This window comes from Deinococcus carri (assembly GCF_039545055.1).
Classification (GTDB): domain Bacteria; phylum Deinococcota; class Deinococci; order Deinococcales; family Deinococcaceae; genus Deinococcus; species Deinococcus carri.
Window position 1 is genome coordinate 1 of record NZ_BAABRP010000018.1, and the last position, 52709, is coordinate 52709.

60 protein-coding genes, 1 tRNA gene and 1 rRNA gene (1 of these 62 running past the window's edge) are annotated in these 52709 nt (G+C 69.7%); 38 read left to right on the forward strand and 24 right to left on the reverse strand.

Annotated elements, in window-relative coordinates; translation table 11 throughout:
• Both ABEA67_RS16030 and ABEA67_RS16035 read right to left on the reverse strand, forming a co-directional pair.
• Positions 1–116 (reverse strand): 16S ribosomal RNA (locus ABEA67_RS16030); the annotation flags it as partial.
• Positions 117–434: 318 nt separating this feature from the next.
• The gene (locus tag ABEA67_RS16035; protein WP_345467116.1) at positions 435–2345 is read right to left on the reverse strand and encodes a menaquinone biosynthesis decarboxylase; all 1911 of its coding nucleotides are present in this window, start codon (positions 2343–2345) and stop codon (positions 435–437) included.
• Positions 2346–2391: 46 nt separating this feature from the next.
• Here ABEA67_RS16035 and ABEA67_RS16040 point away from each other — a divergent pair, with 46 nt between their 5' ends.
• On the forward strand, positions 2392–3207 hold the full coding sequence (locus ABEA67_RS16040; protein WP_345467118.1) for an ion transporter: 816 nt from the start codon (positions 2392–2394) through the stop codon (positions 3205–3207).
• A 165-nt stretch (positions 3208–3372) separates the two neighbouring features.
• Positions 3373–4650, forward strand: a complete 1278-nt coding sequence (locus ABEA67_RS16045) for a M24 family metallopeptidase (protein WP_425557214.1) — start codon at positions 3373–3375, stop codon at positions 4648–4650.
• 269 nt (positions 4651–4919) lie between these two features.
• Here the strand turns inward: ABEA67_RS16045 and ABEA67_RS16050 are convergent, their stop codons facing one another.
• Together ABEA67_RS16050 and ABEA67_RS16055 are read right to left on the reverse strand one after the other, a co-directional pair.
• Positions 4920–5195, reverse strand: a complete 276-nt coding sequence (locus ABEA67_RS16050; protein ID WP_345467119.1) for a hypothetical protein — start codon at positions 5193–5195, stop codon at positions 4920–4922.
• Between the two features lie 12 nt (positions 5196–5207).
• Positions 5208–5885: a haloacid dehalogenase type II gene (locus ABEA67_RS16055; RefSeq protein ID WP_345467121.1), complete on the reverse strand. Its 678-nt coding sequence runs from the start codon at positions 5883–5885 to the stop codon at positions 5208–5210.
• A gap of 119 nt (positions 5886–6004) precedes the next feature.
• On the opposite strand from ABEA67_RS16055, the gene ABEA67_RS16060 reads away from it, so the two are divergent.
• Positions 6005–6682, forward strand: coding sequence for an SDR family oxidoreductase (locus ABEA67_RS16060; RefSeq protein ID WP_345467123.1), 678 nt, complete (start codon positions 6005–6007; stop codon positions 6680–6682).
• Positions 6683–6959: 277 nt separating this feature from the next.
• Entirely contained in the window at positions 6960–7913 is a 954-nt protein-coding gene (locus ABEA67_RS16065; RefSeq protein WP_345467125.1) for a ferritin-like domain-containing protein, read from the forward strand.
• 56 nt (positions 7914–7969) lie between these two features.
• On the opposite strand, the gene ABEA67_RS16070 is transcribed toward ABEA67_RS16065, so the two are convergent.
• The gene (locus tag ABEA67_RS16070; protein WP_345467127.1) at positions 7970–8638 is read right to left on the reverse strand and encodes an HAD family hydrolase; all 669 of its coding nucleotides are present in this window, start codon (positions 8636–8638) and stop codon (positions 7970–7972) included.
• A 79-nt stretch (positions 8639–8717) separates the two neighbouring features.
• On the opposite strand from ABEA67_RS16070, the gene ABEA67_RS16075 reads away from it, so the two are divergent.
• Positions 8718–9329, forward strand: a complete 612-nt coding sequence (locus tag ABEA67_RS16075) for a DedA family protein (RefSeq protein ID WP_345467129.1) — start codon at positions 8718–8720, stop codon at positions 9327–9329.
• Between the two features lie 77 nt (positions 9330–9406).
• On the opposite strand, the gene ABEA67_RS16080 is transcribed toward ABEA67_RS16075, so the two are convergent.
• Genes ABEA67_RS16080 through hemC form a run of 3 tightly spaced genes read right to left on the reverse strand, consistent with a single transcriptional unit; the run spans position 9407 to position 11504 of the window.
• Positions 9407–10387 carry an asparaginase gene (locus ABEA67_RS16080; protein ID WP_345467131.1) on the reverse strand — a complete coding sequence of 327 codons (981 nt, stop codon included), beginning with the start codon at positions 10385–10387 and terminating at the stop codon, positions 9407–9409.
• A 2-nt stretch (positions 10388–10389) separates the two neighbouring features.
• On the reverse strand, positions 10390–10578 hold the full coding sequence (locus ABEA67_RS16085; RefSeq protein ID WP_345467133.1) for a hypothetical protein: 189 nt from the start codon (positions 10576–10578) through the stop codon (positions 10390–10392).
• A complete protein-coding gene (gene hemC / locus ABEA67_RS16090; protein WP_345467135.1) occupies positions 10575–11504 on the reverse strand; it encodes a hydroxymethylbilane synthase in 930 nt (309 codons plus the stop codon). Before hemC ends, ABEA67_RS16085 begins: the two co-directional genes overlap by 4 nt.
• Positions 11505–11625: 121 nt before the next feature.
• Here hemC and ABEA67_RS16095 point away from each other — a divergent pair, with 121 nt between their 5' ends.
• The gene (locus tag ABEA67_RS16095) at positions 11626–12927 is read left to right on the forward strand and encodes a hemolysin family protein (RefSeq protein ID WP_345467137.1); all 1302 of its coding nucleotides are present in this window, start codon (positions 11626–11628) and stop codon (positions 12925–12927) included.
• Positions 12928–12958: 31 nt separating this feature from the next.
• On the opposite strand, the gene ABEA67_RS16100 is transcribed toward ABEA67_RS16095, so the two are convergent.
• On the reverse strand, positions 12959–13522 hold the full coding sequence (locus tag ABEA67_RS16100) for a DinB family protein (protein WP_345467139.1): 564 nt from the start codon (positions 13520–13522) through the stop codon (positions 12959–12961).
• 45 nt (positions 13523–13567) lie between these two features.
• Positions 13568–14632: a tRNA dihydrouridine synthase gene (locus tag ABEA67_RS16105; RefSeq protein ID WP_345467140.1), complete on the reverse strand. Its 1065-nt coding sequence runs from the start codon at positions 14630–14632 to the stop codon at positions 13568–13570.
• A 164-nt stretch (positions 14633–14796) separates the two neighbouring features.
• Between ABEA67_RS16105 and ABEA67_RS16110 the strand changes: the two genes are divergently transcribed.
• Both ABEA67_RS16110 and argB read left to right on the forward strand, forming a co-directional pair.
• Positions 14797–15315, forward strand: coding sequence for a GNAT family N-acetyltransferase (locus ABEA67_RS16110; RefSeq protein WP_345467141.1), 519 nt, complete (start codon positions 14797–14799; stop codon positions 15313–15315).
• A 193-nt stretch (positions 15316–15508) separates the two neighbouring features.
• A complete protein-coding gene (argB, locus tag ABEA67_RS16115) occupies positions 15509–16258 on the forward strand; it encodes an acetylglutamate kinase (RefSeq protein ID WP_345467143.1) in 750 nt (249 codons plus the stop codon).
• 72 nt (positions 16259–16330) lie between these two features.
• Here argB and ABEA67_RS16120 read toward each other — a convergent pair whose 3' ends face one another.
• From ABEA67_RS16120 to purE, 3 genes are all read right to left on the reverse strand, one after another.
• A complete protein-coding gene (locus ABEA67_RS16120; protein WP_345467145.1) occupies positions 16331–16912 on the reverse strand; it encodes a GNAT family N-acetyltransferase in 582 nt (193 codons plus the stop codon).
• 77 nt (positions 16913–16989) lie between these two features.
• A complete protein-coding gene (gene purK, locus ABEA67_RS16125; RefSeq protein WP_345467148.1) occupies positions 16990–18123 on the reverse strand; it encodes a 5-(carboxyamino)imidazole ribonucleotide synthase in 1134 nt (377 codons plus the stop codon).
• Positions 18120–18653: a 5-(carboxyamino)imidazole ribonucleotide mutase gene (gene purE, locus ABEA67_RS16130; RefSeq protein ID WP_345467151.1), complete on the reverse strand. Its 534-nt coding sequence runs from the start codon at positions 18651–18653 to the stop codon at positions 18120–18122. Before purE ends, purK begins: the two co-directional genes overlap by 4 nt.
• Before the next feature lie 37 nt (positions 18654–18690).
• Between purE and ABEA67_RS16135 the strand changes: the two genes are divergently transcribed.
• From ABEA67_RS16135 to ABEA67_RS16175, 9 genes are all read left to right on the forward strand, one after another.
• On the forward strand, positions 18691–19395 hold the full coding sequence (locus ABEA67_RS16135; protein WP_345467153.1) for a creatininase family protein: 705 nt from the start codon (positions 18691–18693) through the stop codon (positions 19393–19395).
• 73 nt (positions 19396–19468) lie between these two features.
• The gene (locus ABEA67_RS16140; RefSeq protein ID WP_345467155.1) at positions 19469–20629 is read left to right on the forward strand and encodes a glutamate ligase domain-containing protein; all 1161 of its coding nucleotides are present in this window, start codon (positions 19469–19471) and stop codon (positions 20627–20629) included.
• Between the two features lie 37 nt (positions 20630–20666).
• Positions 20667–20742, forward strand: a tRNA-Lys gene (locus ABEA67_RS16145).
• Positions 20743–21368: 626 nt separating this feature from the next.
• Positions 21369–22967, forward strand: coding sequence for a flavin-containing monooxygenase (locus ABEA67_RS16150; RefSeq protein ID WP_345467158.1), 1599 nt, complete (start codon positions 21369–21371; stop codon positions 22965–22967).
• Positions 22968–23037: 70 nt separating this feature from the next.
• The gene (locus tag ABEA67_RS16155; protein ID WP_345467160.1) at positions 23038–23658 is read left to right on the forward strand and encodes an NUDIX domain-containing protein; all 621 of its coding nucleotides are present in this window, start codon (positions 23038–23040) and stop codon (positions 23656–23658) included.
• Complete coding sequence (locus ABEA67_RS16160; protein WP_345467163.1) at positions 23655–24269, forward strand: IMPACT family protein; 615 nt, start codon at positions 23655–23657, stop codon at positions 24267–24269. Before ABEA67_RS16155 ends, ABEA67_RS16160 begins: the two co-directional genes overlap by 4 nt.
• An 8-nt stretch (positions 24270–24277) precedes the next feature.
• On the forward strand, positions 24278–25072 hold the full coding sequence (locus ABEA67_RS16165) for a DUF1963 domain-containing protein (RefSeq protein ID WP_345467165.1): 795 nt from the start codon (positions 24278–24280) through the stop codon (positions 25070–25072).
• A 23-nt stretch (positions 25073–25095) separates the two neighbouring features.
• A complete protein-coding gene (ispF, locus tag ABEA67_RS16170) occupies positions 25096–25587 on the forward strand; it encodes a 2-C-methyl-D-erythritol 2,4-cyclodiphosphate synthase (protein ID WP_345467167.1) in 492 nt (163 codons plus the stop codon).
• The gene (locus ABEA67_RS16175) at positions 25584–26045 is read left to right on the forward strand and encodes a tRNA (cytidine(34)-2'-O)-methyltransferase (protein ID WP_345467169.1); all 462 of its coding nucleotides are present in this window, start codon (positions 25584–25586) and stop codon (positions 26043–26045) included. Before ispF ends, ABEA67_RS16175 begins: the two co-directional genes overlap by 4 nt.
• 16 nt (positions 26046–26061) lie before the next feature.
• Here ABEA67_RS16175 and ABEA67_RS16180 read toward each other — a convergent pair whose 3' ends face one another.
• Complete coding sequence (locus ABEA67_RS16180; RefSeq protein ID WP_345467171.1) at positions 26062–26358, reverse strand: hypothetical protein; 297 nt, start codon at positions 26356–26358, stop codon at positions 26062–26064.
• Positions 26359–26431: 73 nt separating this feature from the next.
• Here ABEA67_RS16180 and ABEA67_RS16185 point away from each other — a divergent pair, with 73 nt between their 5' ends.
• The 4 genes from ABEA67_RS16185 (at position 26432) to prmC (ending at position 29993) form a co-directional block, all read left to right on the forward strand.
• A complete protein-coding gene (locus ABEA67_RS16185) occupies positions 26432–27721 on the forward strand; it encodes an aminopeptidase (RefSeq protein WP_345467173.1) in 1290 nt (429 codons plus the stop codon).
• A 52-nt stretch (positions 27722–27773) separates the two neighbouring features.
• Positions 27774–28358: a peptidylprolyl isomerase gene (locus tag ABEA67_RS16190; protein ID WP_345467175.1), complete on the forward strand. Its 585-nt coding sequence runs from the start codon at positions 27774–27776 to the stop codon at positions 28356–28358.
• A gap of 129 nt (positions 28359–28487) precedes the next feature.
• A complete protein-coding gene (locus tag ABEA67_RS16195; protein ID WP_345467177.1) occupies positions 28488–29078 on the forward strand; it encodes a Jag family protein in 591 nt (196 codons plus the stop codon).
• 72 nt (positions 29079–29150) lie between these two features.
• Positions 29151–29993: a peptide chain release factor N(5)-glutamine methyltransferase gene (gene prmC, locus ABEA67_RS16200; RefSeq protein ID WP_345467179.1), complete on the forward strand. Its 843-nt coding sequence runs from the start codon at positions 29151–29153 to the stop codon at positions 29991–29993.
• Between the two features lie 68 nt (positions 29994–30061).
• On the opposite strand, the gene ribH is transcribed toward prmC, so the two are convergent.
• The gene (ribH, locus tag ABEA67_RS16205; RefSeq protein WP_345467181.1) at positions 30062–30529 is read right to left on the reverse strand and encodes a 6,7-dimethyl-8-ribityllumazine synthase; all 468 of its coding nucleotides are present in this window, start codon (positions 30527–30529) and stop codon (positions 30062–30064) included.
• Positions 30530–30932: 403 nt separating this feature from the next.
• Here ribH and purC point away from each other — a divergent pair, with 403 nt between their 5' ends.
• From purC to ABEA67_RS16250, 9 genes are all read left to right on the forward strand, one after another.
• The gene (gene purC / locus ABEA67_RS16210; protein ID WP_345467184.1) at positions 30933–31649 is read left to right on the forward strand and encodes a phosphoribosylaminoimidazolesuccinocarboxamide synthase; all 717 of its coding nucleotides are present in this window, start codon (positions 30933–30935) and stop codon (positions 31647–31649) included.
• Positions 31650–31743: 94 nt separating this feature from the next.
• Positions 31744–32013, forward strand: a complete 270-nt coding sequence (gene purS / locus ABEA67_RS16215; RefSeq protein ID WP_345467186.1) for a phosphoribosylformylglycinamidine synthase subunit PurS — start codon at positions 31744–31746, stop codon at positions 32011–32013.
• Positions 32010–32678 carry a phosphoribosylformylglycinamidine synthase subunit PurQ gene (gene purQ, locus ABEA67_RS16220; RefSeq protein ID WP_345467188.1) on the forward strand — a complete coding sequence of 223 codons (669 nt, stop codon included), beginning with the start codon at positions 32010–32012 and terminating at the stop codon, positions 32676–32678. Before purS ends, purQ begins: the two co-directional genes overlap by 4 nt.
• Positions 32675–33148: a DinB family protein gene (locus ABEA67_RS16225; protein WP_345467191.1), complete on the forward strand. Its 474-nt coding sequence runs from the start codon at positions 32675–32677 to the stop codon at positions 33146–33148. Before purQ ends, ABEA67_RS16225 begins: the two co-directional genes overlap by 4 nt.
• A complete protein-coding gene (gene purL, locus ABEA67_RS16230; RefSeq protein ID WP_345467193.1) occupies positions 33145–35388 on the forward strand; it encodes a phosphoribosylformylglycinamidine synthase subunit PurL in 2244 nt (747 codons plus the stop codon). Before ABEA67_RS16225 ends, purL begins: the two co-directional genes overlap by 4 nt.
• Entirely contained in the window at positions 35385–36803 is a 1419-nt protein-coding gene (gene purF / locus ABEA67_RS16235; RefSeq protein ID WP_345467195.1) for an amidophosphoribosyltransferase, read from the forward strand. The genes purL and purF overlap by 4 nt, the downstream gene beginning before the upstream one ends.
• A gap of 2 nt (positions 36804–36805) precedes the next feature.
• Positions 36806–37789 carry a hypothetical protein gene (locus ABEA67_RS16240; protein WP_345467198.1) on the forward strand — a complete coding sequence of 328 codons (984 nt, stop codon included), beginning with the start codon at positions 36806–36808 and terminating at the stop codon, positions 37787–37789.
• 39 nt (positions 37790–37828) lie between these two features.
• Positions 37829–37987, forward strand: coding sequence for a hypothetical protein (locus ABEA67_RS16245; RefSeq protein ID WP_345467200.1), 159 nt, complete (start codon positions 37829–37831; stop codon positions 37985–37987).
• A 146-nt stretch (positions 37988–38133) separates the two neighbouring features.
• The gene (locus ABEA67_RS16250) at positions 38134–38280 is read left to right on the forward strand and encodes a hypothetical protein (protein ID WP_345467203.1); all 147 of its coding nucleotides are present in this window, start codon (positions 38134–38136) and stop codon (positions 38278–38280) included.
• A 75-nt stretch (positions 38281–38355) separates the two neighbouring features.
• Here ABEA67_RS16250 and ABEA67_RS16255 read toward each other — a convergent pair whose 3' ends face one another.
• Entirely contained in the window at positions 38356–38700 is a 345-nt protein-coding gene (locus ABEA67_RS16255) for a type II toxin-antitoxin system PemK/MazF family toxin (protein WP_345467205.1), read from the reverse strand.
• Positions 38697–38927, reverse strand: coding sequence for a ribbon-helix-helix domain-containing protein (locus ABEA67_RS16260; protein WP_345467207.1), 231 nt, complete (start codon positions 38925–38927; stop codon positions 38697–38699). Before ABEA67_RS16260 ends, ABEA67_RS16255 begins: the two co-directional genes overlap by 4 nt.
• Before the next feature lie 22 nt (positions 38928–38949).
• On the opposite strand from ABEA67_RS16260, the gene ABEA67_RS16265 reads away from it, so the two are divergent.
• The 5 genes from ABEA67_RS16265 to ABEA67_RS16285 all read left to right on the forward strand — a co-directional run bounded on the left by ABEA67_RS16265 (position 38950) and on the right by ABEA67_RS16285 (position 44204).
• On the forward strand, positions 38950–39159 hold the full coding sequence (locus ABEA67_RS16265; RefSeq protein ID WP_345467209.1) for a YwbE family protein: 210 nt from the start codon (positions 38950–38952) through the stop codon (positions 39157–39159).
• Between the two features lie 106 nt (positions 39160–39265).
• Positions 39266–40723 carry a gluconokinase gene (locus ABEA67_RS16270; RefSeq protein ID WP_345467211.1) on the forward strand — a complete coding sequence of 486 codons (1458 nt, stop codon included), beginning with the start codon at positions 39266–39268 and terminating at the stop codon, positions 40721–40723.
• A gap of 37 nt (positions 40724–40760) precedes the next feature.
• Entirely contained in the window at positions 40761–42098 is a 1338-nt protein-coding gene (locus tag ABEA67_RS16275) for a GntT/GntP/DsdX family permease (RefSeq protein WP_345467213.1), read from the forward strand.
• Between the two features lie 171 nt (positions 42099–42269).
• Positions 42270–43307, forward strand: coding sequence for an A/G-specific adenine glycosylase (mutY, locus tag ABEA67_RS16280; RefSeq protein WP_345467215.1), 1038 nt, complete (start codon positions 42270–42272; stop codon positions 43305–43307).
• A 63-nt stretch (positions 43308–43370) separates the two neighbouring features.
• Positions 43371–44204, forward strand: coding sequence for an isoprenyl transferase (locus tag ABEA67_RS16285; protein WP_345467218.1), 834 nt, complete (start codon positions 43371–43373; stop codon positions 44202–44204).
• Between the two features lie 54 nt (positions 44205–44258).
• Here ABEA67_RS16285 and ABEA67_RS16290 read toward each other — a convergent pair whose 3' ends face one another.
• The gene (locus ABEA67_RS16290; RefSeq protein WP_345467220.1) at positions 44259–45302 is read right to left on the reverse strand and encodes a hypothetical protein; all 1044 of its coding nucleotides are present in this window, start codon (positions 45300–45302) and stop codon (positions 44259–44261) included.
• Positions 45303–45432: 130 nt separating this feature from the next.
• On the opposite strand from ABEA67_RS16290, the gene ABEA67_RS16295 reads away from it, so the two are divergent.
• Together ABEA67_RS16295 and ABEA67_RS16300 are read left to right on the forward strand one after the other, a co-directional pair.
• Positions 45433–47133: an HRDC domain-containing protein gene (locus ABEA67_RS16295; RefSeq protein ID WP_345467222.1), complete on the forward strand. Its 1701-nt coding sequence runs from the start codon at positions 45433–45435 to the stop codon at positions 47131–47133.
• Positions 47134–47317: 184 nt separating this feature from the next.
• Complete coding sequence (locus ABEA67_RS16300; protein ID WP_345467224.1) at positions 47318–47734, forward strand: YybH family protein; 417 nt, start codon at positions 47318–47320, stop codon at positions 47732–47734.
• 191 nt (positions 47735–47925) lie between these two features.
• Here the strand turns inward: ABEA67_RS16300 and ABEA67_RS16305 are convergent, their stop codons facing one another.
• From ABEA67_RS16305 to xseB, 6 genes are all read right to left on the reverse strand, one after another.
• Positions 47926–48261, reverse strand: a complete 336-nt coding sequence (locus ABEA67_RS16305; RefSeq protein ID WP_345467226.1) for a (2Fe-2S) ferredoxin domain-containing protein — start codon at positions 48259–48261, stop codon at positions 47926–47928.
• 3 nt (positions 48262–48264) lie between these two features.
• On the reverse strand, positions 48265–49083 hold the full coding sequence (locus tag ABEA67_RS16310) for an ABC transporter ATP-binding protein (RefSeq protein WP_345467229.1): 819 nt from the start codon (positions 49081–49083) through the stop codon (positions 48265–48267).
• Positions 49076–50095 (reverse strand): FecCD family ABC transporter permease, encoded by a 1020-nt coding sequence (locus tag ABEA67_RS16315; protein ID WP_345467231.1) that lies wholly within the window; start codon positions 50093–50095, stop codon positions 49076–49078. The genes ABEA67_RS16310 and ABEA67_RS16315 overlap by 8 nt, the downstream gene beginning before the upstream one ends.
• 18 nt (positions 50096–50113) lie before the next feature.
• Positions 50114–50998: an ABC transporter substrate-binding protein gene (locus ABEA67_RS16320; RefSeq protein ID WP_345467233.1), complete on the reverse strand. Its 885-nt coding sequence runs from the start codon at positions 50996–50998 to the stop codon at positions 50114–50116.
• Positions 50999–51289: 291 nt separating this feature from the next.
• The gene (locus ABEA67_RS16325) at positions 51290–51907 is read right to left on the reverse strand and encodes a lysophospholipid acyltransferase family protein (protein ID WP_345467236.1); all 618 of its coding nucleotides are present in this window, start codon (positions 51905–51907) and stop codon (positions 51290–51292) included.
• A 75-nt stretch (positions 51908–51982) separates the two neighbouring features.
• The gene (xseB, locus tag ABEA67_RS16330) at positions 51983–52219 is read right to left on the reverse strand and encodes an exodeoxyribonuclease VII small subunit (RefSeq protein WP_345467238.1); all 237 of its coding nucleotides are present in this window, start codon (positions 52217–52219) and stop codon (positions 51983–51985) included.
• A 30-nt stretch (positions 52220–52249) separates the two neighbouring features.
• Here xseB and ABEA67_RS16335 point away from each other — a divergent pair, with 30 nt between their 5' ends.
• On the forward strand, positions 52250–52709 hold the 5' portion of the coding sequence (locus tag ABEA67_RS16335) for a flavin reductase family protein (protein ID WP_345467240.1). It continues 206 nt past the right edge of the window; the window shows 460 of its 666 coding nt (coding positions 1–460); the start codon lies at positions 52250–52252; its stop codon lies off the right edge, out of view.

Genomic DNA, 52709 nt, shown 5'->3' on the forward strand with positions numbered 1-52709 from the left:
AGGTCAGTTACGTGTTACTCACCCGTGCGCCACTCAGTCCGAAGACTGCGTTCGACTTGCATGTCTTAAGCACGCCGCCAGCGTTCACCCTGAGCCAGGATCAAACTCTCCATAAAATGGCTCAAGCAACGGTCCGCGAGCGGACCGTTCGTTGATTAGTGTTCACCCCAAGCCTAAGCCTGGTGTCTGTTGAGCCTCGCGGCTCTTCACGAGTCTGGAGAAATCCCTAAGGACTTCCGCTCGTACCACCCTGTCAGGTGGCCCTGTCATCGTCACTTGCACCAGCTTGTCATGCGTCCCGGCGGGTCTCTTGCGAGCTTTTCCGCCTCGCCCTTTTTCTCGGGCGAAGAGAAATATACGGCACCGCCCCAGATATGTCAACACCCCGTGCGAGCGGCGCACCGGGGTGAAGGAAGTCTCAGGAAAAGCGCGTCTCAGCGCGACTTCTCGCCCTCCTGCTCGGGCAGGCCGTACAGGTGCCAGCGGGCGTCCACACGGCGCTGGACCTCGGGAGTCATCTCGATCTTGGGGGGCCACTCGCGGACGAAGCCCTCCTCGGGGAGTTTGCGTGCGCCGTCCCAGGCGAGGAAGCCGCCGCCCGGCGTGGAGAGGGAATGCACATCACGCTCGGGGTCGATGTTGTTGAGGATGGTCCACCACACGTCCTGTTCGCTTTGCACGTCGGTCTGCTCGTCGGCGATCAGGAGATGGCGGATGCCGGCGGCGGCAGGGTGGGCAGCAAAGCTTTCTGCCAGGGCCTGCGCCTGAACGGGGTGGGTCTTATGCAGCGCCACATACCAGAAGCCGTCGGGGGTCTGGCGCTGGGCGAGGACACCCTCGAAGTCGGGGAGGTCGGGGGCGACGCGGGGGGTGAAGACGGGTTCCGGGGCCACCTCCTGCCCCTGGGCCTCGCGGCTGCTGGCGGCGCTGCCGACCTCCTCGGGAAGTTTGGTGGTGGCGTCGATGATCAGCTTGCCGCCGTAGCCCCAACCCCGGCTGGAGTGGTCCAGCACGTCGATGGGGCCACGGGTGGTCAGGGTGTCGCGGCCCGGCACGGCCCTGGCCGCCACCTCCCGCCAGACGGCCGCAAAGTCGTTGACCCGCACGTCCTCGTCGACGACCACGATCACCTTGGCGAACATCATCTGGCCCAGGCCGAAAAGGCCGTTCGCGACCTTGTAGGCGTGGCCGGGGTAACTCTTCTTGATGCTGACGACCACGAGGTTATGGGCGACCCCGGCGGGCGGCATGTGGTAGTCCACGATTTCCGGCAGGATCATCTGCGCGGCAGGCAGGAAGAGACGCTCGCTGGCCTCGATCAGGTAGGCATCCTCCATCGGTGGGCGGCCCACGATGGTGGCGGGGTAGACGGGCTGACGGCGCATGGTGATCGCCGTGACATGAAAGCGCGGGTAGAGGTCGGGCAGGGTGTAGAAGCCGGTGTGGTCGCCGAAGGGACCTTCCACCGCCCAGTCTTCCTGGGGGTCCACGTAGCCTTCGAGGATGAACTCGGCGTTGGCAGGCACGTCGAGGTCCACGGTAACGCCCTTCATCACGGGCGAGCGCTGGCCGCGCAGGTACCCCGCCAGGGCGAACTCGTCGAGGCCGGGGATGGGCGGGAGGGGGGCGGTCGCGGCGTAAATCAGGGCCGGGTCGCCGCCCAGGGCGACGGCCACCTCCAGCCGCTGACCCAGCCGCCGCGCCTTTTCCAGATGCTTCGTGCCGGTCTTGTGGCGCTGCCAGTGCATCCCGGTGACGTTCCGGCCCATCACCTGCATGCGGTACATGCCCATGTTGCGCTCGCCGGTCTCGGGGTCGCGGGTGATGACGAGGGGCAGGGTGACGAACGGCCCGCCGTCGAGCGGCCAGCAGTTCAGGATGGGCAGCCGCCCCAGATCCACCTCGTCGCCGGTCCAGATGACCTCCTGCGCCGGGCCGGAGCGGACGCGGCGGGGCGGCAGGTGCAAGACGTCGCGCAGCTTGCCCACGTTGCCCAGCAGCCCGCCCAGGCCCCCGCTGCCCTTCAGGTCGATCAGGTGCCGCACCTTCGCGGCGAGGTCGTCGAGGTCCTGCACCCCCAGGGCCAGGGCGGTGCGCTCGCGCGTGCCCATCAGGCCGATCACCAGAGGGAAGTCGCTGCCTTTCACGTTCTCGAACAGCACCGCCGGCCCGCCCTGCTTGACCAGACGGTCGGCAATCTCGGTGATTTCCAGGTCGCGGTCCACTGGAAAGGACACGCGCACCAGCTCGCCGCGTTCCTCCAGCAGCTGCATGAAGCTCTGGAGGTCGGGACTGCGGGGGCCGGGCCTGAGAAAGCGGGGACTGGGGAGGCGGGGAGGGGCCATGCGGCGAGTCTAGGGTGAGGGGCGGGGGGCAACCGTACCCTGGGCCATGCCCTCTGCCCCTCCCCCACCCCCTCCCCAGGCGGACGAGCTGCACGCCGCCCGGCTCACCACGCTGCGGCACCTGGACGAACTGCTCGACCGGCCCATGACGGTGCTGAGTTTCGTGTGGCTGGCGCTGCTGGTGCTGGACCTGACGCTGGGCCTCTCACCCTTTCTCCAGTCGCTGAGCAACGTGATCTGGGGCATTTTCATTCTGGATTTCCTGCTGTCCTTTTCCCTGGCCCCCCACAAGCTCGCCTACCTGCGCCGCAACTGGCTGACGGCCCTGAGCCTGCTGCTGCCCGCCCTGCGAGTACTTCGGGCCTTCCGGGGGCTGCGTGCCCTGCGGGTGCTGCGCATGACGCGCGGCCTGAACCTGCTGCGCATCCTGACCGGACTGAACCGGGGCCTGCGAACGCTGCAACGCACCCTGCGCCGCCGCCAGCTCGGCTTCGTGCTGGGGGCGACCGGGCTGGTGGCACTTGCGGGGGCGGCGGGCATGGCGTCCTTCGAGGCCGGGCAGATGGGCGCACCCCGTACCTACGGCGGCTGGCTGTACTGGACCGGGATGCTGCTCACCAGCCTGGGGCCGGAATACTGGCCCCGCACCGGTGAGGGGCAGGTGCTGTCCTTTCTGCTGGGGCTGTACGGCTTCTCGGTCTTCGGCTACATCACCGCCGCCCTTGCCAGCCTCTTTGTCGGCAGCGACCAGGAACGCGAACCCGCCGAGGACGAGGTGAACAATGAGGTACTGCGCCGCGAACTGCGGGAACTGCGGGGAGACATTGCAGCATTGCGGGAGGAGTTGGGGGGGAGGGGTTAGGCGTTAGGGGTAAGTGGGATGTGGTGAGTGGTCAGTGGAGGTCGTGAAGGCTTTCACGGTCTGCCTTCTGCCTTCTGCCTTCTGCCTTCTGCCTTCTGCCTTCTGCCTTCTGCCTTCTGCCTTCTGCCTTCTGCCTTCTGCCTTCTGCCCTGTTACCCTGCCCCCATGACCCCCACTTCCCACAATCCCATCGCACTCATGCGTGATGCCCTGCGAGACACAGCGGCCCTGCCCGGCAGCGTGGACGGCTGGCTGCTCTACGACTTCCAGGGCCTCAACCCCCACGCCCGCACCGTGCTGGGGCTGCCTGCTGGGGCGCACCTGACGCGGCGCTTTTTCGTGTGGGTGCCGCGCGAGGGGCAGGCCGCGCTGCTGCACAACCACATCGAAGGGGGCACCTGGGCCACGCTGACGCAGGACTGGGACATGGAAAGGCGGCCCTTCGGCTCACACGCAGAGCTGGAGGCGGCGCTGCGCGAGGTGGTCGCCGGGAGGACCGTGGCGATGGAGTACAGCCCGCACGGGGCCGTGCCCTACGTGAGCCGGGTGGACGCGGGCACGCTGGAGCGGGTCCGGGCGGCGGGCGCGGAGGTGGTGAGCAGCGCCGACCTGCTCCAGTCCTTCCTGGTGTGGTCGCCGGAAGACCTGGCGGCCCACCGGCGGGCGGCGGCCGTGCTGATGCGGGCGAAGGACGACGCCTTCCGCCTGATCCACGAGCGGCTGCGTGCGGGCGAGCCGGTCACGGAACTGGACGCGCAGGCCGTGATTGAGCGGGCGATTGCGGACGCCGGGATGAGCAGCGGCCACCCGGTCAACGTGAGCTTCGGCGCGAACGCCGCCGACCCGCATTACCAGCCCGAGGGGGAGAAGAACGCGACCTTGCAAAGGGGCGAGTGCGTGCTGATCGACCTGTGGGCGCAGGAGGCGGGCCGACCCTTCGCGGACGTGACCTGGGTGGGGTACGCGGGCGAGCCGGGCAACGAGTACCGGGAAGCGTGGGAAGCGGTACGCGGGGCGCGGGACGCCGCGCTGACACTGCTGCGTGAGCGGTACGCGGCGGAAGGCTGGGGGCACGTGCAGGGCTGGGAGGGCGACCGGGCCGCGCGGGACGCGATGGGTGAGCAGTGGGGACGGCATTTCCTGCACCGCACCGGCCATGACCTGGGGGTGCAGATTCACGGCTCGGGCGCGAACCTCGACGACTACGAGACGCACGACACGCGCACCCTCACGCCCGGCCTGGCCGTGACGGTCGAACCCGGCACCTACCCGCGCGAGAAGGGCTTCGGCATCCGCACGGAGGTGGACGTGTTCCTGGCCCCGGAAGGGCCGCAGGTCACGACTGACCTCCAGCAGCAGCCCTTCGTGCTGGGTGCGGGCGAGTGGGAGGCCGTGCGGGCGGCGGCGTATGGGGAAACGGCGCGGGCCGGGGCCTCCGCCTGAGCCGTTCCTAGGGCGGGGCGCAGAAAGGTTGCCGCTTTTTGGCAACCTTTCCGAGCGAAGCGAGAAGGGCAAAAAGGGCGGCGCGCAGTGGAGTGGACGCCTGATACGGATTCCGATTGAAGGGTGTTGAAAACACCCGGAAATCCGACCAGAGGGAGAAGGAACAAGGGCGGATTTCGGGAGATGCATGAACAGGCAGTGCCCTCCCGACTGTTCAGGAATTGGACGGAATCCGTATGAAACATGCGGCAACGCAACGGAGCGCCGCCCTAGCCTGCCCGGCCGGGTGCGCCCGCCTCCCGCGTGGGGGGCGAGGCGTACAGCCGGGCATCGAGCCAGAGGCCGACCCCCAGTTGCGTGAGGCCCAGCAGGCGCGTGATGCCGGGCCGCTCGGCGCACCATTCCATCAGTTGCCGCACGCCGGGAACCGGCATCCACCACATCAGGCTGTGCCCCACCGGGCGCACCACAGAGATCAGGCCGTCACCGATCAGGATGACGGAAAAGACCTCCAGCAACCGCTTCGTCCGCAGACTTGCTTTCATGGGGTTCTCCTCTCAGGCGAGGGCTTCGACGGCGAGGATGCCCTCGGCGATGTCGCGCAGGTTCTCGCCGGTCACGTCGGGCCTGGGGGCGGCCGGGTTCAGGACCTTGCCCGGCCGCCCGACAAAAGCGGTCTTGCAGCTAGCCGCCGCGGCACCCGTCACGTCCCAGGCGTGGGCAGCGACCAGCCACATCCGGGCAGGACTGACCTGCAACTGCCGGGCGGCATACAGGTACGGCTCGCGGGCGGGCTTGAGCCGCTTCACGTCGTCGGCCGACAGCGCCTGCTCGAAGAAGTCTCGCAGGCCGGCAAAGCGCAGTTCCACCTCGCTCGCCATGCCCAGCGAATTGGTCAGGGTCGCCAGCCGGTAGCCCGCCTCACGCAGGCGCTCCAGGGCCGGGACCGCGTCGGGGTGGGCGGGCAGTTCCAGCAGGGCCTTTTCCAGCCGCAGGCGGCCGGCAGCCGAGACCGAGGTGCCGCGCTTCTCGGCCAGCATGGTCAGGGCGCTCAGACCCAGCACCTCGAAGTTCTGGTAGTCGCCCACCACCGTGGACACCAGGGCGTTTTGTAGCGTCTGCTCGAACCAGACCTGCCGGGTGGCCGGATCACCGAACAGGTCCCCGAAGAGCGGGTCGAGTGACCCCAGGTCGAGCAGGGTCTCGATCACGTCGAACACGACAACGCTGGCCATGTCACCTCCGGCAGGAAGAGAGGCGGAAAGACAGGAACGGACACCCAGCATAGCCCGGCCCGCGCGCCTCTCCAGCCTCTTAAGGATGCCTGAACGCGCCGGGCCGTTAGGCTGTGGGTATGGCGAACCTCAGCTCCTCGACAATCATGCTCACGGGGGCGGGCGGCGCGCTGGCGACCGCGGTGGCCCAGGAACTGGAAGACGCGGGCGCACAGCTCGTGCTGGTGGGCCGCGGTGAGGCACTGGAGCGCGCCGCCGACCGCTTTCCCGCCACCGAGGTGCTGGACCTCGACCTACGGGACCCCGCCAGTGTGACCGCGCTGCGGAAGGTGCAGGTGGACGCGCTGGTGCATACCGTGGGGGCATTTGCCACCCAGGACGCGCAACAGGCGACGGATGAGGACCTGCGCACCATGTTCGACGAGAACATGCTGACCCTCTTCCACGCCGTGCAGGGCGTCTTGCCCCACATGCTGGAGCAGAAAGACGGGCTGATCATGGGGGTCAGCTCGGGGTCGGCGGCCCGGCTCAGTGGTCCCCACGCAGCGCTGTACACGGCCAGCAAGGCCGCTGTGGCCGCCTACATCCTCAGCCTGCACGACGAGCTGAAGGCGCAGGGGGTGCGCGGCTGTGTGCTGTACCCCATGGGGGCCATCGATACGCCCAGAAACCGGGAGGCGGGGATGAGCTGGGACGCCCTGATCGACCCGCGCGGCCTTGCCAAGAGCGTGGCCCACGCCCTGACCCGCCCCGACCGGGCACACGTCACCGAATTGAAGGTCTATCCCGACACCTGAGGACCGGCTTTTTCCCCGTCCGGAGAGGCCCTACCCCTCTCCGGTTTTCTCATCCCTTCATCAGGAGGATTCATCTCAGCTTCATGCTTGGGCAAAAGCGGCTCCGGTGGTGATCCGAATGGGGCGAGCGCGCATAAGGGCAGGTTGAAGCGACGCTGAGGCGGCTCCCGCAGCCCCCGCGTGACTGGTTTGTCCCCAGGGGTCTGTCCCCGGGTGACCCGGTCCGGGCTTCACCGTCCGTCCCGTTCCTTCCTTCTCGTTTCCGGAGGTTCCACGCATGAGCAACGACACGCAGGGTATGAGCACGCGCCGCAAGTTCCTGGGCATGGCAGGTCTGATGGGGGCCGGGGCCGTGCTGTCGGGCTGCACCAACGTCATCGCCCAGACGCCCAACCAGGACAATGGCCTCGACGCCGCCATCTTCAACTTCGCGCTGAACCTGGAGTACCTGGAAGCCGCGTTCTACCTCGCGGCCACCGGCCGTCTGGGCGAGCTGGATGCCGTCGGCGGAAGCAGCGCCAGGGTCATCCTGCCCAGCGGCTTCAATGGCAGCGCCCCGGTGGCGGGCTTGACCGGCGACATGCTGGCGATGGCGAATGAGATCGCCGACGACGAGAAGGCGCACGTCAAGGCGATTCGTGCGGTACTCACGGCGGCTGGCGCGGCCCCCGTGGCCCAGCCGCGTCTGGACCTGAGCGGCTCCTTCGCGGCGGCGGGCAACCTCGCCTCAGGCGGGAAGATCACCGGCTTCAACCCCTTCGCGGGCGAGCTGTTCTTCCTGCATGGGGCCTTCATCTTCGAGGACGTGGGTGTCACGGCCTATAAGGGGGCCGCGCGCTTCATCGACGACCAGAAAGCGGGCGGCAACCTGGACAACGCCGCGGGCATCCTGGCCGTCGAGGCCTACCACGCCGGCTCGATCCGCACGCAGCTCTACCGCCGCCGCGGTGAGCAGGCCGCTGCGGGCCTGACGGTCGAGGCCGTCGTGCAGGCCATCAGCGATCTGCGCGACAAGGTGGACGGCCCCACCGACGACGACCAGGGCATCAGCAACATGGGCAACAGCGCCAACATCGTCCCGACCGACGCCAACGGCATCGCCTTCGGCCGCACGCCGCGCCAGGTCGCCAACATCGTGCTGCTGGACACCACCGGCGCGGCCACCAAGGGCGGGTTCTTCCCCGACGGCCTGAGCGACGACGGCAAGCTCGGCACGCTGCTCAAGCTCTAACCCACCCCCTCCCAGAAGCGCGCGCCAGGGCATTACTGCTCCGGCGCGCGCTTCTCTTATGCCTCCCCGGCCACCCGCAGCAGCTCCGCCAGCCCGCCCGCAAACCCCTCCTCCAGACGCGGCCACGTGGGGGGGAAGGGTTGCGTGCGGGTCACGTCGTTGGGCACCACCACCAGCCGCAGACCCGCGGCGAGGGCGGCGGTGGCCCCGTTGAGGCTGTCCTCGACCGCGAGGCACTCGGCCGGGCGCAGGCCCAGGCGGTCGGCGACCAGGGCATAGAGTTCGGGGTCGGGCTTCACGCGGCGCACGTCGTCGCGGGTCGCCATCACCTCGAAGAGGTCGAGGAGGTCATGCTGGGCCATCCAGCGCGTGACCCAGGCCCGGTCGCTGCTGGTCGCCAGGGCCAGGCGCAGCCCGGTCGCCCGCGCCGCCTCCAGCACCGCCCGCACGCCGGGCCGCAGGTCCTGCCCCGCGATGTCGGCCAGAATGCGCTCGTGCAGCCCCGCGTGGACGCGCCCGCGGTCAGCCCGAACATGGTCCGGCAGCCCGGCCCAGGGGTCAAAGGCGTCCCAGGTGCCGATGCCGCGCTGCCAGTCCGCGAGCGCCAGTTCGCGCCCGTGTTCGCGGTACAGGGCCTGCCAGTGGTGAAACTCGCGCGTCTCGGTGTCGAGGATGGTGCCGTCGAAGTCGAAGATCAGGGCACGCAGGGGGGGAGGAGGCGTCATGGGGGCAGTGTAGGGCGGGCGGCCTTCAGACGACTTTGGGAGGACGCCTTGCCCTGGCCCCAGCCGCTAGGCTGCACGCATGGTCGACTGGGTGCAGAATCTGATGGACAGCCTGGGCTACCTGGGCATCCTGCTGCTGATGATTGTGGAAAACCTCTTTCCACCGATTCCCAGCGAGCTGATCATGCCCTCGGCGGGTTTTGCGGCCTCGCGCGGCGACATGAGCCTGCCGCTGGTGATCGCGGTGGGCACGCTGGGCAGTGTCCTGGGCACCCTGCCGCTCTACTACATCGGGCGGGCCTTTGGTGAGGAGCGGCTGGTGGGGTGGGCCGACCGCTATGGCCGCTGGCTCACGCTGAACGGCCAGGACATCCGCAAGGCCGACGCCTGGTTCGACCGCCACGGGGCGGGCGCGGTGCTGTTCGGGCGGCTGGTTCCCGGCATCCGCAGCCTGCTGAGCCTCCCGGCGGGCATGAGCGAGATGCCCCTGCCGAAATTCCTGCTCTACAGCGCCATCGGCTCGGGCCTGTGGGCCAGCGCCCTGGCCGGGGCGGGGTACCTGCTGGGCGAGAATTACGAGCAGGTCGAGCAGTACGTCGCCCCCGCCTCCAAGGTCATCCTGGCGGTGGTGGTCGTGGCGGCGGCAGTGTGGTTCCTGAGGCGGAGGAAGGCGTTAGGGGTGAGGGAGTAGGAGTTAGGAAAGGAGGCAGAGGCCTGAGCAGACCGCTTCCTGTCCCTAACACCTAACCCCTCATCCCTAACCCCTCCCTAGAACGCCCCCTCCTCAAACACCCGGCGAATCTCGGACAGATCCCGGCCCAGGCTGAGGAGGACCATCAGCAGCAGGCGGGCCTTGTGGGCGTTCAGGAAGCTGGCGGGAATGGCCCCGGCCTCCACCAGGGTCGCGCCGCCGCCCGCGTAGCCGTAGACCGGGATGACGGGGCCGGCGTGGGTGCGGGTGGCGATCACCACGGGTTTCCCGGCCGCGGCGCTGCGGGCGATCAGGGGCAGCAGTTCGGCGGGGAGGTTGCCGGTGCCCAGCGCCGCGATCACCAGGCCGTCCGAGCGCGCGTCGGCCTCCGCGTAGCCCTCGCCCTGCCAGCCCGCGTAGGCATACAGAATCTCGACGTGGGCGGTGAGGGCAGCAGGAGCGTACACGGGCCGCGCTTCCGGCATGGCGAAGTAGCGCAGGTGCGCCCCTTCTCCCAGCGGCCCCGTGCCTGTCCGGTCAATCCGCCCGATGGGGCCGGGATAGCCGCCGAAGGCGTCCACGGCGGTCGTGTGGACCTTGGTCACGGTGCGGGCGTCGAAGATGTCACCGCCGAACACCGCGAGCGGCCCGCGTCCCCGCGACTGCCCGTGCAGCGCGACCTGCGCGGCGTCGAGCAGGTTGCCGGGGCCGTCCCAGGAGGCCTCCTCGGCGTGGCGCATGCTGCCGGTCAGCACGACGGGCGTGCGGGTGGCGAGCGTGAGGTGCAGCAAAAAGGCCGTTTCCTCCAGCGTGTCGGTGCCGTGCGTGACCACGATGCCGTCCTGCCCCGGCGCGAGCTGCTCGATCAGGTGCGCGAGCAGCAGCATGTGCGCGGGCGTGACGTGCGGGCTGGGCAGGTTGAAGGGCTGGTAATCGGTGACAACCACCCCCGGCAGCCCCGGCACGCTGGGGGCCGTCTGCGGCGTGACGCCCGGCCCGTGCGGATTGGGGCGGCTGGCGATGGTGCCGCCGGTGTGGATCACGGCGAGCCGCCGCATCCTCAGCGCCGCCGCCGCAGGTTCGCCCAGACCAGCGCGATCACGAAGACCACCAGGGTCAGCGGCAGTTCCGCGACAATCGCGGTCCCGAGGTCCGCTCCCGCCCGGACCCGCTGCACGGTGCCGATTCCCAGCCACAGCAACGCCGCGAGGACCGCCGCCAGCAGGCTCGCCGGGGCGGGGGCCTTCATCCGTGCGCCGCGTCGATCAGCTGCTGGGCACCCTGGCCCAGCATGTCGGCGGCCAGTTCGGCCCCCAGGTCGGCACATTCGGCCGGGTCGCCGGAGGTGGTCGCGCGGATCACCTGGCTGCCGTCCAGCGCGCCCACCCAGCCCTCCAGCGTCAGCACGCCGCCCTTGACCGAGGCGTGGGCACCCACCGGGGCCATGCAGCCCGCCCCCAGCCCCGCCAGGAACTCGCGCTCGGCGGTGATGCGGTCGTCGGTGCCGTGGTCGTGGATGGCGTAGGCCACCTCGATATTCAGGTCGTCGTCGGCGCGGGTTTCCAGGGCCAGGGCACCCTGACCCGGCGCGGGCAGCAACACGTCGGGGTCCAGAAACTCGTCGATGCGGTGGCGCATCTCGGTGCGAATCAGGCCCGCCGCCGCCAGGATGATCGCGTCGTAATCGGGCGTGCCCAGCGCGGCCAGGCGCGTGTCGATGTTGCCGCGCAGGTCGATGATCTGGAGGTCCGGGCGGTAGGCGCGCAAAAAGGCCTTGCGCCGCACGCTGCTGGTGCCCACCCGTGCGCCCTGCGGCAGGTCCTCCAGGCGCTTCATGCCCTCCTTGCCGATCAGCACGTCGCGGGCGTCCACCCGTTTGGGAATTGAGGAAATCTCCAGGCCCGCGGGCTGCTCGGTCGGCAGATCCTTGAGGGAATGCACCGCGATGTCGATGCGCTTTGTGAGCAGCGCGTCCTCGATCTCCTTGACCCAGAAGCCCTTGTCGCCCTTCTGGGCCAGCGATTGCAGGGCGGCGCGGTCGCGGTCGCCCTTGGTGCTGATCGTCTGGATCCGGAAGTCCGTGTCCGGCCATTCCTCCTTCAGGCGGGCCACCACCCACCGGGTCTGCGCGAGCGCAAGCGTGCTGCCGCGCGTTCCTACCGTCACCGTACGCATAACCTGGGCAGTATAAACGGTGGCCGGGGTCCGCGGGCCGGTGCGGTCACAGAGCGGGTGCGGTCACATAAAGGATTGCTCAGGGCCTTCCGCGGTCAGGCGCGCCCCTACACTGTCTCCCGTGGGCAATCCCTTGCTGGAATTCGGCATCCTGGTGCTGCTGCTGATCATCAACGGTTTCTTTTCCGGCTCGGAGCTGGGCGTGGTGTCGGCCAAGCGTTCGCGGCTGGAGGCGGCGGCGGCGCGCGGTGAGCGGGGGGCGGCGGCGGCGGTGCGGCTCACCGAGCAACCCGGCACCTTCCTGGCGACCGTGCAGATCGGCATCACGCTGATCGGCACCATCAGCGCGGTGTTCGCGGGCGGCAGCCTCACGGGCTACCTGGAACCGCTGCTGCGCCCGGTGTTCGGGGCCTCGGCAGGGTCGGCGGCGAGCATCGCGGTGGTGCTGCTGGTCACCTTCCTGTCGCTGGTGCTGGGCGAACTCGCGCCCAAGGGCATCGCGCTGCGCAACCCCGAGGCTCTCGCCACGCGCGTCGCGCCCTTTTTCACGGTGCTTTCGAAGGTGGCGCGCCCCGTGGTCTGGCTGCTGGAAATGACGGCCAGCGGGCTGCTGCGGCTGCTGGGGATGCGGGAGGAGGCGCGCGAGGTGGTCACCGAGGAGGACGTCCGGGCGGTCGTGCTGCAGGCGGCCGAGAGCGGCAGCCTGGAGGAGACGGAAACCGAGCGCATCGCCTCGGTGCTGCGCTTCAACGACCGCCGGGTCCGCGACCTGATGACGCCCCGCACCGAGGCCGTGACCCTGGACCTGCTGGCCCCCACCGGGACGCTGGTCGAGACGGTGCTGGCCCAGGAACACGACCGCTACGCCGTGCGCGACGCCTCGGGCGAGGTGGTCGGCCAGGTCGCGGTGACGGACGTGCTGCGGGCGCTGCATACCGGCTCCCCACTGGCCGACTTCGTGCGGCCCGCCGCCTTCATTCCGGAAGCCGCCTGGGCCGAGGACGCGCTGACCCGCCTGGAACGCGAGGGCCACCAGCGGCTGGCGGTGGTGGTGGACGAGTACGGCGACTTCAGCGGCGTGCTGTCGATCAGCGACCTGCTGGCAGAACTCGCGGGCATGGAGGGACTGAACGACGAGGATCAGATCGTGCGCCGCGAGGACGGCTCGTTCCTGGTGAGCGGCAGCCTGCCCATGCACGAGCTGCGCCAGAGCCTGCCCCTGCCCCTGCTGCCCCGCGAGGAGTTCAGCACCCTGGCGGGCTACGTGCTGGACGTGCTGGGGGAGTTTCCCCAGGTCGGCACCGTCACCGGGGTGGAGGGCTGGCAGATCGAGGTTCTGGACGTGGACGGCGCGCGGGTCGACCGCCTGCTGGTGCGCCCGCCCCAGGACCTGCACCTGCCCTGGACGGGCGCGGAGGCTTAACGGCTAGCCCTGACTGCCCGGCCTGCTGCCGCTACAGGTCCTCGCCTGCGCCGTCCTCACCCGTTGCATCTGCCTCGGGTGTGGGCTGCATGGGCTGGGGCCGCACGAAGCGCAGGTAGTCCAGCCAGGGCGGCGTATGCCCGAGCTGCCGGATCAGCAGCGCGATCTGGGCGGTGTGACGGACCTCGTGGGTCATCACATGCCACAGGAGCTGGTCCAGGGTGACGGTGTCGCTGGCGGGATCGTCCTGCACCAGCTTGACCGGGCGGGAGAGGTCGGGAGCGGTGTCCAGCAGGGCGCGGGTCTGCCCCCCGACCTCCTGGCCGTAGCGGATAATCCAGCCCAGGTCGTACTGCTCGGCGCGGGGGCGCACCCAGTCATGCGGATAACGTTCCGCCACGCCGCCCCCCAGCGCGATGGCGTGGACCCAGTGATCCTCCACGTCCACGACATGCAGCAGCAGGTCCTTGATGTTGTGGAAACGGTCCCCGTCGATCAGGGACCGGTCCAGGTCAGCCGCCGGAAGCGCCCGCAGGAAGTTCCAGAGCTGCTCACGCGCCGCAGTCAGGTAGGCGTAGTACTCGCGGACGTTCATGGGTAGCGACAGCATACCCCGCGCCCTCCCCGGCCTGCCGCGCAATTAGGGAGCGGCAGCAGCCACCTGTTCTTCATGCTCCGGACAGGCCAGGGGGAAACCCGGCACCGCCTGCTCGGGCGGCTCGCCTGGGAGCCGTTCTCCTGGGAGCAGGGGGGCCAGCGCCCGCGCGACATCCTCCAGTGTGTCCACCTGCACCAGGGCTTCGCGGAGTTCGGGGTGATCGGGGAGGTACTGGGGCAGCACCTTGCGCAGGGGCCGCACGCTGAGCAACCCGAAGCGGTCGCGGCCGTAGAAGGCGACGTGCAGCCGGGCATGGCGCAGGGCCGTGCGGGCGCGTTCGTGGGCACCGGGGGCCGCGTCGTCGCCAGTGGCGAGCGCCCGGAACAGCCAGGGATTGCCCACCGCGCCGCGCCCGACCATCACGGCGGCCACACCGCTGCCCCGCCGGGCGCGGGCCTGGGCCGCACTCTTCACGTCGCCGCTGCCCACCACCGGCACCGGCACGCTGGCCGCGACGCGGGCAATGGCCTCCCAGTCGGCCTCGCCCGTGTACCGCTGGGCGCTGGTGCGGCCATGCACGGTGATCAGGGCGGCCCCGGCGGCGGCCAGCCCCTGCGCGACCTCCACGCTGCGGTCACTGTCCCAGCCCAGGCGAATCTTGGCGCTCACGTCGAGCGTGGTCGCCTGGCGCATGGCCCGCACCAGCTCGTAGGCCACCTCGGGCGTCTGGAGCAGGCAGGCCCCGCCGCGCCCCCGGACCTTGGGCACCGGGCAGCCCATGTTCAGGTCGAGGGCGGCGGGCGCGAACCACGCCTCGGCGCGGGCCACGGCCGCTGCCAGAATGTCGGGTTCGGCCCCGAACAGTTGCACCACCCGCCCCGCCTCGCCGGGATAGGGGCGGCCCAGCGTGAGCTTCTCGCTGTCGCCGCCCAGCACCAGGCCGCGCGAGCTGATCATCTCACTGACGGTCCACAGCGCCCCCTGCTCGGCGGCGAGCTGGCGCATGGGGGCATCGCTGTAACCCGCCATCGGGGCCAGCACCGCACCGGGCCGCGCGAGCCTGCGGGCATAGAAACCGGGGCCGCCGGTGGGGGAAGGGGCAGTCATCCCGGCAGGGTAGCGCAGCCCCTCCCCCGCTGCGTGAAGTGAGCCTAAGCCCGGCAGGTGCCCCTTTTCACGCCGCGGGCCGGGGAGGGAGGGGTATGCTACGCGCAGTCCGGCTTTCTTCGTCTCTTTCTTCAACCCGCCCGCCGGACGGGAGGCTTACGACCTTGAACGTCACGCCGCTGGCGCTTCACCACGCGCCGCTGCTCCACACGCTGTACGCCGCTGCACCGGGCTATTTCGAGCTGCTCGGCACCCGTGTCCCCAGCCCCCGCGAGGTCGAGCGCGACGTGGAGATCGCGCTGCTCGACCCCCGCCGCCGCCTGGAACTCCTGTTCGACGCCGCCGGGGAACTGGTGGGCAGCCTCGACTGCAAGCTCGACTACCCCGAGGCCGGCGACCTGACCATCAACCTGCTGCTGATCCGCGAGGACCGGCAGTCGCAGGGGCTGGGGCGGCAGGCCGTGCGCGACCTCGAAGCCCGCCTGCCCCCCGGCACGGGCCGCATCCTCGCCAGCGTGCTGGGCAACAACCCCCGCGGTGCCCGGTTCTGGGAACGCCTGGGCTACACCTTCGCCCGCGACGCCCGCCCCGTCATGACCTGGTACGCCAAGCCGGTGGGCACCCTGCCCGTCCAGGCGGGCGAGAAGACAGACCTCGGGACGGTCAGCCTCGTCAGGCATTAGGGGCGGTGCCCAGAAAGGTTCGGCAACCTTTCTGGGCCGAACGAAGTGAGAAACCGTGATAAGGGCGGCGCGCAGTGGAGTTGCTGCCCAGGACGCGCGGCAACGTAACGGAGTGCCGCCCTGGGTGTGGCCTGCCGCCCAACAGCCCAGCGCGGCGGACGGTCGGACCGTTTCACCCTCTAGACTCCATACCGTGATCGTGAAATACGGCGGGAACGCCATGAAAAGCCTGGAGCTGCGGCGGGCGGTGGCGGGGGAAATCGCGGCGCTGCGGGCCGGGGTGTCGGTCGTGGTGGTGCATGGGGGCGGCCCCGTGATCGAGCGCGAACTCGCCGCGCGGGGCATTGCCAGCGAGTTCCGGCAGGGCCTGCGGGTGACCACGCCGGAAGCGATGGACGTGGTCGAGATGGCGCTGTGCCAGCTCAACAAGCAGCTCAGCCAGGATGTGGGCCTGGCCGTGGGCCTGATGGGGCGCGACTCGGCCCTGCTGGTCGCGGAGGTGCTGGACCCCGCGCTGGGCCGCGTCGGGCGCGTGACCGGGGTGAACGCCGCCCTGCTCCGGACGCTGCTGGGGGCGGGCATCACGCCGGTCGTGGGCTGCGTGGCGGTGGGGCCGGACGGGGGCGCGCTGAACGTGAACGCCGACACGGCCGCCGGGGCGGTCGCGGGGGCGCTGGGCGACGGCATCGTGTTCCTGACCGATGTGGCGGGCGTGTACCGCGCCTACCCCGACCCCGCCAGCCTGGCCCCCCACCTCACCCGCGCGGAGGCAGAGGAAGGCATCCACGCGGGCTGGATCGCCGGGGGCATGGTGCCCAAGGTCAGGGCTGCCCTGGACGCCCTGGACGCCGGAGCGCCCTTCGCCGTCATCGCCAGCGGGATGCAGGCGGGCGTGCTAGCGGCAGCGGTGCGCGGGGAGGCGGGAACGCGGGTCACGCCCTGAGGGGCGGGCAGACGGCTCGGGGCAGAAGGCAGAAGGCCAAAAACCGGGGGGAGCCTTCTGCCTTCTGCGCCCTCACCTCGTGAGGCTGAACACCAGCGTGTCCCGCAGTTCTGTGGGGTCGTGGGCGGCCACGTCGTCGTTGACCAGGGTGGCGTCCAGGGTGTAGCCCAGGGCGCGGGGGATACGGGCGCTGCGTTCGTTGCAGCGGTCACAGCGAATCTCGATGCGGCGCAGGCCCAGGCCGCCCTCCTCCGGGGAACGCAGGGCCAGGTCGGTCAGGGCGCGGGCCACCTCGGTCGCGTAGCCCTGCCCCGCGTGCGCGCTGGCTATCCAGTAGCCGATCTCGCCCTTCGGCACGCGCCAGTCGAGGGCGTGGTAGCCGCTGCTGCCGAGCAGCTCGGTGCCCTCCGCATTCCAGACGTGGTAACGCAGGTTCTCCCGCGCCGCGAAGCGTTCCGCCGCCTCCCGCAGGTTCTCCACCGTGCCGGGCAGGTCCAGGGGGTTCTGCGCCCACACCATCCACCGCCGCAACTCGGGCAGCGAGGCCCGAATCGCGGCGTGCAGGGCGGGAGCGTCCTCGGGGCGCGGCGCGCGCAGGAGGAGGCGAGGAGTGCGGACCTCGGCGGGAACGTCGGGGAGGGCGGGGGCAGTCATGTGGGGAATGTAAGGGATGCGGAAGGCAGAAGGCCGGTGGCCGAGGCTCCCGCAAGCCTTCTGCCTTCTGCCCCCCCTCAGGGAATCAACGCTTCCAGCCGCGCCAGCCGCGCCCGCAGCGTCTCCCGGTCCGGCGCGACGAGGTTCACGTGCCCCAGCTTGCGCCCCGGACGGGAGGCCTTGTGGTAGAGGTGCAGCCGGGTGCCGGGCAGGGCGTCGATGCCGGCCCAGTCGGGTTCCCGCCCATCTGCGGTCCCGATGATGTTCACCATCGCAGTGGGGTGCAGCGGTGCCCAGTCGGCCAGCGGCAGGCCCAGCACCGCGCGCACCTGCGCCTCGAACTGGCTGAGGCCCCCGCCATCCTGCGTGAGGTGCCCGCTGTTGTGGACGCGCGGGGCGACCTCGTTGACCAGCAGCTCGCCGCCTGGCAACTGGAAGAACTCCAGCGTGAGCAGGCCTTCCAGCCCCCACGCTTCCGCGACGGCGCGGGCCATCTCGCGGGCGCGGGCGGTGGTGCCCTCCGGCGCGGCGGCGGGAAAAACACTGGTGCGGAGGATGCCCTGGCGGTGCGTATTCTCGACCAGCGGCCCGAAGGCCACCGCGCCCGCCGCATTCCGGGCCACCGCCAGGCTCACCTCGCGCTCGAAGGAAATGAGGCCCTCCAGCACGCAGGGCACGCGGCCCAGGGTGTCCCAGGCGGCGCGCAACTGCGCCTCGCTGTCCACGCGCGCCTGGCCCTTGCCGTCGTAGCCCAGTTGGCTGGTCTTGAGGATGCCGCGCCCGCCCACCGCCTCCAGCGCCCCCGTCAGGTCCGCCTCGTGTTCGAGGGGCACGAAGGGGGCCGTCTGCACGCCGGCCGCGCGCAACGCCTCCTTCTCGCGCGCCCGGTGCTTGCTGCGGGCCAGCAGGGCACCGCCAGGGCGCACCGGCACCCGCCCTTCCAGCGCCGCGAGGGCCTCGACCGGCACGTTCTCGAACTCCAGGGTCACGGCGTCGCAGGCTGCGAGGCGTGCCAGCCCGGCGGGGTCGGTGTACCCAGCCTGGAGATGCTCGGCGCACAGCCGCGCGGGGGCCTGCGGGTCGGGTTCCAGCACCACGACCTTCACGCCCAGCGGCAGGGCGGCCAGGGCGAGCATCTGGGCGAGCTGGCCGCCGCCGAGGATGCCGAGGGAGAGGGATGAGGGATGAGGGATGAGGGATGAGGGGGTCATTCTGCTCCCGCTTCCGGGTGGTCCTCGAAGAAGGGGTCGTCGAGCACGGCCTGGGTCTGGGTTTGACGGAAGGCATCCAGCCTTTCGCGCACGGCCCCGTCCGTCGTGGCGAGCAGGGCGGCGGCGAAGAGGGCGGCGTTTTTGGCACCTGCCTGGCCGATGGCGAAGGTCGCCACCGGGATTCCGGCGGGCATCTGCACGATGCTCAGGAGGCTGTCCTGGCCGCCCAGGGCGCGGGACTGGACGGGTACGCCCAGCACCGGCACGCGCGTGAAGGCCGCGAGCATGCCCGGCAGGTGGGCCGCGCCGCCTGCCCCCGCGATGATGCAGCTCAGGTTCAGGCGCTCGGCCCGGGCGGCGTAGCTGGCGAGCAGGTGCGGCGTGCGGTGGGCCGACAGCACCCGCACCTCGTAGGGCACCCCCAGCTCGCGCAGCACGTCCAGCGCGCCCTGCATGGTGTCAAAATCGCTGCGGCTGCCCATCACCACGCCCACGCGGGGCGTTCCTTGTCCGTCGGTCACGGGCTGCATGCTACCGTCCCCCACGCCTGGGGCGGTACGGTGAGCCATGCGCGTTCAGGACATGAACTGGGAACAGGTGGAAACGTACCTCCAGCAAGACGACCGCTGCGTGCTGCCGCTGGGCTGCACCGAACAGCACGCCACGCTGAGCCTCGCCACCGACAGCCTGCTGGCCGGGCGGGTGGCGGCGGAGGCGGCCGCGCCGCTGGGCATTCCAGTGTTTCCCGTCCTCGCCTACGGCATCACGCCCACCTTCACGGCGTACCCCGGCACCGTCAGTCTGCGCGTCACGACGTACCTCGCCCTGCTCGACGACCTGCTGAGCGGCCTGCATGCGCAGGGCTTCCGCCGCATCCTGGTGGTGAACGGCCACGGCGGGAACGCGCCCGGTCAGGGCTGGCTGGGCGAGTGGCTCTCGCGTCATCCGGACGCGCGGGTGCAGTGGCACAACTGGTGGAACGCGCCGCGCACCTGGGCCGCCGTGCAGGCGACCGATTCCCTCGCCAGCCACGCGAGCTGGATGGAGAACTTCCCCTGGACACGGCTGGAAGGGGTCGCCGCGCCCGAGGAACGCAAGCCGCTGGTGGACCTGGCCGCGCTCCGGCAGCTGCCCCCAGGGCGGGTGCGCGAGATGCTGGGCGACGGCAACTACGGCGGCCTGCACGTGCGGCCCGAGGGGGACATGCTGGGCATCTGGCAGGAGGCCGTGGCGGAAACGCGGGAGCTGCTGGAGCGCGGGTGGACGGACTGAGAGGCAGCCAAACTTCCAGCCACCCGCAGCCAGCTTTCAGCCACCAGCGGAACGCCTGCGCTAGCTTTGGCGCATGACCGCCGCCCCGGATTACGACTGGCTGTACGCGCGCACCCGCGCGGGCCGCGACCGGGGACCGGAGAGCGCGCGGGCGCTGCTGGACCGCCTCGGCGCACCTGACACGTGCTTCGCGTCCATCCGCGTGGTCGGCACCAACGGCAAGGGCAGCACCTGCGCGATGCTGGAAGCGGGGCTGCTGGCTGCTGGCATCCGCGCGGGCCGCTTCACCAGCCCGCACCTCCAGCGGTACGAGGAACGGGTGCGGGTGAAGGGGCAGGAGCTGGCCCCCACCCGCACCGCCGCCTTTATCGAGTGGGCCAAGGAACACGCGCCGGACGCGGCCTTTTTCGACCTTACCCTGGCCCTGGCCGCGCAGGTCTTTGCGGAGGGCGGTGTCGAGGTCGCCGTGATGGAAGCCGGGGTGGGCGGCGTCAGCGACGCCACGCAGGCGCTGAGGAACGTCCGGGCCGTCGCCCTGACCAACGTGGACCTCGACCACGTGGCCGCCCTGGGGCCGACCCTGCGCGACATCGCCCGCGACAAGGCCCAGGCCGCCCGGCCCGGCGTGCCGCTGCTGACCACGGCCACCGGGGAGGCGCTGGAGGTGGTCCGCGAGGTGGCGGCCGGGGTGGGCGCGCCCCTCTGCACGCCGCAGACGCACCCGGCCCTGTTCGCCCTCCCCCACCCGCCCCGGCTGGCGGGCGCACACCAGCAGGCGAACGCCGCGCTGGCCGCCGCCACCCTGCGCACGCTGGGCCACGGGCAGGGGGTGGAGGCCGCGCTGAATGCTGCCCACCCCGCGCGCCTGGAACGCTTCGAGGTCGGCGGGAAGACCGTCCTGCTCGACGGCGCGCACAACCCGCACGCGGCGCGCGCCCTGGCCGCCAGCGTGCCCCGCGCCGACGTGCTGCTGTTCGGCAACCTCGCCCGCAAGGACACGGCCGCGACCCTGGCCCCGCTGCTGGCCGTGGCCCCCCTGCGGGTCTTCACCGCGCCAGGTGACCTCGCCACACCCCCGGAAGACCTCGCTGGGGAGTACGGTGGGCAGGCCATCCCCCGGCCGCCGGAAGCCCTGGCCCACGCCCTGGCCCTGACCCCGCCCGGCGGAACCCTGCTGGTCACGGGCAGCCTGTACCTCGCCGGAACCGTGCGCGACCTGCTGATGTCCTCTTGACAGCCCGCAGGCGTGCCCGTATACTCCCTTTCGCTCTGGGTCGTTAGCTCAATTGGCAGAGCAGCTGACTCTTAATCAGCGGGTTGTAGGTTCGATTCCTACACGACCCACCAGAGAAAAGCCCCGCTTAGCGCGGGGTTTCTTCGTTTGTGGCTGCGGAGCAACCCGGCCACAGAACCGCCCTCCGCAGCGACCGCGCAGCTTCCGCCCAGGGTGGCGTGAAGCCGTGGAGCGCCGGAACCCCGCGCCATAGGGTTGAGTTCTGCGAGTCTTCAGAAAGGCTGTGGGCAACGCCTCAGCAGCGCCAGGGTGGGGAAAGAGACGGTTGCGGATCGGGTCGGTAAATCGCGTCCCCCTCGGCGTTGACTCCTTCCAGCCCGAACAGCGTCAGGTCCTCCCAGCTGATGGGGGCCTCGCAGATGTCCCGGACGGCGGTGGCCCGGAAGCCCCGCCAGCAGTACGGCCTGCGAGTCTTCCATCGCTGCCAGCCCGTCCTTCTTGCTCCTCGCGCTGCTGCGCCGCTTTGCCAGTCCGCTCGGGAGATTCCAGGGAATCAACGCCATTTCGTCTGTCCATCTGTGGCAAAATCTGACATTCAGCGTTCTTAGATGGGGAGCAGGCGGAGTCCTTCCCTTCCCAGGCGGTCGCTGGGGTCGGGCCGCCGGAAGCTGTCCCCGGTCCCACCCACGGGCGACTGAAGGCGGCAGCCTTCCCCTACTCAAAGCGAGGAACGAAGAGCATGAAACTGCGCAAGACTTTGCTGCCCCTCGGCGCGCTGGCCCTGGCCGGCCTCGTGATTGCGTCCAGCCGGAAAACCGCCCGGAAGCCCCAGGTGGCGCACCCCCTCCCGGCCACCCCCGACCCGTCCCAGCCCCTGGACGTCCTTATCGTCGGCGCGGGGCTTTCGGGCATCGGCGCGGCGCGGCACCTGCTGGACAAGTGCCCGGGGAAACGGTTCGAACTGCTGGAGGGCCGGCAGGCCATTGGGGGGACCTGGGACCTCTTCCGTTATCCCGGCGTCCGCTCGGACTCCGACGTGTACACACTGGGGTACAGCTTCAAACCCTGGACCGGCCAGAAATCCATCGCGGACGGCCCGGACATCCGCCAGTACATCCAGGAGGCCGCCGACGAGGCCGGGATCACGGGGCGCATCCGCTTCGGGCACAGGGTGAAAAAGGCCGAATGGTCCTCCGCCGAGCAGTGCTGGACCGTCACGGCGGAACACCGGACGGAAGGCGGCCCCCCCAGCACCGTCACCCTCAGGACGAGATTCCTCTTCCTGTGCAGCGGCTACTACAGCTACGAGGAAGGGTATCGCCCCGAGTTCCCGAACGAGCAGGCGTTCGGGGGGCAGATCGTTCACCCGCAGTTCTGGCCGGAAGATCTCGACTATGTGGGCAAGAACGTCGTGGTGATCGGCAGCGGGGCCACCGCCGTTACCCTGGTGCCCGCGCTGGCGCAGAAGGCGGCGCACGTCACCATGCTCCAGCGGTCGCCCTCCTACATCGCGGTGCAGCCGCTGGTCGATCAGACGGCCCTGAAGTTGCGGGGGCGGCTGCCCGCGCGGGCGGCCCACCGGGTGATTCGCTGGCGCAACATTCTGAGCAGCATGTTCTACTACAACGTTGCCCGGCAGGCCCCGCGGCTGTTCCGGGAACAACTCCTGAAGGACGCCGCGGGGCACCTCGGGGACACCTTCGACGCGCGGCACTTCACGCCCACCTACAAACCCTGGGATCAGCGCGTGTGTGCCGTGCCCGACGGTGACCTCTTCCGGGCGGTGCGGGAGGGCCAGGCGTCGGTCGTCACGGATACCATCGAGGCGTTCACGCCGAACGGCCTTCGTCTGACGGGCGGGCAGGAGCTTCCGGCCGACATCGTTGTGACCGCCACCGGGCTGAAGATGAACGTGCTGGGGGACATCGCGTTCACGGTGGACGGCCAGCCGGTCGACCCCGCCCACGCCCTGGTCTACAAGGGCATGATGCTCAGCGGCGTTCCGAACTGCGCGTATACCTTCGGGTACGTCAACGCCGCCTGGACCCTCAAGGCCGAACTGACCCAGGATTACGTCTGCCGCCTGCTGCGTTACATGGACCGTCGCGGGTACGGCAGCGTCCTCCCCGAGGCCGACCCATCTCTCGAACAGCGGCCCCTGCTCGGGTTCAATTCCGGTTACGTCACGCGCAGCGCCGCGCTGCTGCCCAAGCAGGGGTCGCGCAAGCCCTGGCAGGTCCACCAGAACTACCTTCAGGACAAGGCCACCATTCAGTTCTCGCCCCTGGACGACGGCGTCCTGAAATTCACCCCCGCCCATACGACTGCCCAACCTTGAGGCGGAGTGAGGCCGGGGCGGGCGCGGCGGGGCGTGCAGATGGGGGTGGGGGCGGGGTAGCCTGGGCTGCATGACAGGCAAGCCCGAGGAACAGCCGCATCCCGACCTGGCCCATCCCAACTGGGCCGGACTCGTGCCGGGCGGCGTGCAGCCGTGGAAGACGCTGTCGTCGCGGGTGCTGGTGGAGGGCTTCCGGGTGGTGCTGGAAGACCGGGTTCAGACGCCTTCCGGCGCGGAGGTGGTGTACCAGTACCGCCCCCGTGGCCCGCGCGCCATGTTCGTGCTGCCCGTGACGGCGGCGGGCGAGGCGGTCCTGATTCGCCAGTACCGTTATCCCCTCCAGTCGACCATCTGGGAGGTCGTGGCGGGCGGCGTGGAGCGCGGCGAGGACCTACTGACGGCCGCACGGCGCGAACTGGCAGAGGAGGTGGGGGGCACGGCGGCCGAGTGGATACCCCTCCCCGGCTTCTACCCGCAGCCCAGTATCAGCGGGGTGGTGTTCTACCCGCTGCTCGCGCTGGGCGTGACCCTGGGCGACACCGCGCACGAGGACAGCGAGGTCATCGAGCGTGTCGTGCTGCCCCTCCGCGAGGTGTACCGGATGCTGGAGGCGGGCGAGATAGGCGACGGCCCCAGCAGCCTCACGCTGTGGCACGCGCGGCGGCACCTCGCGGGGCGCGGCCTGCTGTGACCGACCTGCCCGCGCCCTTCGTCACCCTCGCCGCCCCGCACCGGCACGACGCGGTGGTGGAGAACAGCGAGTTCCTGGCCTTTGCCGGGCGGGCCGACACGCCGGAAGAGGCCCTGGCCCACCTCGCCGCCCTGCGCGAACGCTACCCGGACGCCACCCACCACTGCTGGGCCTACCGTATCGGCCCCGCCTACCGCTTCAGCGACGACGGCGAGCCGGGCGGCACGGCGGGCGCACCCATCCTGCGCGCCATCGAGGGGCAGGTCGTGGACCACGTGATGGTCGTGGTGGTGCGCTACTACGGTGGCGTGAAGCTGGGGACGGGCGGGCTGGTGCGGGCCTATGGGGGCACGGCGGCGGAATGTCTGCGCACTGCCCCCCGGCTGGAGGTGCGGCCCCGGCAGACGCTCACCGTCTCCGTGCCGTTCGAGCACCTCAGCGCCCTCTATCACCTGCTGGGCACCTTCGACACGGCGCGGGGTGAGGAAACGTACACGGCCTCCGGTGTGACGTTGCCCGTGCAGGTCTACCCCGAGGACGCGGATGCCTTCGCGCAGGCGCTGCGGGACGCGACGCGGGGTGGGGCGGGGGTGGTAGAAGAGGCCCGGTAGACTGAACCATGAGCAGGCTGCGACAGGTTCGGGAGCAGGCGGGGCCGATTTTCAAGCGGTATCACCCGGAACACGGGGCCGCCCTGCCGCTGATCCTCAAGCCGGTGATCAACCTGGAAGCGCAGGAGGTCCCCGATGCTTCACTGCCCGTCGGGGGCAGCAAGCTGGGCGGCCTGCCTGACCTGGGGACGCAGCCCTGGCCGGAGGACGCTGGAGACCCCATGCTTTTCGTGGCCCAGTTCAATCTGACCGAGTTGAGGCCCTTTGATGAGGACGCCCTGTTTCCGCTGTCCGGACTGCTGAGTTTCTTTCTGGGACGGCGGGCCATCGAGAACGGCCGGATGGAACCCGAACACTGGGCGGTGCGGTACGAGCCAGCCCTCGAAGCGCTGCGGAGGGCCTCCCCGCCCCCGGAAACCGACGGGGAATGGGCCACTCCAGCGCACGCCGTCGCCTTTTGCGCAGGAATGCATCCCTGGGGTGACGTTGGGATAGGGCAAGCGGACGGAATCCGGCTCTCCCTGCATTACGAGCAGGTCATCTTTGACCCGGAATGGCAGGCGGTGACGGGTGAAGGGGACCTCACCGGAGAGGCATATCTGCTGGGCGACACGGTGGCGACAATGCTTGAGAGCGCAGCAGAGGAGGAAGGGGAAACGGCCCTGCTGACCCTGCCCCACACCTCGGGGGTCTTTCCCTTCGTGGACCAGGGCAACAGGCTGTCCTTCGCCTTCCTCATCCCCCGCGCCGACCTCACAGGCGCAGATTTTCGCCGCGTGCGGCTGACATACCACATGTCCTGAACCCTCTCCTCTACACTCCCCCCATGACCCCTGCCCCCCTGCCCTCCCGCATCGGCTACGGAGAAGACGCGCACCGCCTGGCCCAGGGGCGGGCGCTGGTGCTGGGCGGCGTGCCCATCCCGCACGCCGAGCGCGGCGCGGTGGCGCACAGCGACGGGGACGCGGTGCTGCACGCCGTCGCGGACGCGCTGCTGTCGGGCCTGGCGCTGGGGGACATCGGGCAGTATTACCCCGACACCGCCGCCGAGAACGCGGGGCTGGACTCGCGGGAGATTCTGGCCCATGCGCTGGCGCTGGTGCGCGAGTGGAAGTACGCCCCGGCGAACGTGGCGCTGGTGGTCACGCTCGACCGGCCCAAGCTGGGGCCACTGCGCGCCGACATCGCCCGCAACGTGGCCGCCCTGCTGGGCCTGAATGAAACGGAGGTGGGCGTGAGCTTCAAGACTTCCGAGGGCCTCGCACCCGACCACGTGCAGGTGCGAGTGACGGTGCTGCTGGCGCGGGTGGAAGGGTGAGCGGACCCCTGCTGCGCGTCGTGCTGTTCGAGCCGGAAAAGGCGGGCAACGTGGGCAACGTCGCGCGCACCTGCGCCGTGCTGGGGGCCGACCTGCACCTGATTCGCCCCTTCGGCTTCCACCTGCACGACCGCGAGTTCAGGCGGGCCGTGATGGACTACATGCAGGGCGTGACACTGCACGAACACGCGAACTGGTCGGCGTTTCAGAGGGCGCTGCCGGAAGAGGCGCGGGTCTGGGCCTTCAGCACGCACGCCACCACGTTGCACACGCGGGCGGGCTTCCGGCGCGGCGATTATCTGCTGCTCGGCCCCGAGTCACGTGGCCTGCCGACCTGGTTGCGGGAAGGCCTGCCCACGCTGAAGCTTCCGCAGCCCGGCGGGGGCCGCAGCCTCAATCTGGCGGTGGCGGCGGGCGTGGCGGCGTTCGAGGCGGGGCGGCAGATCGAGGGGTGGTGAGGGGAGCGGTCAGCTTTCAGCGGTCAGGTGAAGGTTTGCGTTTCCGCACCCAAGCCACCAGCCACAACACCAGGCCCACGACGCCGGCAATGGCCCCGAGTGGCAGCGTGACCAGCATCAGCCAGCCCAGCACGCCCAGGCCGTACAGCAGGCCCCCGGCGTCCCACCCGGCGATGATGCAGGGGTGAACGCTGCCCTCGTCCAGGGCACAGCCGTGGGTGGTCGCCACCGCCGAGGCCAGCAGCACCGACAGCAGCGGCCCGAAGGTGAACAGCGCCCACAGCAGGGCGGCGAGGAGCCAGGGACGGCGCATGGGGGGAGCATAAGCCGGCTTTTGCGGAGAAGATGGGCCACCGCAGGGCGTTGCCCGCCGTAGAGTAACCCCCATGACCTCCAACCCCGGTTTTGAAGAGAAGCTCGCCCGCTACGCCGAACTCCTCGTCCGCACGGGCGTGAACCTGCCGGAAGGCGGGAAGGTGCAGGTGAACGCCCCGGTGGAGGCGGCGGCGCTGGCCCGCCTCGTCGCCCGCGCCGCGTATCAGGCGGGGGCCACAGACGTGCGGGTGAACTACAACGACCAGCACCTCTCGCTCGCGCTGTACGAGGACGGCACCGACACGGCGGTGGAGTTCCTGCCCGAGTGGAGCGCCCAGGAGGGAGAACATCTGGTGGCCGACGGGTACGCCTTCATCTCGATCGTCGGCAGCGATCCTTCCCTGCTGGCGGGCGTGAACCCCGAGCGTGTGGCGCGGCGCAGCAAACTCGCCGCACAGAAGGGGCAGCACGTGCAGAAGGCCATCGGCGGCTTCGAGGTCAACTGGACGGTCGCCGCCATGAGCACCCCCGCCTGGGCACGCCGCGTCTACCCGGAGCTGCCCGAGGCGGAGGCCGTCGCCCGCCTGTGGGACGACATCTTCGCCGTCACCCGCGCCGACCGACCCGACCCGGTGGCCGCCTGGGACGCACACCTCGCGCGCCTGGAACGCCTGACCGCCTACCTGAACGAGAAGCAGTACGCGGCGATTCACCTCCGCAGCGGGCTGGGCACCGACCTCACGGTGGGCCTCGCGGACGGCCACATCTGGCAGGGCGGCGCGGAGACGGCCCGAAACGGCATCCGCGCCGTGCCCAACCTCCCCACCGACGAGGTCTTCACGGCCCCCCACCGCGAGCGGGTGGACGGTGTGGCGGTCGCCAGCAAGCCCCTCAGTGCGCGCGGGCAACTGATCGAGGGCATTCGCGTGCGCTTCGAGGGCGGGAAGGCCGTCGAGGTCAGCGCCGAGAAGGGCGAGGAGACGCTGAGGCAGCTGATGGAGACGGACGAGGGGGCCGCGCACCTGGGCGAAATCGCGCTGGTCCCGGCCTCCGCCCCCGTCGCGCAGACTGGAACACTGTTCCTGAACACCCTCTTCGACGAGAACGCCGCCTCGCACATCGCCCTGGGCCGCTGCTACCCCACCAACGTCCAGCACGGCGAGAACCCCGAAGCCCTGCTCGCGGCGGGCGGCAACGACTCCCTGATCCACGTGGACTGGATGATCGGCACGCCCGACACCGACGTGGACGGCATCACGGCGGGCGGCCAGCGCGAGGCCCTGATGCGCGGCGGGGAGTGGGTGGTGGGAGAGCCTTCAGCCGTCAGCGTTCAGCTCTCCGCAGCCGAGGCCGAAGCTTAAGCCTTCCCTGACGGCTGAACGCTGAAGGCTGACGGCCCCTTACAATGCCCCCATGACCGGCAACGACACCTACACCGAAGGCGGCTACACCCAGGCCCCCGAACTCTCCCGCGAGCGCCAGACGCGCTTCTCGCAGGCCCCCGAACTGGGCGAGGGTATCGACCCCGGCAAGAGCTACCGCGCCGTGTTCGAGACCAGCAAGGGCCGCATCGTGCTGGACCTCTTCCCGGACGAGGCCCCCGTCACCGTGAACTCGTTCGCGTACCTGCTGCGCCACCACTACTACGACGGCATCAAGTTTCACCGCGTCATCGACGGCTTCATGGCGCAGGGCGGCGACCCCACCGGCACTGGCGCGGGCGGCCCCGGCTACAAGTTCGAGGACGAGTTTGGCAGCACGCACCGCCACGACCGCAAGGGGGTCCTGAGCATGGCGAACGCCGGCCCCAGCACCAACGGCTCGCAGTTCTTCATCACCTTCGGCCCCACGCCGCACCTCGACGGCCGCCACACTGTCTTCGGTCAGGTCGTGGAGGGCATGGACGTGCTGGACCGCCTGACCCGCATCCAGCCCGGCATGCCCGGCACGCCGGACGTGATCGAGCGGGCATACCTGGTGGAGAAGGCCGAAGGCTGAACGCCGGACGCGGCAGGCAGGAAGGCGGAGGCTGCGGCTTCCGCCTTCCCCTTTCTGCCATCAGCCATTCGCCTTCCGCACCTTGCCACTGTGGGAACCTCGTGAGAGCCGCCGCGCTACACTGGCGGCATGGACAACCGCACGAACCTCGACGACTATCTCGCGGGGCTGGGCATCAGTGACGCCGACGACGTGGTGCCGCTGCCGCCCGCGCCCGAGGTCGCCGCACCGGCTTCCTCCGCCCCGGAGGCCATGGACGAGGACCCCCGCGCGGTGCTGGAACGGTTTCTCCAGGGGCTGACCGCCCGCATCGACCCCACGCTCACCATCACCGTCCGCGAGGGCGAGGACGCGCTGGAGGCCGAGATCGGCGGGGAGAACGCTGGCCGGCTGGCGGGCCGCGACGGGCGCACCCTGGGGGCCATCGAGGTGCTGGCATACACCGTGCTCGCCAAGCAGGCGGGCCGCAGCGACCTGCGTGTGCGGGTGGACGTGGGCGGCTTCCGCAAGCGGCAGGCCGATACCCTGTCCCGTCTGGCCGAGCGCCTGGCCGTGCAGGTCGCCAAGAGCGGCGAGGCCCACGAACTCCAGCCCATGCCCGCCGCCGACCGCCGCGTGATTCACATCGCCCTCAAGGAACACCCCGACGTGACCACCGAATCGGTCGGGGAGGGGGCCTCCCGGCGACTGCTGATCAAGCCGAGAAGCTATGAGCCGTGAGCTATGAAAAAGAGGGCGAACGCAAAAGCTGACGCTTCCGGTTGCCGGTTCATAGCCCATAGCTCATAGCTCATGGCCTTTCCCCTCACCCTCCGCGCGTGGTTGCAGGAAGCCACGCGCCTGCTGCGTGAGGCGGGCGTGCCCTCGCCAGAGGCCGACGCGCGGACGCTGGTGCTGCACGCGCTGAACCTGGGCGGCGCGGCCCTGCTGACCCAGGGCGGGGAGGTCGTGCCGGAGGCGGACGCGACGCGGCTGGCGGCCCTGCTCGCGCGGCGGGCCGCCCGCGAACCCCTCCAGCATCTGCTAGGCGAGGTGGAGTGGGGCGGCGTGCGCCTGCGGACCGACGGGCGGGCGCTGGTGCCGCGTCCCGAGACGGAGTGGCTGCTGCACCTCGCGCTGGAGGCCCTGAAGGACTGGCCCGCCCCGCGCGTGCTGGACGTGGGCACCGGCACAGGCGCTCTGGCACTGGGGCTGAAGGCCGCCCGACCGGACGCCAGCGTCACCGCCACCGACCTCAGCCCCGACGCCCTGACGCTGGCGCGCGAGAATGCCCGGCTGAACGGGCTGGACGTGGTCTTCGTGGAGGGGAGCCTGCTGGCGGGCCTGCCCGGTCCCTTCGACCTGATCGTGAGCAACCCCCCCTACCTGCCCGACACCGACCGCATGGGGGCCGCCCCCGAGGTGCGCTGCGACCCCGACCTCGCGCTGTATGCCGGCCCCGACGGGCTGGATGTGGCCCGGCCCCTGGCGGCGCAGGCGGCAGCTGCCCTCGCTCCCGACGGCACGCTGCTGCTGGAACTCGACCCCCGCAACGCCACTCTCTTCGCCGCGGAACTGCGCGCCGCGGGCTGGCAGGCCGGGGTGCTGCCCGACCTGGTGGGGCGGGAACGGTTCGTGAGGGCGGGAAGGGGTTAGGTATTAGGGGTAAGGAGTTAGGAAAAGACCTGTTTTCCTCATCCCTAACTCCTCACCCCTAACCCCTTTCACCCCGGAATCTGCCGCAGCAGGTTGGCCGTCTCGATCATCGCCAGCACGGCCTCCGCGCCCTTGTTGCCCGCCTTGGTCCCGGCCCGCTCGACCGCCTGCTCGATGGTGTCGGTGGTTAGGACGCCGAAGGCGATGGGCACCCCTGTGTGCAGCATCGAGTTCAGGATGCCGTTGGTGGCCGCGCCCGCCACGAAGTCGTAATGGTCGGTCGCGCCCTTGATGACGGCCCCCAGGCATACCACCGCGTCGTAGCGCCCGCTTTCCGCGAGGCGGCGGGCCACCAGGGGCACCTCAAAGCTGCCGGGCACCACGTACAGGTCGAGGTCGGCGCTGTCGCCGCCGTGCTGCACGAAGGCGGTCTGCGCGCCCTCCACCAGTCGGTCCACGATGAAATGGTTCCAGCGCGTGCCGACGATGGCGAACTTGAGGCCGGTGGCAAGCAGGTTGGCTTCGATACGGTTCATGGCCCGCATTGTGCCGTGTCCGTCCCCCCGGAACGTCCTCACCCCGCCCGGCTTCATGGGGTGTTAAGGTGAACCACGGCAGCCTGCCCCGGCATCCGCTGCACTTCCCCTTCTTCCACCCGCGTCCCGCGAGACGCCCCGTGCCCGCACGGTAAGCCCGCCCGAGAGGCGGCGATGGAGGCCCCATGCTCCGGATTCCGCTTCATTCCGCAACCACCGGAAAAGCACCGCTTGTTGCTCCACTTCCGCAGAACCCGTCGTTTCTCCTGCTCGCCCTGCTCGGATGTCCAGGTTGCCAAGTCAACCTTTCCATCGGAGTCGGTATGTCCAGCCCCGCGCAACCCACGAGCGTCCCCCCGCACCTCTGGCCGGGAGACGCCCGTTCTACTTTGGGAGTCCCCGCATGAAGCTTGAGCAACGGTACGAAGGCAAGGCCAAGAAGGTCTACGCGACCGAGAACCCGCATGAGTACGTGGTGGAGTACAAGGACGACGCGACCGCCTTCAACGGCGTCAAAAAGGCCCAGATTCAGGGCAAGGGCGAGATCAACAACGCGATCACTGCGCACCTGTTTCCCCTGCTGGAGAGAGCGGGCATCCCCACCCACTTCCTGGAAAAGCTGGGTGACCGCGAGCAGCGCGTGCGGGCGGTGGAGATCATCCCGGTGGAAGTCATCGTACGCAATGTGGCGGCGGGCAGCTTCAGCAAGAGGCTGGGCATCGAGGAAGGCACGCCCCTCGCGCGGCCCGTCGTCGAGTACTGCTACAAGTCCGACGCGCTGGGCGACCCCCTCATCAACACCGATACCGCCGTCGCCCTGGGCTGGGCAGGTGAGGACGAGCTGCGGCGCATCCGCGAGCTGGCCCTCAACATCCGCGACTTCCTGGTGCCCTACTTCGCGGAGCGCGGCATCCGCCTGATCGACTTCAAGCTGGAATTCGGCCGCACCCACGACGGCACCGTGGTCCTGGCCGACGAGATCAGCCCCGACACCTGCCGCTTCTGGGACGCCCAGACGAACGAGAAGATGGACAAGGACCGCTTCCGCCGCGACCTGGGCGGGGTGGAGGACGCGTATGCGGAGATGCTGAGGCGCGTCACCGCGCCCGCAGAAGGCTGAAGGCCAAAAGCTGAAGGCTCTTCACGCCTCTGCAACAGCCGCTGCTTCCTTCTGCCATCCGCCTTCTGCCTTTTGCCTCTCCGAAGGAGAACCCATGCCCACCTTTAACGCCAAAGTCTTCGTCACCCTCAAGCCCTCCATCCTCGACCCGCAGGGCCGCACCGTCGAGCGGGCGCTGTCGCACCTGGACCACGCGAACGTGGCGGGCGTGCGCGTCGGGAAATACATCGAACTCACGCTGAGCGGCGAGCGGGCAGAAGTCGAGGCGCAACTGGCCGACATTGTGGAGAACGTGCTGAGCAATCCCGTGATGGAAAACGCGCGCTGGGAACTGGAAGAGGCGCGCGAGGTGGCGGGCGCGTGAAGACGGCCGTCATTCAATTTCCCGGCTCCAACTGCGACGCCGACGCGCTGCACGCCGCGCGGCTGACGCTGGACCCGGACGCGCAGTTCGTGTGGCACACGGAAGCGGGCCTCCCGGAAGGCACCGAGCTGGTGTTCCTGCCGGGTGGCTTCAGCTATGGCGACCACCTCCGTTCCGGGGCGATTGCGGCCCGCAGCCCCATCATGGCCGCTGTGAAGGAACATGCCGAGCGCGGCGGGTTTGTGCTGGGCGTGTGCAACGGCTTTCAGGTGCTGACCGAATCCGGCCTGCTACCGGGTGCCCTCTCGCGCAACCGCGACCTGCACTTCCACTGTGCGCCCGTGCATCTGCGGGTGGAGAACCACCAGACGGCCTTCACGGGGGCGTATGAGGCGAATCAGGTGCTGGAAATCCCCATCGCGCACGGCGAGGGCAACTACTACGCCGACCCCGAGACGATTGCCCGCCTGGAGGCCGAGGGCCGCGTGGTCTTCCGCTACATGGACAACCCCAACGGCTCGCTGAACGACATCGCCGGCATCATCAACGAGGACGGAAACGTGCTGGGCATGATGCCGCACCCCGAGCGGGCGGTGGAGCTGCTGCTGGGCAGTGAGGACGGGCTGGGGATGTTCGAGTCGCTGAAAGTGGGCGTGGTGAAGTGAACGAGTTGCAGGATTTCCTGACCGAGCAGTACGCCGCCGAGTTGAACGCCTTCCGGGCGGCCCTGAATGCCGTTCCCGACGAGCATTTCGCTGCTGCGGGCGTGGGCCACAGTCCCGCGTGGCACGCCCTGCATATCGCGGAGTGGCTGCGGCTGGCCGTGCTGGGCGACCGTTCCGCCACCTACGCCCACCTGGGCTGGGAGGACCAGCCCTGGGTGCAGGCCCTGAGCGGCACCCCCGCCCTCAGCGAGGACGCGGGGAAGGACGCAGTGCTGGCTTATCTGGACGATATTTCCGGGCAAGTGCTGACGTTCCTCCAGAACATGAGCGCCGAAGAGTTGCAGGGCACGAGTTTTTCCCCCAGTGCCCCCGGCGGCGAGCGCCCGCGCCTCCAGGGCATCGGGCTGCACCTGCGGCACGTCGCCTACCACCGGGGCCAGGTGCGCCTGGGGATGAAGGAGCAGGCATGACAGCGGTCAATCCCTCCCTGCGCGACCGCGCGGGAACCTTCGGCCTCACCCCCGAGGAATACGACCTCCTCGTGCAGGGCATCGGGCGCGAGCCGAACGCGCTGGAAGCCGCCATCGTCGGGGCGATGTGGTCCGAACACTGCGGCTACAAGAACTCGCGGCCCCTCTTCCGCGCCTTCCCCACGACCGGGCCGCAGGTGCTGCAAGGCCCCGGCGAGAACGCGGGCGTGGTGGACATCGGCGAAGGCTGGGGCGTGGCCTTCAAGATGGAGAGCCACAACCACCCCTCGGCGGTGGAACCCGTGCAGGGCGCGGCGACCGGCGTGGGCGGCATCCTGCGCGACATCTTCGCGATGGGGGCGCGGCCCTTCGCCGTGCTGGACTCCCTCAGATTCGGCAACCCCGACAGCCCCCGCACCCGCTTCCTGGTGAACGGCGTGGTGGAGGGCATCAGCCACTACGGGAACGCCATCGGTGTGCCGACAGTGGGCGGTGAAGTGACCTTCCATCCCTCCTACCAGGAGAACCCGCTGGTCAACGTGATGGCCCTGGGCCTGCTGCGTCACGAGGATTTGGCGAAGGGGACGATGGGCGCGGTGGGCAACCAGATTGTGTACGTCGGCTCCAAGACCGGGCGCGACGGGCTGGGCGGCGCGGTGTTCTCCTCCGCCGACCTCAGCGCGGCCAGCCAGGCCGACCGTCCCGCCGTGCAGGTGGGCGACCCCTTCATGGAGAAGCTGCTGCTGGAGGCCACGCTGGAGGCCATTCAGGCGGGCGTGGTGGCGGGCGTGCAGGACATGGGCGCGGCGGGCCTGGTGTCCTCGACGTGCGAGATGGCCTACCGCGCCGGATTGGGCATCACGATGGACCTCGACCTCGTGCCCACGCGCGAGAGCGGCATGGTGCCGATGGAACTGTGCCTCAGCGAGTCGCAGGAGCGCATGATTCTGGTGCCGGTGCCGGGCCGGGAGCAGGAATTGCTGGACCTCCTCGCCAAGTGGGAACTGGACGTGGTGACGATTGGTGAGGTGGAGGCGCACGACCGCTACCGCCTGACATGGAAGGGCGAGGTGGTCTGCGACCTGCCCGTGGCCCTGCTGAACGAGGCCCCCAAGTACACCCGCGAGGGCGTGGAGTCGGCGGACATCCGGGCCAAGCGCGAGCGGGACCTGAGCGGCGTGCCCGTGCCCGGCGACTTGGGCGCGGTGCTGGTGGACCTGCTCTCGCACCCCACGATTGCCAGCAAGCGGCCTATCTTTGAACGCTACGACCATCAGGTGATGACGAACACGGTGGTGGTGCCCGGAGCCGCCGACGCCGCCGTCCTGCGCGTGAAGGGGAGCGGGATGGGCGTGGCCGCCACCTCCGACTGCAACCCGCGCTTCGTGTACCTCGACCCGTACAAGGGGGCTGCCGCCGCCGTCGCGGAAGCCGCCCGCAACCTCGCCTGCGTGGGCGCGACGCCGCTCGCCATCACCGACAACCTCAACTTCGGGAACCCGCACGAGCCGGGGGTGTACTTCCAGCTTCAGCAGGCGGTGCAGGGCATCGCGGACGCCTGCCGCGCGCTGAACACGCCGGTGACGGGCGGCAACGTCAGCCTCTACAACCAGTACACGGAAGGGGACCACAAGGTCGCCATTCACCCCACCCCCACCATCGGCATGGTCGGCGTGCTGCCCGATGTGACCGTGCGCGCCACCCTGGACCTGAAGGCCGGGCCGCACACCCTCTACCTGCTGGGCCGCCACGCGACCACCCTCGGGGCCTCGCAGTACCTCGAAACGGTGCATGGGCTGGAGGCGGGGCAGGTACCTGACCTGGACCTCGACCTCGAACAGAAGGTCATCGAGGGCACCCTCGCCCTGATTCGCGCCGGGCTGACGACCACTGCGCACGACCCTTCCGAGGGCGGCCTGGCCGTGGCCCTGGCCGAGATGGCGATTGCGGGCGGGCAGGGGCTGAAGGTGGAGCTGAAGGCACCGGAAGGCGCGCGCCCCGATGCCGTGCTGTTCGGGGAGGCGCACAGCCGCGTCGTCGTGGCCGTGCCGCTGGGCCACGAGCAGGCGGCGCAGGAGCTGCTGGACGGCCTGGGAGTCCCCTATACCGCGCTGGGCGAGAGCCTGGGCGGCAGTGACCGCGTGACCATTTCCGTGACGGGCGCGAACGTACAGTTGAGCGTGACCCTCGACGCCCTGAAGACCGCCTTCGAGACGCCGCTGCGGGAGATCCTGGCGTGATCTTCGACCCCGCCACCGACAAGCCGCAGGACGAGTGCGGGGTGTTCGGCCTCTACTCGCCGCAGCCGCAGGACCTCGCCTGGCTGACGTACCTGGGCCTCTTCGCCCTGCAACACCGCGGGCAGGAGGCGGCGGGCATGTGCGTCAGCGACGGCGAGAAGTTCCATGTGGACAAGGACCTGGGCCTGGTGACGCAGGTCTTCGACGAGCGGCGGCTGGACGGCCTGCGCCTCCCCAATGCCCGCGTGAGCATCGGCCACGTGCGCTACTCGACCACCGGCAGCAACCTGCGCTTCAATGCCCAGCCCCTCACCACCCGCACGAACAAGGGCATCCTGGGGCTGGCGCACAACGGCAACTTCGTGAACGCCCGCGAGGTCCGCAGCGCGATGCTGATGGAAGGCGCGCTCTTCCAGACCACCAACGACAGCGAAGTGATGCTGAACCTGATCGCCCGCGAGTCGCACATGGACCTGATCGAGGCGACGGCGGGCGCGATGCAGCAGCTCCGGGGCGGCTACGCCTGCGTGCTGATGAGCCGCACCCAACTGATCGGCTTCCGCGACCCCCACGGCGTGCGGCCCCTGGTCATCGGGCAGCGCGAGGACGGCGCATGGGTACTCGCCTCCGAACCCTGCGCCCTGTACGCGGTCGGCGCGCGGCTCGTCCGCGACGTGCAGCCCGGCGAACTGGTCTGGATGGACCGGGACGGCCTGCACTCGCTGATGGTGGAGCCGAAGCGGCCCACGCCCTGCTCCTTCGAGTGGATTTACTTTGCCCGCAGCGACGGCGAACTCGACGGCGTGGACATTCACGCCAGCCGCATCCGCATGGGTGAACAGCTCGCCCGCGAGAAGCCGGTGGACGCCGACATCGTGGTGCCCGTGCCCGACAGCGGCATCGGCGCGGCCATCGGGTACGCCCGCGAGAGCGGTATTCCCTTCGACTACGGCCTGTACAAGAACCCCTACGCGGGCCGCACCTTCATCGCCCCCACCCAGGAGGCGCGCGAGCTGAAGGTGAAGATGAAGCTCTCGCCCACCAGCGCCGTGCGGGGCAAGCGCGTCATTCTGGTGGACGACTCCATCGTGCGCGGCACCACCAGCCGCCAGATCGTGAACCTGCTGCGTGAGGCGGGGGCCACCGAGGTCCACTTCCGCGTGTCCAGCCCGCCCATCACGCACCCGTGCTTCTACGGCATCGACACTGCCGCCCGCAAGGAACTGGTCGCCAGCACCCACACCGTAGAGGAAATCCGCGACCTGATCGGCGCGGACACCCTCGCCTTCATCAGCGAGCCGGGGCTGAGAAAGGCTATCGGCGGCCAGGGCCTGTGCGGCGCGTGCTTCACGGGAGAATACCCGGCGGGGACACCGCTGCTGAATGATGTGGACAAGCTGGCGTTGGAGGTTTGAGGATGGATGTGGGTTTAGCCAGCCTATTTGTAGCCATAGTGCTTGGAATAATTACCTTCCCGTCCATCAACCGCTATATCAAAAGAAAGTCTTTACCATCATCTCTTAGAGTTCAATTCCACGAGCAACTACCTATTGCCACAACTGAAGACGAGGGAATACTACTTGATTACTCTCCACAACTCCCATTAACACACTACGCTTCGAATTCCTTAATTATAAATAGGATTAATTCTATAAGTGTAACTATGGAAAATACATCGGAGGTAGGAACATTAGAAATTGCAAACTATTTTGTAATTAAGATACTAAAGAGAGTGAAATTGCCAAACATGGTCGCTGAATTTGTAAAACCTAAGGATGGAATCGGGGGTGGCGGAAATCCAAAATTCTATGAAGGAATTATAACTCGGAATGACGATACTGCATACGCTATAAGTGCAGGAGCCAATTTTAAGCTGCTTCCGTATCTTTCCGGAGAGGAAATTTCGATAGGCAAGCCAGAATATAGTCACATTACTCTCACTCCTAATGAAGTTGAGGAGATCATAGTCTGGATTAACTTTGAACAAGGATACTATTACGAGTTCTCTATAGGAATACCCTACAAAGCAAGTGGTGAGAATCGTATGTTATGGTCAGATATTTTCAGAACTGCACTTCCTGAAAGAAGCTACTTATTGAAGCCTCCTGGGATTATTAGATATGAAGAAGATTACGAGTATGGAGACATTCCTCCTGATTACAGCTTACATGCACCAATACCTTACGAAAATCAATCATACTACTCTGATAGCGAAGGGGAAGACTCACATAAAAGGCGCAAGGCCGCAAAGCTTGCTATAGATAGCTTGATTTCCTCTAGATTTAAAGTTTTGGATAACTACTCTGGCTATAAGGACCTTTACAACGTTACTCCCGACCGCTTTCTTATTAGCCAGCATAAAAATACAGAACGAGCTTATGAAGATCATCATCTCCCTTGACGACCAGACTTTGCCGAGGCTGAGGCCCTCGCGCGGAAGTTGCGCCTGACACGTAGTGAACTCTACCGGGCAGCCCTACGCGAGTATCTGGTGCGGCATAGCGGCGAGGACGTGACGGCTTCTCTTGACCGCGTGTATGGGGCGAATGCCGAGCAAGGCGAAGACCTGCGGTGGGAAGCCGCACGCCGGACGTTCTAAGCGAACGAGTGGTAATCGCTCGCGGTGAGGTCTGGTGGGCCGACCTGGGAGAACCGGTCGGAAGCCGCCCTGCGTTCATCCGCCCCGTGCTGGTGGTGTAGGCCGACAGCTTCAACCGCAGCCGTATCGCCACCGTCATCGCCGCTGTGCTGACCAGCCATCTCGCGCTGGCGGAGACACCGGACAAAGTGCTGCTGGAAGCACACCGGACACGGCTCCCCAAAGACAGCGTGGTCAACGTGTCCGCCCTGGTCACTCTGAACAAGACCGAACTCACGGAACGGGTATCGTAGCCATGCAGGAGGTCGAGGCGGGGCTGCGGCTGGTGCTGGGTCTCTAGCCTACCTGTCACGGTTGTTGGCTTCCCGTCACAACCCCAGATGCAGTCTCACCTTCCCGTCCACTTCCGTCATCAGGTCATCCGGCACATGCCCCAGCCGCTTGATGAGGCGGCTGACGTGGGTGGCCCGCATGGCTTCCACCTGGGCCTTGCTGTCGTGGTCCAGCCCGGTCCGTTGGTTGGGCAGCAGAATGTTGGTGATATACAGGCGTTCCACGTTGCTGGTCAGGGGCACCGTCATCAGCAGGTGAGTGCTGACGTTGGCGGCGTTGTTGGTCACGACGATACCGGGATGGGTCTGGGCCGCCTCTCCCTCACGTCCATCTGGGCGGTAATTGATGAGCCAGATATCACCGCGCCGGATCAGTTTCATTCGTTCTCCAGGCCGTCGAGGTTGTCGTCAGGATAGGTTTCCTGTCCGCTGCGCTGCGCCTCGCCGAGTTCCTGATAAGCCTCCTGAAGGTTCTGGTCGCGCAGGGCACGCACCGCTTCTGCAAGGGCAGCGCTGCGGGAACTCAGGTGGTGGGTTTCCTGGTACTCGTCCAGAAAGGCAGCGAGGTCCGGTGGAAGAGTGGCACTGATGCGAGTGGCATTGGTCATGCCATCAACTATACTCCTGCTCATGACCCCTCCCCCCCGTTCCGCCATTCGCCCCAGCCTCACCGTGGACATCGTGCAGAAGCAGGACCAGCCCACCGGCAGGCTCACGCGCGGCGTGGTGGCGCAACTGCTCACGCGCTCGCCCACGCATCCGCACGGCATCAAGGTGCGGCTGACGTCAGGGCAGGTCGGCCGGGTGCAGGCGGTGGTGGGGCCAGCCGGGGAGGATTAAGGCGGCTTTTGCCGTTCTTCAGAATTGGGGGGCAGCGGGGGTCAGGGTGGTGAAATGGGGTCCCTCACGGGTCGCCTGGCCCGGCGAGGGCAGAAGGAGCGTACCCTTGGACCCCCATCTCGTCGGCCTGGATTTCGGAACCACGGCCCTGAAAGCGGTGCTGTTTCAGGGTGCCCGCGAAGTCCACCGCCTGAACTTTCCCTACCCCCTGAACCACGACCTGCCCGGCCAGGCCAGCCACCGCTTGCCCCAGTTGCTCGACGCCTACGAGCGGGCGCTGGACGAGCTGGAAGCGTACTGCGCCGCCCAGGGCATCCAGCCCGCGGCGGTGGGCTTCAGCAACGTGATGCACTCGCTGATTACGGTCAGCGCGGAGGGACCCTCTGAGGTCTACACCTGGGCGGACGCGCGCGCAGACACTGGGGGCCACCCACCTTCTTTTCTCTTTGACCACACCGGCGTGCCCTACCACCCGATGACGCCCGCCGTGAAACTGGCGTGGCTGACCCGCACCCAGGACGCGCGGGCGTGGCAGCGGGTGAGCGGCCTCAAGGAAGAAGTGCTGCTGCGGTCCTTCGGCGTGTTCTGGACCGACACCAGCACGGCGGCGGCCACCGGCCTAATGAACATAGACGGCCACTACGACCCGGAGGCGCTGCGGGTGGCCGGGGTGGAGGCGGCGCAACTGCCCGAAATCAAGCCTATCGACCAGCCGCTCCCGCCCCTGCTCCAGCCCTACCGCTCGCGCTATCCCCGGCTGGCGGCGGCCCACTGGGTTATCGGGGCCAGTGACGGCGTGACCGCCACCGAGGGGCTGAACATCCAGAGTGCGCGGCAGGCTGCCGTGTCGGTGGGCACCAGTTCGGCCATCCGCACCTTCTCGCGGGGATCGGCGCTCGACCCGGAGGCGCGGCTGTTCTGCTACCGGGTGGACGACCGCGAACCGGGCGGGCGGTACCTGGTAGGCGGCCCCAGCAACAACGCTGGGCTGGTGCTGAACTGGTTGCGTGAGCACTTCCAGCTTCCCCTCACGCTGGAAGACCTGATGACCGGCACCGTGCCCGGCGCGCGTGGTCTGCTGTTTCTGCCCGCGCTGGCGGGGGAACGTGCGCCCTTCTGGGACCCGCAGCTTCAGGGCGCGATGCTGGGACTGGGCCTGCACCACACCCCCGGCGATATCGCCCGCGCGGGGATGGAAGGCGTGGCGCTGCATCTGGCGTGGCTGGCCGACCTGCTGCGCGCGCAGGTGGGGCCGCTGGACGAGATTCGCGTGACCGGGGGCCTGACCCGCTCGCCCGCGTGGCTCCAGGTGCTGGCGAACGCCCTGAACCAGCCTGTCAGCCTGCCGCAGGACGCCGAGCTGTTCGAGGGCAGCGCCTTCGGGGCCGCGCGGATTGCGGCGCGGGGCGCGGGCCTGTCGCTGGAGGCCGAGCGCGCCTACACGCAGATTCACCCCAACGCCGACCAGCCCCTGTATGCCCGGCTGGGGCGGCAGTACCGCGCGGCGGCGCTGGCCCTGCGCGACCTGACGCACACGCTGCACGCGGGGACACTGGCCGAATGAGGCACCAACCTTTCTCCCCTCCTGTTGAGGTAAACCCATGTTGATTGCGCTCACGGCGGTGGCGATTGCGCTGGTGATCGTCCTGATCTCGGTGGCCCGCATCCACCCCTTCCTGGCCCTGCTGATTGCCAGCCTGTTCCTGGCGGTCGTCACGGGCATTCCGCTGAACAAGGTCATCACCGCCTACGAGACCGGGGTGGGCGGCACGCTGGGGCACCTGGCGGGCATCGTGGGCCTGGGGGCCATTCTGGGCAAGCTGCTGGCCGATTCGGGCGGCGCGGACCGGCTCTCCCAGTGGCTGACCGGCCTGTTCGGGGCACGCCGCCTCCCCTGGGCGATGATGGTGCTGGGCCTGATCATCGGCGTGACCGTGTTTTTCGAAGTCGGGGTGGTGCTGCTGATTCCCATTATCCTGACGGTGGTGCGCCGCAGCCGCCAGCCGGTGCTGCTGGTGGGTATCCCGGTGCTGGCGGGGCTGTCGGTCACGCACGGGCTGGTGCCGCCGCACCCCGGCGCGCTGATCGCTGTGGACGCCTACAGCGCCAACATCGGCCTGACCATCCTCTACGGCCTCATCGTGGCGATTCCCAGCGCGATCGTGGCCGGGCCGCTGCTGGGGCGCTGGCTGACCGCGCGGGTGCATCCCACCGGTGAGCTGGGGCGGTCGAGTGAACCCGGCGTGAATCCGGCCACGCCCGTTCCCGAACAGCTTCAGCCCAGCCTGGGGGCCACGCTGCTGAGCGTGCTGTTTCCCATCGCCCTGATGCTGCTGGCGACCGCCGCCCAGGTGGGGCTGCCCGCGGGCCGGGCGCAGGACATCATCAGCTTTATCGGCAATCCCGTCATCGCGCTGCTGCTGGGCGTGCTGCTGGCCTACCGCATCCTGGGCAGCGCCTACGGGGCCTCGCGCGAGGTGCTGCTCAGCCGCACCGGCCAGAGCCTGCTGCCGCTGGCGGGCATCCTGCTGATCATCGGCGCGGGGGGCGGCTTCAAGAACATCCTGATCGAGAGCGGCGTGGGCAAGGCCATCGCGGACCTGGCGGTCGGGGCCAACTGGTCGCCGCTGGTGCTGGCGTACCTGATCGCCGCCCTGGTGCGGGTCGCCACCGGCTCGGCCACGGTCGCGCTGACCACCACCGCGGGCCTGATGACCCCCATCCTGGCCCGCACCAGCGGCGTCAGCCCCGAGCTGCTGGTGCTGGCGACCGGCGCGGGCAGCCTGATCCTATCGCACGTGAACGACGCGGGCTTCTGGCTGGTCAAGGAATACCTGGGCATGGACGTCAAGGAAACCCTCCAGACCTGGACCGTGATGGAAACGGTGCTGTCGCTGGTCGCCTTCGCCATCGTAATGGGGCTGTCGCTGGTGGTGTAGGGCCGTTCCGCCCCCCCTCTCCCCTGCGGTGAACGCCATTCACACCTACGTCAAAGGGCTGGAGACCACGCCCTGCCTTCAGATGGACGCTCCGGGTGGGGCGTCTGTCTGTTTTTGTTTTGGCTGCCAGAAGACACGGTCGGGCCGCGCCGCCCCCGCTACACTCCCCCGGTGACGCTCTCCCCCACCGACCTCCCCGCCCTGCGCTCGGCACTGCTGACGTGGTTTGGCCGCGCGGGCCGCGCCCTGCCCTGGCGGACGGGGCCAGAAGGCCGGCGCGACCCCTACCGCGTCTGGGTGTCGGAGGTGCTGCTCCAGCAGACGCAGGTCGCTCGCGGGCGGGTGTACTTCGAGCGGTTTCTGGATGCCTTCCCGACGGTGCAGGTGCTGGCCGAAGCGCCCATAGAGGCCGTGCTGAAGGCCTGGGAGGGCTGCGGCTACTACGCGCGGGCCAGGAACCTGCACCGGGCGGCGGGCGTGATGGCGCGGGAGGGGATACCCACCACCTACGACGGCTGGCGTGCCCTGCCGGGCGTGGGGCCGTACACGGCGGCGGCAGTGGCGAGCCTGGCGTGCGGGGAGGCGCGGGCCGTGAACGACGGGAACGTGCGCCGGGTGCTGGCCCGACTGCATGGCGAGCGGCAGCCCACCGAGGCCTGGGTGCAGGCGCGGGCCGACGAACTGCTGGACCCGGCGCGCCCCGGGGCCTGGAACGAGGCCGTGATGGACCTCGGCGCGACGGTCTGCACGCCAAAAGCGCCGAGGTGCGGCGAGTGTGCCCTCGCGGCGTGGTGCGTGGCCTTCAGGTCGGGCGAACCGGCCACCTTCCCGGCCCCGAAGGTGCGGGCGGCGGTGCGGGAGGTGCGCGCGGTGGCCCTGCTGCTGGGTGACGCGCGGGAAGCGGTGCTGGAACGCCGCGAGGGCACGCTGCTGGGCGGCCTGATGGGCCTGCCGACGGGGGTGGTGGCGGAAGGCGAGAGCGAGCGGGACGCCCTGACCCGGCTGGCGGCCCGCCTCGGCGTCACGGTGACGGGCGAACTGGGGACCGTGACGCACGGGATGACGCACCGCCGCATCACCCTGACGGTGTACGGCGGGCAGGGCGGCCCGGCCCGCACGCCGGTGGCGGGGGCGGCCCTGTCGCGGCTGGATCACAAGGCGCTGGGGCTGTGGGAGCGGCGGCAGGCGTCGCTGTTCGCCCCCGCCTGACTGCGCCCCCGGTGCGCCTTTGGATGGAAGCACCGCCCCGGCCCAGGCGGTAGACTGACCCGCGTGACGAGCCGTGAACCCCTCAAGGTCGCCCTCCGCACCGCGAAAAAGACGCGGGACGCGGCGCGCGGTGCCCTGCTGTGGGGCTACGAGCAGCGCCTGGCGCGCGAGGTCAAGGCCCACGGCCGACTCCCCCGCCACCTGGGCCTGATTCTGGACGGCAACCGCCGCTATGCCCGCGCCGCCGGGGTGGAACGCGAGATGGGCTACGAGTTCGGCATCGACAAGGCGCACGAGGTGTTGCAGTGGTGCCTGGAACTGGGCATTCCCGCCGTGACCATCTGGGTGCTGTCCACCGACAACATCACCCGCGACCCGGACGAGGTGCGGCACCTGATGGGCCTCTTCGACCGCGAGGCACGCAACCTCGCCGTGGACCCGCGGATTCACGGCAACCGCGTGCGCGTGCGGGCCATCGGGCAGCACGGGGGGTTTCCGGACAACGTGCTCGACGCCCTGCGCGAGCTGGAGGACAAGACCGCCGGGTACGACGGCATGCTGCTGAACATCGCCGTGGGCTACGGGGGCCGCGAGGAGATCGTGGACGCGGTCAAGCAGCACCTCTCGGAGCAGGCGGCGGCGGGCCGGGGGCTGGAGGACGTGATCGCCACGCTGGAGCCGGAGCATATCAGCGCCCACCTCTACACGGCGGGCACCCCCGACCCCGACTTCATCATCCGCACCAGCGGCGAGATTCGCCTCAGCGGCTTCATGCTGTGGCAGAGCGTGTATTCGGAATACTACTTCTGCGACGTGTACTGGCCGGGGTTCCGCCGGGTGGACTTCCTGCGGGCGCTGCGGGACTTTCAGGGGCGCGACCGGCGCTTCGGGAAATAGGCACAGGCAGAGCGGCCCCACCGTCGGCATGGGGCCGCTCTGCCTGCTGCGACCTCAGCGGGCCTGCACGTTCTGATTCAGGCGCAGCGTCATCTGCATTTGCGAGCCGTCGGGCTGGGTGAAGGTCGCGCGCATCCGCAGGGTCTGGGTCATGCTCTGCGCGGCGGGGAGGCCGTCGGGGCGGTAGAGGCTCTGGCCGCTCTGGGTCAGGTCCAGCAGTTCCATCTTCACGTGGAAGGCGGCGGTCTTGCTGTTCAGGTCGCCCAGTTCCACCGTCCAGTTGCCCGCGCTGCCACGCTGGTCGAAGACAGACTGGCCGCTCGCGTTCGTGCCCCGGTAGGTCGTGGTGGTCCGCACCGTGAGCGGCGTCGCTTTCACGTTCCCCAGCGCGTCGCCCGCCCCCATGCTGGCCGCCATGCCCCCGAAGACCCCGCCCAGCAGCGCCTGGGCGTCCAACGTCCCGGTCTGGGTGCGGGGCTGGCCCACGGTGAAGGTCTGCCCGTACAGGCCGGTCAGGTCGCTGCCCATGTCGCCCTGGGCACTCAGCTTGTCGAGCGGGAGGCCCCGAAGCGCGGCCTGCACCTGGGGGTTATCGCTCTCGACCCGCGTGACCCGCGTGCGGCCGTCCGGGGCCACCGTCTGCGTCACGCGCACGGTGAGGGGTGGCTGCTCCGGCATATTCGTCACCGTCGAGGTCAGCAGGGTGACGGTGCCGTCCGCCGCACGCCCCTGCACCCGGTAAAAGGTCTTGCTGACTGCCGCCTGGGCCGAGGCCGCGTTCAGCCCGCGCTGGATATCGGCGCGCAAGCTGGCGGCCTCAGCGGTGCTGGCCGCCTGACCCCCTGGCCCCGTCAGCCGCAGGTCCTCCAGCGTGATCTGCGTCCGGACGGTGGAGGTGAGCTGCACCGTCGCCCCCGGCTGGGCGGTCAGGCGCAGGGTCAGGGTGGAGGCCGTGCCGGGCGTGGCTGTGCTGGACGTGGCCCTGCCGGGCACCGCGGTGGAGGAGGGCGGCGTGGCCGGGATGGACGGCGCGGAGGGCGTCTGGGCCGCGGCAGCCGGGGCGGCGAGCAGCAGGGCGGTCAGCAGGTAAGGTTTCATACGCCAACGGTACGCGGCGAACAGGGCCGGGGTTGCGCCCGGTCCCCCGACCTTCACCTTTGGTCAACGCCGCGCGGGAAGGCGGCCGGGCTGGGCCGATTTCGCGGGCGGCGTGCGGCACAATGGGGCCATGACCGACGCCTCTGACCTCTCCCGTTCCGCCCCGCGCCCGCTGGGGCTGCGCCCGGATGCCCGGCTGGTGGGCCTGCACGCCGAACGCGGCGACCCGCACGCCCGGCTCTCGGCGGCCCTGGCCGACCTCGAAGGCGCGGCCTGGGGCCTGACGCTGGCGGGCGAGGCGGCGCTGGCCGGGCAACTCGCGGCCCTGCTGGGACCCGGCGTGCTGCGGGTGGACGAGCGCCTGGGGGTGAACCGCGCGGCGCTGGCCGGGCACGGTCTGGCCGCCGCCACGCTCGACGCCGACTGGACCGGCGCGCGCGCCGTGTGGCTGGCCGAACCCGACGAGCGGCAGCTCCGCCGCGCCGAGCGGGCCGGGGTGCCCGTCATCGTGGACGCGACCCTCGCGCCGGGGGGCGGCTGGCTGGGGCGCGGGGCCGCCTTCGTGGTGTACCGCAACGGCGTGACGCTGACCGGCTTCGGCGAGGGCGAGCTGGCGCTGCTGTTCGGGCCGGACCAGGCCCCCACACCCGCCGCTCCCGCCCCCGCCGACATCACGGTCGCGCTGGCCCTGCGCGACGTGGCGACCCTGCCGCTGCGCCTGGCCCGCGCCGCCCGCACCACCGCGCAACTGGCCGAGCAGCTGGGGGGCCGCGCCCTCCCCTTTGGCCCCACGGCGCTGCTGCTGCCCCCCGACGCGGCCCCCGACACGTCCTGGCTGCCCGGCGGCGTGCTGGCCGCGGCGCGCAGCGTGGAGGGCGGCGTGGTCCTGACCCCCGGCCTTCAGGAGGCCGAGACGGCCCTGGCCCTGCTGCGGGGAGACACGCCCGCCACGCCCGGAGGCCGGGAGCGGCTGGAGGACCCGGCGGCGGCTGAGCCGGACCCCGCCCCGCAACAGAGGCAGGACCAGCGCCCACCCCGCCGCGAGGACCGCGCGGGCCGCTTCCGCCCCGAACGGGCCGAGGGGGGCCGCGAGACCCGCTTCCCCGCCCCGCGCCCCGTTCAGCCCCAACCTGTGCAGCCCCAGCCCATCCAGACACAGCCGGACCAGCCCCGCCCGGACACGGCGGCCCCCGACCGCCCGGAGCCGCTCGCCCGCGTCACCTTCGACGCGCCGGAGGAGGCCGCGGCGTCCCCAGCCCCGGCACCAGTCCCCACCGCGCCGCCTGAGGAGGAGGTCTGGACGCCCGAGATCGTGTACAGCGACCACACCCCGGAAACTCAGGCCACCCTGCCCACGCCCATCAGCGGCGGTCCGGACGCCCCCGAGCTGGAGGTGACCCCGCCGCTGGCCGCGCCGGATGCCCCCGCCGGGGCCGAGGAAGGCGAGCCGCAGCCGGAGGCCACGCCGGAACCCGAGGCCCAGCCCGAAGAACCCCAGGCGGCCGAACCTCCCGCCGCCGAACCGGAACCCGCCCCCGCCGCGCCCGACCTCACGCCCGACCTGCCCAGCGCGCGTGAGGGGGGCGGGGCCGACCCGGCCGCCGACCTCACCGACGAGCAGGCCGCCGTCTATGCCCGGCTGCGCGAGTGGCGCAACGCCGAGGCCAAGCGCCAGGAGGTCAGCCGCTTCATCATCGCCAGCAACGCCACCCTCGCGGAAATCGCCCGCCGCGTGCCCTACACGATGGACGACCTGAAGGCCGTGCGCGGCATGGGACCGGAGCGGCTCAGGAAGTACGGGGAAAAGATTCTGGAGGTGGTGCGGGGGTAGGGCCGGGAAAAGTGAACCCTCACCCAGAGCCGGGGGCAGGTTGGAGCACGTCTTCCAGCCAGGTTCCCGGTTCTCTTTCTCCCTCCCAGGATGAAACTGTCCCAGCACCAGGTTCTTCACTTCTAACAAAAAATCTCCCGATTCCTTGCGTCATAACATAATCAAATCATAGGATAGGAACACCATGACGAAGCCAGAGCAGGTGCTGGAGGCCTACAGGGCCGCGGTGTACGCAAAAGACGTCGACGCCCTCCTGTCCCTGTACGACGAGGACGTGTGTGTCTTCGACATGTGGGGAAGCTGGTCGTATGACGGAGCCGACGCCTGGCGCGGGATGGTCACGAACTGGTTCGCCTCACTGGGCACCGAGCGGGTGGTCGTGGCTCTGGAAGATGTGCAAACGACCCTAGCAGACGGGCTGGCGGTGATTCGTGCCTTTGTGACCTACACGGGTGTATCGGCCGAGGGCAACACCTTGCGGGCCATGCACAACCGCCTGACCTGCGTGCTCCGGCAACAGGGCGACGGCTGGAAAATCGTCCATGAACACAGCTCGGCACCCGCCGACTTCGAGACGGGGAGGGTCATCCTCCAACGCTGACGCCGTGTGCTTGCCCAAAGGAGAAAACCCCCGGCCTCATTCGCCAGGGCTTTGCCTTTGGGTGGGCTGGAAACGCGGCGGGAGCGCACGAGAGGCTTAGTCAGGTGGGGTGGTTCCCCTTTCTGGGAAATGGCCTCCACGTTCCCACTTGTCATGTAACCCGCTCGCAAGCACAGGCAGCCTCCGCGCTTCTACAGCCCGTACTTCCGGTCTTCCGGCAACTCCGCCTCCTCGTGGACGGCCTGCGCGACCCGTGCGGCCAGGGGGAAGTCGGCGGCGGCGTACCAGCCTTCTTCCAGCCCGCCGCCCTTGTGGCGGTAGACGCACAGGGCTGGGCCATAGCTGCACGCGCCCAGGCAGCCGCTCTCGGTGAGGCGGACGCTGCCGCCCTTCTTGTAGTAGGCGAGGGACGTGCGTTCGAGGTGGTTCCAGAGGGCTTTGTAGAGCAGCGCGGAACCGCGTGCCTGGCAATTCTGGCCCTGGCAGACCAGCAGGTGCCCGCGGGTGGGAAAGAATTTGGGGGGCATGGGTCAGTCCTCCGGGAGGATGAGGGGGCGGCCCTCGTCGTGCAGCACGCGGACGCGCAGGCCATAGGCGGCGTGCAGGTGGGCGGGGGTCAGCACCTCGTCGGGCGTGCCCTGCGCCAACACGCGGCCCCCGCACAGCAGCAGCAGCCGGTCGGCGCGGGCGGCGAGGTTCAGGTCGTGCAGCACGGCCACCACGCCCAGGCCCCCGGCGGCCTCGCGGCGGGCGTGGCGAATCACGTCCAGGCCATAGGCGAGGTCGAGGTGGTTGGTCGGCTCGTCGAGCAGCAGGAAGCGGGGCTGCGCGGCCAGGGCACGGGCCAGACCCACGCGCTGGCGCTCGCCGCCGCTGAGGTCGGCCACGCGCCGATCCACGAACCGCAGGGTGTCGGTGCGGATGAGGGCGTCCGTCACGGCGTCCTCGTCGGCCTGGGTCCAGGGGCGGGTGGGCAGCAGGCCCCATTTCCACTCCCCCGCCCCGCGCCCCAGCGCCACCACGTCCCGCACGCGGGAATCGGGCGGCAGCGCCTCCCCCTGCGCAAGGTAGGCCAGCGTGCGGGCGCGTTCGGCGCGCGGCCACGCCCGCAGCGGTCGCCCCAGCAAGCACACCTCCCCTGCCTCCGGCCGACTCAGCCCCAGCAGCGCCCGCAGCAGCGTACTTTTTCCCGCCCCATTCGGCCCGACGACGGCGGCAAACTCCCCGGCGCGAAAGATGGCACTCACCCCCTGAAGCGCCGGGAAACTCCCCGCCCGGACGTGCAGGTCCCGGGCTTCCAGCGTGTCCGCGCTGGCCGCTGGCCGCTGGCCGCTGGCCGCCCTACTCATACCTTCCCCGCCTGAGCAACCACAGAAAGAACGGCCCCCCCAGCAGCGTCGTGACCACCCCGACCTGCGAGAGCGGCGTGGTGCGTGCCAGCAGGTCGGCCAGCACCAGCAGGGTGCCCCCCAGCAGGGCGGAGACGGGCAGCAGCACGCGGTGGCTCGCGCCCCAGACCAGCCGGACCACGTGCGGCACGATCAGGCCCACGAAGCCGATGATGCCCACGTAGGCGACGGCGGCGGCGGTGGCGAGGCTGGCGGCGACCACCACCAGCAGCCGCAGCCGCTCGACCGGCACGCCCAGGCTGCGGGCGGTCAGGTCGCCCAGTTGCAGGGTGTCGAGCGCCCGGCCCAGCAGCATCAGCACGCCGCAGCCCACGGCGGCGTAGGGCAGCACCGCCGCGATGTCGGGCCACCCGCTGAAGCCCAGGTCGCCCAGGGTGTAGGCCAGCACCCGCCGCGCCCGGTCCTCGCCGCCCAGCATCAGGAAGGTGGTCAGGGCACTCAGGACGCTGCCCACCACCACCCCCGCCAGAATCAGGCGCGTGGGCGGAAAGCGCCGGCCCTCGCGCGCCAGACCCAGCGTCACGGCGACCGCCGCGAGCGCCGTCACCAGTGCGGCCAGCGGAATGGTGCCGCGCGGCCACCCCGCCACGATGCCCACCGCCGCCCCCAGCCCCGCGCCGCTCGCCACGCCCAGCAGGTAGGGGTCGGCCAGCGGGTTGCGAAAGACGCCCTGAAACGCCCCCCCGCACACCGCCAGGCACGCCCCCACCACCACGCCCATCACCACACGCGGTAGGCGAAGCTGCCACACGATGACGTCGTTTCCGGCGAGTTCGGCCCCTGTGATGCCCCGCCACAGCGCCCCCAGCACCTCGCCGGGCGGAATGGTCACGCTGCCCAGACCCACCGCCAGCACGACGGCCCCCAGCAGCACCAGCACCAGCACGGCGGTGCGCCCCAGGCGGCGCGGAACGGGCGGGACCAGCACCCGCCCTTCCTGCTCATAGCTCATAGCTCAAGGCTTCCCCACTCACCGGAACAGTTCCGGGTGAACCAGCCGCGCCAGCCCGCGCAGCGCCTCCGGCAACCGGGGGCCGGGGCGGCCCAGGATGGTGTTCAGCTCCTTCGGGATGGGCAGCACCCGCCCGGTCTTCACGGCCTGGAGAGAGTTCCAGCCGGGGCGAGAGCGGGCCGTCTTGAGGTCCAGGCCCAGCATCAGCGCCGGGTTGGCCTTCACGATGAACTCGGGGTCCACCTTGGGAAAGTCGCCCATGCTGGCCGGGATGATGTTGCGCGCCCCCGCCTTCGCCAGCAGCACGCCGATGAAGGAGTTCGGGCCGACACTGTAGGGCGCGGGGTCGATTTCGAGGTAGGTGCTGGGCTTGCGCGTGGCATTGCGGGTCAGAATTTCCACGCGGGCGATGTCGCGTTTCATGTTCAGCACGAGCTGTTTCGCCTGCGCCTCGCGGTTCACCACGCGCCCCAGCGTGAGGGTCTTGCTGAACACCTCGTCGTAGGTTTCGGGGTTCACGGCCAGCACCGTGATGCCCGCGCGGGTCAGGGGGCCTTCCAGCTTGCCGTATTTGCTGACCACCACCAGGTCGGGCTTCAGCGCGACAATCTTTTCGAGGTCGGGGTCGTAGAGGCCGCCTACCTTCGGCAGCCGCGTCACCTGCTGCGGGAAGTCGCTGTAGGTGTCCACCCCCACCAGCCGGTCGCAGACGCCCAGCGCGCACAGCGTCTCGGTGTCGCTGGGCAGCAGGCTCACGATGCGCCTCGGTTCGGCCTTCACCGTCACCTGGCGGCCCAGGTCGTCGGTGAGGGTGAGGGGGTAGGTGGTCGCGCCCGCCGCACGGCTCAGGGTCGCAGTGCCCAGGGTCAGGCTCAGCACGGTGAGGGGCAGAAACTTTTGCATGGGGAGTCCTCCTGCCCGCCCGCACGGAAAAGGCCGCCCGGTGGGGGCGGCGGCAGGAGCGTCCAGGCGCGGGGGCCGGGCGGGTCCTCCATTCCGCGAGAGGTCAGGCCACCGGCGGCCACGCCTGTGGGCGTGGAAGCCGGGACGGGGCAGGTGTTCGGACTTCTCCCGCCCGTTCTGGCAGGACAGGGGGAGTCACCGTTGCGCGACAGTGCCGGCCTTTCACCGGGCTTTCCCCGCGCCGTCTGCCGCACTATAGCCCCGGTCACGGCGGCCCCAATGTGGCCCCCCTCAGCCCACGGGCTGCGAGAGTTCCGCGAGGCGCTCGCCCAGAGTGGCCGTCAACGCCTTGATGCCCCCGGCAGGCGGGATGGGTTCACCGAAGCGTACGATCCAGCGTTTGCCCTCGCGGCTGAGGCCCACGGGCAGGATGGGGGCCTTGCCCTTGAGGGCCAGCAGCGCCACGCCGCCCTGCATCTCGCCGCCGCCGCGCGTGCCCTCCGGGAAGATGCCCAGCGTGCCGCCCGCTTGCAGAATGCGCAGGCTGGTGCGCACCGCCCCCAGGTCGTTGATGGTGCGGTCCACCGGAAAGGAGCCGCCCGCGCGGATGATGTCGCCAATCACCGGCACGAACAGTTCCTTCTTGGACATGAATTGCAGGTAGCGGCCCGGCGGAAGACTGCGCGCGATCAGAAAGGGGTCGAGGTTGGTGCGGTGGTTCCCCGCCACGATCAGCGGCGTGCCGGGCGGTGGGACGTTCTCGCGGCCATGCACCTCGAACCGGTGCCCCCGCAGCAGCACGGGCAGCGAGGTGACAAACACGACCGCGCGGTACACCAGGGGATTCACGTGCGGAATGCGTGCCGTTTCCGCCGGGGCGGAGGCAGCGGGGGGACGGGCGTCACTCATGAGGCGAGGATACGCCCGCGGGGTGCGCGGGAGGCAGGGCGCGGTGCGCGGTCCAGGTTCTTCCCGCGTCCCCCTTCAGTCCTCCTCTTGCGCCTCCGGGTCGTCTTCCTCGTCCGCGTCCGTCCAGCCCTCCGTCAGCACCGCGCGCACGGCCTCGATGCGCTCGCGGCAGGCGGCGTAGGCGGCGCGGGCCTCTTCGAGCAGCGGCAGCACGCGGTCGAGGTCGGCCTCCCCGTTTTCGAGTTCGGCGGCAATCCGCGAGAGCCGCGCGTAGGCCTCGCGGTAGGTGAGGGGCGGGGAAGCGTCCGGCACCCCCGCAGGATAGCGCCGCTACCCTGGGGCATGACCCCTGCGGCCTTTCCATCCCCAGAGTTCCGGCACTTCGATTTCGCTGCGCTGAGTGCCGCCGACCGCTACAAGCTGGTCACGGGCGTGATCGTGCCGCGGCCGATTGCCTGGGTGGGCACCCTGGGCGCGGACGGGCACGTGAACCTCGCGCCGTATTCCTTTTTCGGCCTGATGGGGTCCGACCCGGCGGTCGTGGCCTTTGCCCCCGGCGACCGCGCCGACGGCACGCCCAAGGACACTGCCCTGAACATCGCCCCGGGCGGCGAGTTCACCGTCAATCTGGTCAGCGCCGACCTCGCGCCCCTCATGAACGCCACCGCGACCGACTTTCCGCACGGCATGGGCGAAGCCCAGACGCTGGGCGTACCCCTCGCGCCGGGCGTGAAGGTCCGCGTGCCGCGTGTCGCCGCCAGCCCCGCCGCCCTCGAATGCCGCGAGGTCCAGACGGTTCAGA

Bases quoted from the DNA above. Each gene is read 5' to 3' on its own strand.
- ABEA67_RS16040 (WP_345467118.1), top strand. From the start codon at position 2,392: ATGCCCTCTGCCCCTCCCCCACCCCCTCCCCAGGCGGACGAGCTGCAC.
- ABEA67_RS16075 (WP_345467129.1), top strand. From the start codon at position 8,718: ATGGTCGACTGGGTGCAGAATCTGATGGACAGCCTGGGCTACCTGGGC.
- ABEA67_RS16325 (WP_345467236.1), bottom strand. From the start codon at position 51,907: ATGAGTGACGCCCGTCCCCCCGCTGCCTCCGCCCCGGCGGAAACGGCA.
- ABEA67_RS16305 (WP_345467226.1), bottom strand. From the start codon at position 48,261: ATGCCCCCCAAATTCTTTCCCACCCGCGGGCACCTGCTGGTCTGCCAG.
- purL (WP_345467193.1), top strand. From the start codon at position 33,145: ATGACAGCGGTCAATCCCTCCCTGCGCGACCGCGCGGGAACCTTCGGC.
- ABEA67_RS16060 (WP_345467123.1), top strand. From the start codon at position 6,005: ATGGCGAACCTCAGCTCCTCGACAATCATGCTCACGGGGGCGGGCGGC.
- ABEA67_RS16050 (WP_345467119.1), bottom strand. From the start codon at position 5,195: ATGAAAGCAAGTCTGCGGACGAAGCGGTTGCTGGAGGTCTTTTCCGTC.
- purK (WP_345467148.1), bottom strand. From the start codon at position 18,123: ATGACCCCCTCATCCCTCATCCCTCATCCCTCATCCCTCTCCCTCGGC.
- ABEA67_RS16315 (WP_345467231.1), bottom strand. From the start codon at position 50,095: ATGAGCTATGAGCAGGAAGGGCGGGTGCTGGTCCCGCCCGTTCCGCGC.
- prmC (WP_345467179.1), top strand. From the start codon at position 29,151: ATGGCCTTTCCCCTCACCCTCCGCGCGTGGTTGCAGGAAGCCACGCGC.
- ABEA67_RS16085 (WP_345467133.1), bottom strand. From the start codon at position 10,578: ATGAAGGCCCCCGCCCCGGCGAGCCTGCTGGCGGCGGTCCTCGCGGCG.
- ABEA67_RS16240 (WP_345467198.1), top strand. From the start codon at position 36,806: ATGGATGTGGGTTTAGCCAGCCTATTTGTAGCCATAGTGCTTGGAATA.
- purC (WP_345467184.1), top strand. From the start codon at position 30,933: ATGAAGCTTGAGCAACGGTACGAAGGCAAGGCCAAGAAGGTCTACGCG.
- purS (WP_345467186.1), top strand. From the start codon at position 31,744: ATGCCCACCTTTAACGCCAAAGTCTTCGTCACCCTCAAGCCCTCCATC.
- purE (WP_345467151.1), bottom strand. From the start codon at position 18,653: ATGCAGCCCGTGACCGACGGACAAGGAACGCCCCGCGTGGGCGTGGTG.
- ABEA67_RS16260 (WP_345467207.1), bottom strand. From the start codon at position 38,927: ATGACCAATGCCACTCGCATCAGTGCCACTCTTCCACCGGACCTCGCT.
- ribH (WP_345467181.1), bottom strand. From the start codon at position 30,529: ATGAACCGTATCGAAGCCAACCTGCTTGCCACCGGCCTCAAGTTCGCC.
- ABEA67_RS16295 (WP_345467222.1), top strand. From the start codon at position 45,433: ATGACCGACGCCTCTGACCTCTCCCGTTCCGCCCCGCGCCCGCTGGGG.
- ABEA67_RS16310 (WP_345467229.1), bottom strand. From the start codon at position 49,083: ATGAGTAGGGCGGCCAGCGGCCAGCGGCCAGCGGCCAGCGCGGACACG.
- ABEA67_RS16320 (WP_345467233.1), bottom strand. From the start codon at position 50,998: ATGCAAAAGTTTCTGCCCCTCACCGTGCTGAGCCTGACCCTGGGCACT.
- ABEA67_RS16150 (WP_345467158.1), top strand. From the start codon at position 21,369: ATGAAACTGCGCAAGACTTTGCTGCCCCTCGGCGCGCTGGCCCTGGCC.
- ABEA67_RS16180 (WP_345467171.1), bottom strand. From the start codon at position 26,358: ATGCGCCGTCCCTGGCTCCTCGCCGCCCTGCTGTGGGCGCTGTTCACC.
- ABEA67_RS16135 (WP_345467153.1), top strand. From the start codon at position 18,691: ATGCGCGTTCAGGACATGAACTGGGAACAGGTGGAAACGTACCTCCAG.
- ABEA67_RS16165 (WP_345467165.1), top strand. From the start codon at position 24,278: ATGAGCAGGCTGCGACAGGTTCGGGAGCAGGCGGGGCCGATTTTCAAG.
- ABEA67_RS16265 (WP_345467209.1), top strand. From the start codon at position 38,950: ATGACCCCTCCCCCCCGTTCCGCCATTCGCCCCAGCCTCACCGTGGAC.
- ABEA67_RS16105 (WP_345467140.1), bottom strand. From the start codon at position 14,632: ATGACTGCCCCTTCCCCCACCGGCGGCCCCGGTTTCTATGCCCGCAGG.
- ABEA67_RS16065 (WP_345467125.1), top strand. From the start codon at position 6,960: ATGAGCAACGACACGCAGGGTATGAGCACGCGCCGCAAGTTCCTGGGC.
- ABEA67_RS16300 (WP_345467224.1), top strand. From the start codon at position 47,318: ATGACGAAGCCAGAGCAGGTGCTGGAGGCCTACAGGGCCGCGGTGTAC.
- ABEA67_RS16185 (WP_345467173.1), top strand. From the start codon at position 26,432: ATGACCTCCAACCCCGGTTTTGAAGAGAAGCTCGCCCGCTACGCCGAA.
- ispF (WP_345467167.1), top strand. From the start codon at position 25,096: ATGACCCCTGCCCCCCTGCCCTCCCGCATCGGCTACGGAGAAGACGCG.
- ABEA67_RS16045 (WP_425557214.1), top strand. From the start codon at position 3,373: ATGACCCCCACTTCCCACAATCCCATCGCACTCATGCGTGATGCCCTG.
- ABEA67_RS16100 (WP_345467139.1), bottom strand. From the start codon at position 13,522: ATGAACGTCCGCGAGTACTACGCCTACCTGACTGCGGCGCGTGAGCAG.
- ABEA67_RS16070 (WP_345467127.1), bottom strand. From the start codon at position 8,638: ATGACGCCTCCTCCCCCCCTGCGTGCCCTGATCTTCGACTTCGACGGC.
- ABEA67_RS16055 (WP_345467121.1), bottom strand. From the start codon at position 5,885: ATGGCCAGCGTTGTCGTGTTCGACGTGATCGAGACCCTGCTCGACCTG.
- ABEA67_RS16275 (WP_345467213.1), top strand. From the start codon at position 40,761: ATGTTGATTGCGCTCACGGCGGTGGCGATTGCGCTGGTGATCGTCCTG.
- hemC (WP_345467135.1), bottom strand. From the start codon at position 11,504: ATGCGTACGGTGACGGTAGGAACGCGCGGCAGCACGCTTGCGCTCGCG.
- ABEA67_RS16120 (WP_345467145.1), bottom strand. From the start codon at position 16,912: ATGACTGCCCCCGCCCTCCCCGACGTTCCCGCCGAGGTCCGCACTCCT.
- ABEA67_RS16190 (WP_345467175.1), top strand. From the start codon at position 27,774: ATGACCGGCAACGACACCTACACCGAAGGCGGCTACACCCAGGCCCCC.
- ABEA67_RS16195 (WP_345467177.1), top strand. From the start codon at position 28,488: ATGGACAACCGCACGAACCTCGACGACTATCTCGCGGGGCTGGGCATC.
- ABEA67_RS16255 (WP_345467205.1), bottom strand. From the start codon at position 38,700: ATGAAACTGATCCGGCGCGGTGATATCTGGCTCATCAATTACCGCCCA.
- ABEA67_RS16035 (WP_345467116.1), bottom strand. From the start codon at position 2,345: ATGGCCCCTCCCCGCCTCCCCAGTCCCCGCTTTCTCAGGCCCGGCCCC.
- ABEA67_RS16155 (WP_345467160.1), top strand. From the start codon at position 23,038: ATGACAGGCAAGCCCGAGGAACAGCCGCATCCCGACCTGGCCCATCCC.
- ABEA67_RS16140 (WP_345467155.1), top strand. From the start codon at position 19,469: ATGACCGCCGCCCCGGATTACGACTGGCTGTACGCGCGCACCCGCGCG.
- ABEA67_RS16290 (WP_345467220.1), bottom strand. From the start codon at position 45,302: ATGAAACCTTACCTGCTGACCGCCCTGCTGCTCGCCGCCCCGGCTGCC.
- ABEA67_RS16080 (WP_345467131.1), bottom strand. From the start codon at position 10,387: ATGCGGCGGCTCGCCGTGATCCACACCGGCGGCACCATCGCCAGCCGC.